The following is a 57671-nucleotide window of genomic DNA, read 5'->3' as shown; positions in this document are numbered from 1 at the left end:
GCCAAACCCATTTGTCCGCGTTTATAGCTTTTTTCAACACCGACAAAATGTTTTCCAAAAGACCAGTGATGGTAGCCGATAGGCATTCCCACCGAGGCATAAGCATCCATCATCTGTTCAGCCGTAATGACTTCGATTTGATTGGGGTAGGTGTCCAATCTAAAATCTTTTGCCAGCCTGCCTATTTCGCGATCATAGCTCTGAATCAACTCGAAGGTCCACTCAGCACCTTTCGACAGCGGCTCTTTCTTCATGCTGTCTTCCTTTTAAAAAGTTCTCGGAACACCGGATAAATATCGGCAACATTATCAATATTTTCCATTGCAAAATTGGGATACTGATCATGCACTTTCTGATAAACCTCCCATAAACTCTGATGATGGCGCGGCATAATTTCAATATAGGCAAAATATTGCAGCAAGGGCATGATTTTTTCCTGCAATAGTTCCTGGCAGTAAGGGGAATCTGCGTTCCAATTGTCTCCGTCTGAGGCCTGGGCTACGTAAATATTCCAGGCAGACACTGGATAGCGTGCCTCGATGATGGTGCTGAGTAATTCCAGCGCGCTGGAAACTACCGTGCCTCCGGTTTCCCGGGAATAAAAGAATTCTTCCTCATTGACTTCTTTCGCCGATGTATGATGGCGGATGAAAACCAATTCAATTTTTTCATAATTTTTTGTCAGAAACAGATACAGAAGAATGAAAAAACGTTTGGCAATATCTTTTTTCGCCTCATCCATCGAGCCAGACACGTCCATCACACAGAACATGACTGCCTGAGTTGAGGGAGCGGGAATTTTGATCCGGTTGTTATAACGCAGATCGATCGTATCAATAAACGGTACGGCCTTTAGTTTCTTGCGCAGAAACTCTATGTCCCGCTGCAGCTTCAATATTTCCAGCTTCTCAGCATCCGGATTAGCCTGCAGACGCTCCAGTTCTGCTTCCAGCTCCCGCAAGCGTTTTTTATGGGAGCCACCCAAAGCCATACGGCGGCCAGTCGCCTGCCGCATGGAACGAACGACGTTAATATTAGTCGGGATACCGCTGTTGGTGAAACCAGCGCGCACAGTCTTGTAGGTGGTCATTTGCGCCAGTTCTTTTTTTACCAGATCAGGAAGTTCGAGATCTTCAAAATAGAGATCCAGGAACTCCTCACGCGATAATTGGAAGACAAACTCGTCTTCACCCTCACCGCTATCGCTGGCCTGGCTGCCGCTTCCGCCGCTTCCTCCGCCATCCGGACGGCGAATACGATCGCCAGTAATGAATTGATCGTTCCCCGGCAGTACTCGTTCTACACGCCCTCCCCTGCCGCGGTGAAACTGCGGCTCAGAGATATCCTTTGCCGGGATGCTAATCATTTCGCCCTGATCAATCTCAGTGATGCTGCGCTTACCCACAGCATCAGAGACAGCCCGTTTAATTTGATTTTTATAACGTCTCAGAAAGCGCTGGCGATTTACTGTGCTCTTTTTGCCGGCATTCTGTCGTCGATCAATTAATTGCGACATACGCTCATCCTATTCAAAATACCAGTTTCCAAGCATTAACTATCCTCACCATAGAGCCGCTTACTGCGACTTCCTTACGCGTAAATACCATTCGCACAACAGACGCACCTGTTTACGGGTATAGCCCTTATCAACCATACGCGCGATAAACTCTTCATGCTTTTTCTTGTCGTCTTCAGACGCTTTGGCATTAAAGGATATGACCGGCAGTAAATCTTCGGTATTGGTAAACATTTTCTTTTCGATAACCGTTTTCAATTTTTCATAGCTATTCCAGACTGGATTTTTACCATGATTATTGGCTCTGGCCCTTAATACAAAATTCACCACTTCATTACGAAAATCTTTAGGGTTGGAAATTCCAGCCGGTTTTTCAATTTTCTCCAGTTCCATATTTAAAGAGCTTCGATCAAAGATTTCACCGGTATCGGGGTCGCGATAATCCTGATCCTGAATCCAGAAATCAGCATAGGTTATGTAACGGTCGAATATGTTTTGACCATATTCTGAGTAGGATTCCAGGTAAGCCGTTTGAATTTCCTTGCCGATAAACTCAACATATTTTGGCGTCAGATGTTCTTTGATAAAGGTTAAATATTTTTCATGCGCTTCCTGTGGGAATTGCTCCTGCTCGATTTGCCGTTCCAGAATGTACAGTAAATGAACGGGGTTAGCCGCGACCTCGCTATGATCAAAATTGAATACCTTGGACAAAATCTTAAATGCAAAACGGGTTGAAATACCGCTCATGCCTTCATCAACCCCGGCAAAATCGCGATACTCCTGGTAGGATTTTGCTTTGGGGTCGGTATCCTTCAGGCTTTCACCGTTGTACACACGCATCTTGGAGTAAATGCTTGAGTTCTGCGGCTCTTTCAGGCGGGTCAATACTGAAAACTGGGCCAGCATATCCAGTGTGCCGGGTGCACAGGGTGCTTCGGTCAGCGAGCTGTTATCCAGTAATTTCTGGTAAATGCGCTTTTCTTCGGAAACACGTAAGCAATAAGGAACCTTAACAATATTGATACGGTCAATAAACGCTTCATTGTTCTTGTTATTGCGGAAGGTTTGCCACTCGGACTCGTTGGAGTGGGCCAGAATAATTCCCTCAAAGGGAATGGCGGAAAGCCCTTCGGTCGCATTATAGTTTCCTTCCTGTGTTGCCGTCAGTAAGGGGTGCAGCACTTTAATGGGCGCCTTAAACATTTCCACGAATTCAAGCAAACCGCGATGGGCGCGGCACAGACCGCCGGAGAAACTGTAAGCATCCGGATCATCCTGGGAAAACTCTTCCAGTTTACGAATATCCACCTTACCGACCAGAGAAGAGATATCCTGGTTATTTTCGTCACCCGGCTCGGTTTTTGCGACGGCAATTTGCTTAAGACGGGAAGGCTTGACCTTAATCACCTTGAACTTGCTGATATCACCGTTAAACTCGTGCAGGCGTTTAACTGCCCAGGGAGACATCACATAGCGCAGATAGCGCGAGGGGATGCCAAATTTTTCATAGAGGAGTTCGGCATCTTCCTGGGGATCAAATAAAGAAAGCGGTGACTCATGAACCGGAGAACCTTTGATGGCATAAATGGGAACTTTCTGCATTAAATCTTTTAATTTTTCAGCCAATGAAGATTTACCGCCGCCGACTGGCCCCAGTAAATAAAGCACCTGCTTGGTTTCTTCCAATCCCTGGGCTGCATGTTTTAAAAATCCGACAATTTGTTCAATGGAATCTTCCATGCCGAAAAATTCCTTGAACACCGGATACTGGTGAATAATTTTATTGGAGAATATGCGGGACAGCACAGGATCATGCCGGGTATCAATCACTTCCGGCTCGCCGATAGCCATCAGCAGACGCTCTGCCGGATTCGCATAGGCAGAGGGATCCTTACTGCATATCTCGAGATATTCGTCGAGCGTGAATTCCTCTTCTTTGTTGTCCACATAGCGTTTGGTGTAACCTGCTAAAAAATCTTGCGTATTCATCACTTATCCCCTTTTACAGATCCCTACCGGGAAATCCGCGAGTCTTTCTCATTCTAATTTTGCATTTCGCTGGTAAAAGCGAGACACTATCTTCCTAAATTTAGTATAGGATCAAATAATGCTTGCCGACTAGGTACTTTGATAAAAAATTCCCAAAGAATCAAGCTGATGACCTTACTGACTGTTATTGAAATGAAAATTATTTTTTAAAGGGAGAAAAGTTTATGTCTGAGACCACCATTTATCGTAAAAACTACCAGCCTCCCGTGTTTTCAGTCCAGAAAATCGATCTTGATTTTGATTTGCACGATGATCATGCCTTGGTCGAAAACCATATGCAGCTCAAGCGGCAAGGCCTTGGTGCTTTGCATTTAAACGGGGATGAGCTGGAGTTAGTGAGCATCAAACTCAATAATATTCCCTTGAATGAAGGAGCCTATTACTTCAAGGGTTCTGATTTGATTTTACCGGATTGCCCGGATGAATTTGAATTGACGATCGTTACCCGCATCCGCCCCCAGGATAATACCCAGCTATCGGGGCTGTACCGGTCTAATCATTTATTCTGCACCCAGTGTGAGGCAGAGGGTTTTCGCCGTATCACTTTTTTCCCCGACCGCCCGGATGTGCTGACCGTCTTCACCACACGCATTAAAGCCGATAAAGAGAAATACCCGGTTCTATTATCTAATGGCAACCTCATTGACTCTGGCGATCTGCCTGATGGCCGCCACTGGGCAGTCTGGCAGGATCCCTTCAAAAAGCCCTCGTATCTCTTTGCCCTGGTTGCCGGTCGTCTGGTTCATATCCAGGATGAGTTTATCACCCGCTCTGGCAACAAAGTAGATTGCCGCATCTATGTTGAACCTGGTAATGAAGACAAATGCCAGCATGCGATGAGTTCCCTGAAAAAGGCGATGGCCTGGGATGAAGAAGTCTATGGACGTGAATATGATCTTTCCATCTTCATGATTGTGGCAGTCAGTGATTTTAATATGGGAGCGATGGAAAACAAGGGACTGAATATTTTTAACTCGAAATACATCCTGGCAAGACCTGAAACGGCCACGGATCAGGACTTTGCTGATGTCGAAGGCGTTGTCGGGCACGAGTATTTTCATAACTGGACGGGTAATCGTGTGACTTGCCGCGACTGGTTCCAATTGAGCTTGAAAGAAGGGTTAACCGTTTTCCGCGATCAGGAATTTTCCCGCGATATGAATTCAAGGGACGTCAATCGCATCATCGATGTTAAAATGCTGCGCACCACACAATTTCCCGAAGACGCCGGCAGTATGGCACATCCGGTTCGTCCCGACTCCTATCAGGAAATCAATAATTTCTATACGGCCACCATCTACAATAAAGGGGCAGAAGTCATCCGCATGCAACACAGCCTGCTGGGTAAAGAAGGCTTTCGCCGGGGTATGGATCTTTATTTTGAGCGACATGACGGTCAGGCAGTCACAATCGATGATTTTGTCGGCGCCATGGAAGATGCCAATGGCATTGACTTAACGCAGTTCAAACGCTGGTATTCCCAGGCAGGAACGCCGGAAGTGGAAGTAAAAACCTCCTATCAAAATGGCGAACTCAGCCTGCATATGAAACAGCATTGTCCGGCAACGCCTGAATTAGAACATAAAGAACCCTTTCATATTCCCATCCGCATTGCGCTGTTCGATTCACATGGCAAAGAGTTGGCCATCGATGAGGAAATTTTGGAATTAAAGGAAAAAGAACAGACTTTCCGTTTTCCCAATCTTCCTGAAAAACCCATCGTCTCCTTACTGCGTGATTTCTCCGCCCCCATTAAATTAAAAAGGGAGCTGAACCGCCGCGAATTGCTTTCATTGCTTCGCTTTGAAACTGACGGTGTCGCCAAATGGGATGCCGCCCAGTGCCTGACTGTAGACTGTCTGGGACACTTTCTGAAACAAGACCCCTCCCAATGGCAGATTCCCAATGATTTAATGAATGCCTGCCAGCATGTATTGAATGATAAATCACTCGATAGAGCCCTCAAAGCCGAGCTTCTGTCTCCCCCAGGTTTTGAAGAAGTGGTCACCCAATTCAATGAAGTTGATGTGGATTTGCTCGAAGCAGCACGTGATGCCTATCGCAGCCAGCTGGGCAAAGCATTGTATGAGTCACTGGTATCGGAATATTTAAGCCTGTGGCAGAAAGAGAACCATACGATGAACGCCAGCTCCTACAGCCGCCGCCGGCTTCGTAATACCGTACTCTGGTTCATGATGAAGTCTGAAGAAGAAACCAGCCTGACCCTTTGCCAGCAGCAATTTGCCAATGCCCGCACGATGAGCGATCAAATTTCAAGCTTCGCCTTATTAGTCAATTCGCACCACCACGAAGCGAAGCAACAGGCTATCAAGCGCTTTTATGAGCAATGGGCGGATAATGATTTGGTTTTGGATAAATGGTTTGCTATCCAGGCCTCTTGTGAAGACAGAGACACCTTACAGCAAGTGCGCAAGCTGCTGCAGCATCCGGCTTTTTCCATTAAAAACCCCAACAAGGTAAGGGCATTAATTGGCAGTTTCTGCCAGGCCAATCCACGCAATTTCCATGCAATGGATGGCCGCGGCTATGAGTTCCTGACCGAAATGCTGCTAAAAATGGATCAAATTAACCCGCAAATCGCAGCACGGCTGGCGACGCCTTTTACCCGATGGCAACAATATAATTTACCCCGTCAATCCATGATGCAAAATCAACTGCAGGAACTTGCCCGGCATAAATTGTCCAATGATTTGAAGGAGCTGGTGACGAAGAGTATCGCCTGAAGATAACAAGACTGAAATATAGGCCTTCCTCCGAATCCCCGCGGCTGCGACCCTCGAATCCCCGCGGCTGCGACCCTCGAATCCCCGCGGCTGCGACCCTCTCGAATCCCCGCGGCTGCGACCGCGGGGCCCACACGAGGCCTATTTAGAAATATTGGTTTTGCTAATTTAGGATCAAGTTGAAAGACTTGTTCCTAACTGCTTTTGCTATTTACGGCAACATTGGATTCCTCTGAAGAGCTTGTTCGGCACCAGACATGGATCCCGCGGTCTTCGCCGCGGGAATTCGTCCGCCCGGGATTCAGGGGACTGACCGGTATGGCGGGTGTGGCGGCTGCTCCACAATTTCCTGTAGTTCACTTGTCTGCTCCCACTGCAATAGTTGTTCTAATTCGCTGCGGGGCGGGGCACCGCGCCACAAATCCTCAAGACGCCAAGGGGTTATATTTTCCCCATTTAACTTTAAACAGGCTTGTTGGTGAAGATCAAGACGGTTTGCTGCTGCTCTTGCCGTGATCTGCTGAAAAAATGTATAGAGACAAGCGGGCATTGTGTTGACAGGCTTTGACTGAAGATTATTTTGGGAAATTGGCGGCGGGGACGGGGTGAAATCAAAATGAGCCGAGCAGTGTTCCTCGCCATGTTGTTGATAGCGAAGTCCCGAGGCCTCTATGGCATCAATGCGGGTCTGCATTTGCGCCTCTGCGTGCATCTCGTTATATAAGGCAGATAATGGCGTACCTGAGTCATCATTTTTACGCTCAATATTGAAAGCGGGACTTATGGGGTGGGAAAAAGAATCCTGTTCTTTTGGGCGTAACTGAATGCTGTATAAATTAGAAGGCTTTTCTAAACAAGTGTCTATTGCAGCAACATAGCAGTCTTTCATGGCTGAAACAGCTATTATGTAGGTGTTTATCTGTGCAAGCCTTTCTTCCTTTTCCATTCGTTGCGGGCAATCTGTTTTTAGAAAAGGAATGGCTTCAAGCAAGGCAATGTCATGGACTAAGGCATCCTTGTAAGCATTTAATTCCTTAAGCGCTCTGCCTTCAAAAAAACAGTCTAAGGCCACGGATGCTTCACAGGTGTTGTCAGTGCTAATTTCACCGCCGCCTACAACCGGAACCATGAGGTAAACTTTCCCTTATTAATATGGATATAACGAGGGGATATAGGTTCTTTAAAGGGTATGCGCATCTTTGGAACTATTCATGTACTTATTAAGTGACAATTATAAAGCATAGTGGGCTAAAGTTAAACTCTTAATAAGCTCCTGTGGCTGTTCGCAGTCTCTATGCGCAGTTCGACTTGTTGTCTGCTCAGGCCTCTTCAGCATGATCAGAAATACCTGGGTTCTCGAGACTTAAAATACCGGTATTAAAATCATAGGCAAAAATTTCGGCGTAGCGTCCCCAGTCGATCATTGTTTTCAGTACGCGCTCTGCCTCTTTTTCGCTCAGATAATCTTCCAGCTTGCTAAGGAATCGCTCTTCAGAAACCCGATGGCCTATTTTTTCATCGAGAATACGGCGAATATAGCGGGCCAGCGGAACTTTATCCAGCAAGCGGCGGGCAAATATCTTTTTCCTCTCCTGCAAATCAGCCTCTGAATATTGCTTTCCGAGCTCGGTTAGCTGGATATCGCCATCGGATACCTTGGCGAAACCAAGTATTTCCAGGGTTTCCAGCAAGGGGAATAAATCATCGATATTCATCATGAGTTCATCGGCCAACTCAGGAAGATCGATACGCTCTTCATAGGTTTGCAAGGTGTCAATCAAGCCTGAAAGCTCAGAGGGATCTACATCCGGCAAGCGATAGCCTAAGCCAATCTGCCGCTCCCGCTGCGCCCGTTTCGCCCTTTCTTTAGGGCCGGAAGTCATCAGGCGATAGATTTTGTCGACCAGCGCACTAAACTCCGGGGTTTCCGGATCCCGCGGCTGCTGTAATTCAACCTGCAGCTCCGCTCGAATATACCCTGGATCACTGCCAAAAATAATAATGCGATCGGCAAGCATTGCCGCTTCCTCAATATTGTGGGTGACCAGTAAAATGCCATTGGTATTGGTTTTCTTTTCCTGCCATAACTCAAGCAAGTCGGATTTTAAATTTTCCGCGGTTAATACATCCAGTGCTGAAAAGGGCTCATCCATTAATAGGACATCCGGATTAATTACCAGGGCACGTGCAAATCCCACCCGCTGGCGCATTCCACCCGATAATTCTTTGGGAAAAGCAGATTCGAATCCATCCAGTCCGATCGTATCAATTGCTTCAATGGCTCTACGGCGGCGCTCTTCGCGGTTTACGCCCTGAGCTTCCAGACCCAGTTCCACATTTTCAAGGACCGTCAGCCATGGCATCAGTGCAAAAGATTGAAAGACCATGGCAATTCCCGCAACCGGTTTGGTCACTGCTTGCCCACGATAGCTGACCTTACCGGCGCTCGGCGGAACCAAGCCGGCGATGATCCTTAACAGCGTCGACTTGCCAGAACCTGATTTACCGAGCAAGGCAACAATTTCACCTTCATGCAATTCAAAATTGACATCCTCAAGGACCAGTAAATCCTGATCAGAGGCTTTTTTAAATGATTTGCGGCAATTTTCCAGACTAATTATAGTTTTTGACATCAAGCAGCCTCAATTAAAATTAAAACGATTCTCTGCAAGTCGATACAGAGGGCGCCATATCAAATGATTAAAGGCCAGTACATACAGGCACATCATTGACGTCCCCAGTGCGATTCGGGGAAAATCGCCGCCAATTGTACTGGCGTGAATATACTCACCAAGGCCGGTTGCTTTTAAGGTAGTGCTTCCCCAACTTACCCATTCAGCAACAATACTGGCGTTCCAGGCACCGCCGGCAGCGGTTATCGCACCAGTGATATAAAAAGGGAAAATGCCAGGAAGGGCAAGGCGCTTCCACCAAATCCAGCCTTTTAAGCCAAAATTATCAGCCGCGAGATATAAATCCCGTGGAATGGTTGATGCGCCGGCAATCACATTAAACAGAATATACCACTGTGTACCCAAAATCATGAGCGGGGTCACCCAAATTTCCACATTAAGCTGAAAGCGGACAATGGCTATCACAAATAAGGGATAGAACAGGTTGGCAGGAAAAGCCGCTGCGAACTGGATAATCGGTTGAATTTTCTGCGCAATCCGCGGCCTTAATCCAACCCAGACACCTACTGGAATCCATATCAGAGAGCTGATAAGAATAAGGATGATAACGCGTGCACCCGTCGCGGCTCCCAAAAGAAAAGCATGTGCAATATCCTGCAGCCGCAGCTTGGTCAGAATAAACTCAAGCAACATCCAGCTGCAGACAAAAATGATGAGCAGCACCGTCACATTCCACAGCCAGTCCAGTTTTTTTTGCCGCCTGGGATTAATATCCTTCACAACGGCAGGTCCGCGGTTGCTTAACCAGCGCGCATTGACAAAGCGCTCCTTCAAGGCCGAAAGCGGCTTTGCCATGCGCTTGATGAGTTTACTGCTGCGAATTAAGTCAATCAGCCAGGATTGGTACTCCTCCTCATCCGGGGATTGCTCAACCTTGAATTTTTCAGACCAGGCAATTAATGGCCGGAATAAAATCTGGTCATAGAGAAAAATCACAATCACCATGGTTAAAATCGCATAACCGACTGCCGCCAGATTCTGCTGTTCAATGGCCAGCGCGATATACGACCCTACTCCAGGCAACAGGATATCCTGATGCGCCACCGAGATGGCTTCCGATAAAACCACAAAAAACCAGCTGGCCGACATGGACATCATCATGTTCCACAAGAGACCCGACATGGAAAATGGCACCTCGACCTTCCAGAACCGTTGCCAGGAAGATAGCTGGAACATGGCGGCCGCTTCCTTCAGGTCATGCGGCACTGTTTTTAGTGATTGATAAAATCCAAAGGTGATATTCCATACCTGGGCGGTGAAAATCACAAAAATAGAGGCACACTCAGGCCCGAGTAAGCTGTTGGGGAATAAATGGATAAAACCGGTAACCGTGATGGACAGAAAACTTAATACCGGAACAGACTGCAAAATATCAATTGCTGGAACAATGACTTGTTCCGCCCTTCTATTTTTGGCAGCCGCCGCCCCCACCACAAAGGTAAAAAGAATTGACAAGCCAAGCGCTATAAACATGCGCAACACTGTACGCAATGCATAAAAGGGCAGATGGGAGGGGGCCAGCGAAATCGGTAAGGGATCGCCCAATTGATAAGGAACAGCCATTTGCTGGCCGGCCCAGCCCAAGAAAAATAACAGCGAAAAGGTCAGGATTAATAACAGTAAATCCCAGCGATTAACGAAGCGACCAACATTTTCGCGGTTGGCAAAGTAGAATCGGTTATTGCGCACCAAGCCACCCCTCTCATCAGTTTTATTACGCATACGGAATCTCGTTCATGGTCTTAGCGAATTCCACTTCAACCTATGTTCCGCACAGGCAAATCCATCCGATGGTCAAGCCATCATAAGTATGACGAGTCAGGATTTTTTACTAATCCTGTCCGCATTGAAAATGCAATTTTTGTACAAGCTTGAATTGTCTCCAAGCTATACTTACAAATCTGAATAACAAGATTTAATTTTATTGAATGAATCAGATTAAATTCAACGCCAGCTTCTCTTTTCTGCGATTAATCATACAGTAAGCGCAGGAGAAGCCTAGGGTATCATAAATACAGGCTATCCGAAACCGTAAAAAAAGCTGATTTTTTAAAAAAGAAATGAACTTTTTCGAGTTTGCAGCGTCTAACTAAGTGAGCAACATAAAATTGCTCCGCTGCATCTTCCCTCTTGGATGCCGCGCGTATCCTGTCAGTTCCTTATAAAGGCCATTATGGGATACTATTTAGCCCGGCCCCAGGCCGGGTTTTTTTATGCAGCCATCTGCTGAAAACAGAATTGTCAATTTCAGGCATTCCGTTACACTAGTGGTAAGATCCGCGTTCCCGGTTGCATGTAACCGGACTAATCGTAAAAGGAGTTGCTATGAGAGCCAAAACCTGTCTTATCTCTTTTTTATTATGCTGGTCAGTCCTTTGCCAGGCAGCGGAAGATGATACCCAACAAGCGGTTTGGGCTAACGAGGCGATTATCGCCACTTATAGCTTCAACTATCAGAACTTTATCGAGCGGCAGAAACAAATCGCCAAATATTTCACATCCAATGGCTGGATTGCCTATAGCACGGCTCTGAATGAATCAAAACTCCCGGATGCGGTAAAAACGAATGCCTATTACGTCAGTGCTGTCGCCACCCTTCCCCCAACGATTACTGCCTCCGGCGAGGGGCATTGGCAGGCCAGTATGCCAATCCTGGTGCTTTATAAAAATCCCCAGTATCAGCAAAAACAAAACTTAAATGTAACTATCACCTTTGAACAAGCCCCTGCAGGCCAGGGAGTGCGGGGCTTTGCTATTACAAGCCTCACCTCTAAAGTGATTGAACCGCCCTGCGAATGCCAGAGCAAACCGGAACATCAGGGGCAGGACAATAAATAATTGTCGCCGCTATCCAAAGTAACGGAATAAAACGCTAGCCAAATGAATCACTAAAAATACACTCAGGAACAACAGAATAACGGTTAGTTTTAAAGGCACCCGGGTATCCAGAACCGACTGCCCCGGGCTGTCCGGATTATAGAAAACCGTAATGGCCTCCCCTTTCTCGTAAGCGACTGCAATCTGATAGGCTATACGCCGCGCATAGGCCGATTTGGGGGAGCGGAAACGCTGCTCAACAAACAGTCTGTTATTCGAGTAGCTGACGCCGTCTACCTGGTAGGTGTACTGGATATCCGCCCAGAGAAAATGGTTTCTCTTAATCCAGGAGAATTCACTGATATGGCCATCTACCCAAGGCCAGGTCTGCAGCCATTTGAATTGTGCGCGATATTTCAAGAAGTATCCCAGCATAAATAACAGGACTATCATCCAAATCAGATCGATAAAACCTTGCCAGGCCACTGTCAAACTCCTTATCCTACAGTTATTACTAGACCTTAAAATGCAGCCGGGTTAACAGGTAAACACCTGCTATGGCAAAAGCCAATAGAATTATGGGCATCATGGTTTGCAGCGGCGCAAGCGCGATTGCAGTAATCAGACACCATAAACTAAGCCCTGCAATGGATGAAACCAATGATGCGCCTGGACGGGTAACTTTGTGTGCAAGTTTTATTTTGTCAGCGAAAACCATCATAATCCTCATCAGCAGCGAAACACCCGTTATGCAAAGCAATACGCAAATAAATCGTACAAACCAGACTACGGCCGGGCTCCTTTCTCTTGCATCATCAACAAGGCTATGCTGTGATACTTCTCCCGATGCAACCAGGAGGATTGAATCCCCTGCAGGCGCCTGATAGGCCTGTAACGTATTCCCATTCTGCTGTGCGATAATACTTATTTTTTGTGGAAAAACAGCTGTAACCCTGATTCGCAGATCCCCGACCTGCGGGGCTTTGGGATTTGCACCCAGATAAATTTCATTCCCCACTAGCGCAGCTTGCTTGCCGGTTTTAGTCTGCAGCGATTGCAAATCGACTTTAGAGAGATCGACTTTGGCCGCATCGGGTATGGCATCAATGACTGTGCTTGGAAGCACGAAATCGCCTAATGCAGCATCTTCTGCATATTGATACAAAGACTCTATCGGCAGCGAAGCAGGGTTAGGGTGGGAATTGGGATCCAGGAAACTGCTGCTAGGAATTAACTTTTCACGCCAGCCAGTGTAATAATGGTAATGCGGTTTTGCCTTATCATTGTCAATCTCTTCCAACCACTCATAAACCAGAACCTGGCGTTTTAAGGCAAGTGCACTGACAGTAATGTTTAATTGCAGGTCACTAAGAGAGCGATTAGTTAATGCTTCGCCCGTTAGATAGACAACACTTTGGTTATTATCATTATTTACAGGTTTGTCAGGCACTGCTATAACCAACGATTCCGTCTGTTCAAGAGAACTGTCATAGCGGTACCCGGTTTTTTCATTCCAGAAGATCAGATAACTGGCTAAACCGAGGCACACAAATCCACCTGCCAGGCAGGCCAAGGTATCTTTTAACCGACTTCCCCAGGATTGAGCGGGTAAATCCTGAACCATTCTTGCAAGCTCCTTTTTATCCTTTCCTATAATGTTGGCATGCCATTGAAACCACAGCAAGTCTAGATGCTATATTCTTTAATAGAGGCCGCTTGTTTCACCTGGTACATAAACTTAATTAGACTTGTCCTCATGACGTAAGCGAGTATAATCAAACCCACACCTGCGAGTTAAAGGATTAGAAATGGTAGCGAAAACACCCCTTCACGCTTTGCATCTTGAATTGGGTGCGAAAATGGTCAATTTTCATGATTGGGAAATGCCTTTGCATTATGGTTCGCAATTGGAAGAGCATCATGCCGTACGCAAAGAGGCAGGTATTTTTGATGTCTCACACATGACGGTAGTGGATATCCTGGGAGCAGGAGGCCGTCAATTTCTCCGCAAACTGCTCACCAATGACGTCGATCAACTGGCCCACACCGGCCGCGCCCTTTATAGCTGTATGTGCAACGAGCACGGTGGCATTATTGATGATCTCATCGTTTATCAACGCGCTTCCGATAATTATCGGGTAGTGCTTAACTCAGCCACCCGGGAACATGATCTAGCCTGGATCCGCGAGAAAAGTGCCGGTTTTTCCATCGGCCTGCAAGAAAGGACTGAACTCTCCATGATTGCAGTACAGGGCCCGCAAGCGCTGAAAAAAACGATGTCCATACTGACTCCTGCCCAGGCAGATGCTATTTCGACTTTGACTTCCTTCGAATGTGTCGATGTGAATGAATGCTTTTTCGCCCGCACGGGCTACACCGGCGAGGAAGGCCTGGAAATAATTCTGCCCGCTGAAGATGCCCGAACCCTGTGGAAATCGCTGATCGCAGTTGGCGTAAAGCCCTGCGGCCTTGCTGCACGAGACACATTAAGACTGGAAGCGGGCATGCTGCTGTATGGCCAGGACATGGATGAAACGACAACGCCGCTTGAATCCGGTCTGGGATGGACCGTGAAATGGCAGCCTGAAGATCGCGACTTTATCGGCATGGGGGCTCTGACATTCCAGAAACAGCAAACGGTCAAACGCAAAATGGTTGGCCTGATCCTCGAAGACAAAGGGATTATGCGTTCGGGGTACCGCGTTGTGGTCCCCGGCGAGAATGACGGCGTAATTACCAGCGGTACCTATTCCCCTACTCTTGAAAAATCGATTGCTTTGGCCAGGGTACCTGCGGCCACGGGAGATGCGGTTGAAGTGGAAATCAGGGGCAAACTGCTAAAAGCAAAGGTGGTAAAACCACGCTTTGTTAAAAATGGCCTTCCCATTTAACATTTTTGCAAAATTGAAGTCTTACAACATTAATAAAAGGATATCGTGATGGCTGATATTAAATTTACTTGCACACATGAATGGTTGCAATTAGAAGAAGATGAATGTGTCATTGGTATTACCGATCACGCCCAGCAACTATTGGGTGATATGGTTTTTGTCGAGTTGCCCGAAGAAGGGGATGAGGTTTCCGCTGGAGATGAAATCGGTGTAGTGGAATCAGTCAAAGCGGCCTCTGATTTCTATGCCCCTGTGAGCGGCGTTGTTGTCGCTGTTAATCATCAAGTCACCGAAAACCCCGCGATTGTAAATGCCGACCCCTATGGCGCTGGTTGGCTTGTGCGAATAAAAGCGAGTAACCCAGAAGAATTCAACGGGCTTCTAAATAAAGCCGAATACGAGCAAGAGATTGCTGAGGATCACTAATTATGCCTTACATTCCTCATACTGAAGAAGATATACAAGCCATGCTCACGGAGATTGGCGCAAGCCAGACTCAGGAGTTGTTTGACGAAATCCCCAGGGAGTTGCTGTATCACGAACTGAAAAATCTTCCAGCGGGCATCAGTGAAATGGCAATGCTTAAAAAAGCACAGCATATGGCCAACCTGAATGATAATGGAATTTGCTTTATCGGTGCGGGCAGTTACGAACATCATATTCCGGCAGCAGTATGGGATATTGCATCGCGCGGAGAGTTCCTGACCGCTTACACCCCCTATCAGGCTGAAGCCAGCCAGGGTACGCTTCAACTGCTTTACGAATTCCAGACAATGATTGCGGAACTCACCGGCATGGAAGTAGCCAACGCCTCCATGTATGATGGAGCCACTGCTTTGGCAGAGGCGGTTTTAATGGCTGTGCGTATTAAAAAGCATAAACAGACCAGCCGCATATTAATCGCTGGAAGCGTTCACCCCTTTTATCGCCAAACGCTGGAAACGATTGTATGCAATCAGCACATCGAAGTCATTACTCTACCGCTTGACATGCAGCAGGGCATAACGCCCCTTTCTGCCCTTGAGAAATATAGCGGTCAGGAAATTACCGCACTGGTTATCCCACAGCCTAATTTTTTTGGCTGTCTTGAAGAAGTAGACGCCATGACCGACTGGGCAGCTGCTAATAAAGTGATCAGTATTGCCTCTGTTAACCCGGTTTCTCTAGGCCTCCTCAAGCCGCCAGGCCAGTGGGGAAGCGAGGGAGTCGATATTGCTTGCGGCGAAGGCCAGCCCTTAGGTTGCCCGATGGCTTCCGGCGGTCCTTATTTTGGATTTTTCAGCACCCGCATGGAGCATGTCCGACAGATGCCTGGGCGTATCATAGGACGAACGCTGGATAGGGATGGTAAAACAGGCTTTACGCTGACTTTGCAGGCAAGGGAGCAGCATATCCGCAGGGAAAAGGCCACTTCAAATATATGCACTAACCAGGGCCTGCTGGTAACCGCAGCAACGATTCATCTTAGTTTGCTGGGTACGGAAGGCCTGCGACAGGTTGCTGCCCATTGCCATGATAATACACAGAAGCTTGTTCAGGGTTTAAGTGGAATAACAGGGGTCAGAACTGCATTTACCGCCCCCTTCTTCCACGAGTGCCTCCTGCAGCTCGAGCAGCCAGTTGATAAAGTTCTCGATAGTTTGCACCAAGCGGGAATAGCTGGCGGTTATCCGGTTGAAACCCATTATCCGGCTTTGAAGAACAGTCTTCTGGTCTGTGCAACCGAGATGCGTTCAATGGAAGAAATTAATCACTTCATTAGCACAATGAAATGTATTTTGTCTAAGTGAGGAAGTAATGATTATCATTCAATTAACCTATAAAACGCCGATTAGTGAAGTGGATAAATACCTTCAGGCGCATCGTGAGTTTCTCGATTATTACTATAAGCAGGGGCTGCTGGTCGCTTCCGGGCCGCTCAAGCCGCGTACTGGCGGTATCATTATTGCCGCGACGACGGATAGAAATTATCTTGAATCGGTGATGAAAAAGGATCCCTATTACATGGCGGAAATTGCAGACTATACCTATATCGAATTCACACCGGTAAAACATTGTGCTGCATTGAAAGATTTGATACAGAATTCGGAGGGAAAACTATGTTAATTTATGAACGCTCACAAGCCAGGCGCCGAGCATCAGCCCAGTTCCCTTCGGATAATCCGCAGACTTCAGGCATTCCGGCAAAATTCCTGCGGGAGAAGCCAGCTCGCTTGCCGGCTTGTTCAGAATTGCAGGTGATACGTCATTATACCCGCTTGTCACAAAATAACTTCTCCATTGATACCAACCTGTATCCTCTGGGCTCCTGTACAATGAAATATAATCCAAGAGGAGTTCACAAAGCCGCATCTATCGGCGGTTTTATAAACAGGCATCCTTTATCCGGCGAAGCACATAGCCAGGGATTCCTGCAGGCGATGTACGAACTGCAATCCTATCTGGCGGAAATAACCGGCATGGCTGGCGTTTCCCTGACCCCAATGGCAGGCTCACAAGGCGAGTTTGCCGGCGTGGCCATGATTAAAGCCTATCATCAATCGCGCGGGGACAGCGCCAGGACTGAGATGCTGATTCCAGATGCAGCACATGGTACTAATCCCGCTTCTGCGGTGATGTGCGGATTTAAAGTTATTGAGATTAGCACAGCCCGTGATGGGGATATCGATCTGGAGGAGTTGCGCAGCAAGGTCGGGCCTAGAACAGCCGGTATTATGCTGACCAATCCATCCACCCTCGGTTTGTTCATGCGGCAGATTAAGGAAATTGCAGCAATTGTTCATCAGGCAGGGGGACTGCTTTATTATGATGGCGCCAACTTAAATGCTATTTTGGGACGCGTAAGGCCGGGTGATATGGGCTTTGATGTGATGCATTTGAATCTTCACAAAACTTTCGCCACTCCTCATGGCGGGGGCGGGCCTGGCTCTGGGCCGGTTGCGGTGAACAAAAGGCTTTTACCTTATATGCCAATGCCTGTGGTGGTAAAATCAGACGAAAAATACCGTTGGGCAACGAGGGATGATTATCCGCAAAGCATTGGCCGTCTATCCTGCTTCATGGGAAATGCCGGCATTCTTTTACGCGCCTATTTTTACATTTGCGTACTGGGCAGAGAAGGGCTTTTAAGAGTATCGGAATTTGCAACACTTAACGCGAACTATCTGCTTGCTGCTCTAAAAAAAGCGGGCTTCCATCCTGCCTATCCGGAAAGGCGAGCCAGTCATGAATTCATTCTGACGCTTAGCCAGGAAAAGAAAGACTATGGGGTAACCGCGATGGATCTGGCAAAACGCCTGCTCGATTATGGCTTCCATGCGCCGACGACCTATTTCCCCCTGCTGGTCCCAGAGTGTTTACTGATTGAACCTACAGAAACGGAATGCAAGGAGGAACTGGATGGTCTGGCAGCTGCATTACATGCAATTCGTGACGAAGCCAAGAAAAATCCAGAGCTCTTGAAGGGTGCACCGTACAATTTACCTGTCAAACGATTAGATGATGTACGTGCTGCCAGAGAACTTGATTTGAATTATTTCAAATACAATGATTGAATAATTTTTCTATAGCCTTGATGCGCCGGGTCCATCAAGGCTACGCTTCTTTTTAATTGACCTTAACTAATTGTTTTTAAACAAAAGAAAATACTTTTCGACTGCGATAAAATGAGTTATAACAGAATGGGTAGTATTCATTGCCGCAAGCTGGTTATTCCCGGATAGAATTTCCAATGCAAAGAGTCTGGCATTAATCTACCTTGTGTTCTGTAACAGGGATTGGCAGAGCATGTTTTTATGGGGCCATTGTCTTAAAGAGATAATAGCTCTAATTAAATAGAAATTTCATGGAGTGAAAAATGAACAGTAAAGTATTTTCACAACGGTTCAATTCGGAACTATCCTTATTAGGTTTTCCTGAAGAGCTGGCGGAAAAAATTAAAGCAGTCTCAAAAGTATTTGGTGTTACCCGCCATTTGGCCAATGCGATGATTTTTGGCCATCTTTTGCCTTCCAGTGAACAATTGGATAAAATTGCACAAATTCTAGAAATTTGTCCTCAGTGGTTAAGCGGGGCAACTGATAGAAAAAAACCTTATCCAGCAAAGAAAGAAGTTGAGACTGCATAGGTTATAATTCAATATTAGTTGACTGGTGCCGTGTCACGGGATTTAAAACAGGTTTTATCAGATGGAATGCCTTAGTTATTGTGTAGCCAATAGTATTGATTTATCGCGTCTGGATCATTATTTTAAAACAAGCGTCCAGGGTTACTCGGCAGTCAAATCCCGTGATGTGCTAAAATTGACACCCTTTGCGGGCAGTCAGTATGTCATTTTTATTTTTAAAAATGGAACAGTAGTTTCCTGGGGCATCAAACGGCATCAGATTGACAATTATATTCAATTATTCAAACTGTACGCGGAAAAGCCAGTCCCTTTTTTGGTACGGGATGAGTTTAGCTATCGTATTAATGATAAAATTGCTATTGAACCGCACGACTATTTCGATGTGGATTGCATTAGTATTGATGACAACAGTGATGATTTAAAATTAAGTCTCTCCTATGGTTTTTCCCAATCAGTAAAGCTGCAATACTTTGAAACCAAAATAGATTCACTGATTGAAAAGTACAACCCGCTGATCCAGCTTTTGTCACATAAGGGGCATATGCCGATCAGCCGCAATCAGATACGTCAGGTAATCGGCGAAATTCTCGGCGCCAAGAGTGAGATGAATTTAGTCAGTAATTTCCTTTATCATCCCAAATATTTCTGGCAGCACCCCACATTGGAAGAGTATTACACAATGCTGGAGCGTTATTTACACATTCCTCGCCGCGTGAACGCGCTGAATCACCGCCTGGATACTTTAAACGAGATTTTCGACATGTTTAATAGCTATCTTGAAAACCGCCATTCACACAGCCTTGAAATAATAATCATTGTTTTGATTACCATTGAAATTATCTTCGGCGTATTAAATATTCATTTCTAAATTTACTCGTTGCAAAATTCTCTGAATTCGATAGCATTGTGTTTTCCATTATGTACACTAACATGGATAACATTCAGCCGCAGTTGAGCCATTCTTCTCGTTTCTCCACTGAAATTCTGGCAGGCATAACCAGTTTTTTGACCATGGTTTATATCGTTTTCGTCAATCCGGTGATTCTCCATGATGCAGGAATGGATCAGGGTTCAGTATTTACTGCAACCTGCCTGGTTACCGCATTTACAACCCTGCTCACAGGCCTGATCGCCAATGCGCCCATTGGTGTAGCACCGGGAATGGCCCTCAATATCTATTTTTCATACAGTGTCGTTTTAGGCATGGGCATTCCCTGGCAACAGGCTTTAGCGATGGTTTTTGTATCCGGATCCCTGTTTCTCTTACTAAGCCTGACCCCGTTAAGAAAAAGACTGGTTGATTCGATTCCTGACAATTTGCAGTTGGCCATTCTGATTGGCATTAGCTTTTTAATTGCATTGATTGCCTTGCAGTCTAATCAGATCATTATCAGTAATGCGCATACTCTCCTGCAAATGGGTAATCTGGCAAGGCCTGAAGCGGGTCTCTTTTTTCTTGGCTTTATCATGATCCTTATCTTCGATTATTTCAAAATTTCCGGGGCGATTATTCTGAGTATCTTATCGATCAGCCTCATTTCACTAGCGACAGGACTGGTTAGCTGGCAAGGTATTTTTGCATTGCCTCCTTCCATGGCCCCCACATTTTTAAAACTAGACTTTTCCTCTTTCACCAGTTCAACGACTTTAAAGGCTACTTTTACTTTTTTTCTAATTGCCTTGTTTGATGCGACCGGAACCCTGATTGGCCTGTTGAATCAATCCTTGTTCAGGGATCAAGAGGATAACCAGCAGCGGATTGCCAATAGCTTGTCAGCCGATGCAGCAGGTTCAATGCTGGCAGGATTATTAGGCTCGGCCAGTACTTCACCGTTTATTGAGTCGGCTTCGGGAATTGAAGCAGGCGGTCGAACTGGTTTAACTGCCGTAGTAATCGCCGCAGGCTTTCTGCTCATGCTGTTTTTCTTCCCCTTGGCAAAAATGATCCCCGTCTATGCAGTGGGCCCGGCGCTGTTATATGTCGCCTGCTGCATGATGAAACACATGGTGGATTTAAAACTTAGCGATATGACGGAAATCGCTCCCTGCATGCTCACTATTATTATGATTCCACTGACCTCATCCATTGCGGACGGGATTGGTGTTGGGATCATTTTGTATACCTTGCTGAAGTTGCTTTCCAGACAAAGGGTCAAGCCCTTTCTGATTGTATTAAGCCTGACTTTTGCCGTTTTTTTCCTGCTGAGTTAATTTTGCTGGGCTTCACAGCCCAGCCTACGATACCTAATCACCCTTTTTTCTCTTAATTAAATCATAAAAATGCAGGGCTAATTTACGCGCTTCATCATGGTTAACAATCGGAGCCGGATAGCCCGATTTATTCACTGAAGCCTGCCAGGGCCTATGAATCTGCGAAGCGGAGAGTTTACGCAGCTCTGGAATCCAGGTTTTAATATATTCCCCCTGGGGATCAAACTTCTCACTTTGCAAAATGGGGTTAAAAATTCGAAAATACGGGGCAGCGTCCGCGCCGCTTCCCGCAACCCATTGCCAGCTGGCGGAATTATTAGCCAAATCGGCATCCAGCAGCGTATCTTCAAACCAGGCAGCGCCTTTTCGCCAGTCGATCAGCAAGTGTTTTACCAGAAATGAAGCTACTACCATCCTGACTCGATTATGCATATAACCCGTATGCCAAAGCTCCCTCATCCCGGCATCCACCAGAGGATATCCCGTCTGGCCTTGCTGCCAGGCTTTTAGTAAAGAGGGCTCGCTCTGCCAGGGAAAATGATCAAAGGCAGACTGGAAATTTTTTTCTGCAAGTTTTGGGAAATGATAGAGCAGATGATAGGAGAATTCACGCCATCCCAGTTCGGCAAGAAATTGACTGACCGCCGCGGAAGGCAGGGCCTGTGCCTGTTGTAGCTCAAGCACTTGATTATAGACTGTCACTGGACTGATTTCGCCAAAATGCAAATGCGGCGACAATCGCGAGGTTCCCTTTAGGGCAGGGTAATCTCTATTTTCTTTATAGGATGTGATCGCTTCTTCCAGAAAATTATCGAGGCGGGCAAGCGCTGCCTCCTCACCGGGCTGCCAGTGATCGGCAAAGCCAGCGGCCCAATTGGGTTTTTCAGGAAGTAAATGCCAATCCTCAATTGATTCTGAGACGGTTTCAGGACAACCCGGGAGCTTTGTGCTTAATGAGCAGTTCGCCAGGGAAAGATGCTTCTGACATTGCTTCCAAAAAGCAGTAAACACCTTAAAGTATCCACCCTGGCTGGTTTGCAGCTCCCAGGGCTCTACTAATAAACTCCCATTCGTGGAGCAAACTCTGATGCCTCTATTTTTCAAGGCGGTTTTAATGGCTTGATCACGCTCAATGGCAGCCGGCTCATAACAGCGGTTCCAATAGACTGCATCGACCTGATGCTGATCAATTAATTCCAGCAACACATCCAGTGCCTTGCCAGTCCTTAAACATAATTTCAAATGCCTTTTATCAAGCGATTTTTGATGAGCGGATAAGCTATGATACAGCCACCAGTTTTGTGCACTGCCAATTACTGCAGATGCGGCAGGGTCTCTGATATATAAAGGTATCACACGCTGATGTTCGCAGGCGCTTACAAAAGCAGGGTTATTCTCCAGGCGTAAATCCGCTCTAAACCACATAATTGCCGTTGTCATGATTCTCCTGTTTTATCGTGGCTGGATATTTTAATTATCTTGCCCTACGCTTTTTAATAGCGATGTTTTTTATAAATAATATTCTGGATGCTGCGATAAAAAGTGTCTACCCATTATTGCTGAAGCAAGAGAAAAACAATGAACAAATTAATTGGCCTTGTTTTCTTGTCAGGTTGCAGCCTTTCTGTTTTTGGAAAAACTGCCGAGGCGATCTTCGCTGGTGGTTGTTTTTGGTTTATGGAAGCTGATTTCTATAAACAAAAGGGAGTATTGGCCACCATAACCGGTTTTGACGGCGGCACAACCCCTGATCCCACTTATGAGGAAGTGACCGCAGGCCACACCAACTACACCGAAGCAGTACGTATTATCTATAATCCGGCGCAGATAAGTTATAAACAACTGCTAGACTATTTTTGGCATCATATCGATCCCACTACTGAGGATGCCCAATTTTGCGAGAGCGGACGCCAATATCGCGCAGCCATTTTTTATCTTAATGAGAACCAAAAACGCATCGCCCTGGAAAGTAAGAAATCGATAGAAAAAAAATTTCCAAAAATCTACACTGAAATACTGCCGTCCACTACCTTCTACGCTGCCGACGATGATCATCAGAATTACTCACAGAAAAACCCGTTGCGATACCGGTATTACCGCTTCCGCTGCGGACGCGACAGCCGGCTTGAAGCCATTTGGGGCAAACCCTGATTTCAATTACTCCCTCAATCCGGCATGATTGTTAATCGAGCACCCAATATGAAAAAAGAGATCTTATGAAAAAGAACAAACCCGGTTCCTCCATTCGCGATTTTTTCAAAAAATTGGGACCTGGCGTCATTACCGGGGCAAGCGATGACGACCCCTCTGGTATTGCCACTTATTCTCAGGCAGGTGCTCAATTCGGATTAAGTACCTTATGGACGGCATTGTTTACTTTCCCGCTTATGATGGTCATCCAGGAGATGTGTGCAAGAATTGGGAAAGTGACCAGCAAAGGGCTGGCTACTAATATTAAAGAGCAATATCCCCGCTGGCTTTTGTACTGCATCATCTTTCTAAACGTACCGGCAATTGTTTTAAATATCAGTGCCGATATTGCTGGAATGGGAGCGGTTAGCCACCTGGTGGTTCCCTGGATCCCCTCAGCCGTTTTTTCAATCCTGTTTACAGTTCTTCTCGCCTTGGGAATTATTTTTTTCTCCTATCAAAAAATTGTCGCCGTATTAAAATATTTATGCTTATCCCTTTTCCTGTATTTAATTATCCCATTTCTTGTTAAACCCGATGCCTGGCAGATCCTTAGCCACACTTTTATCCCGCATATTCAATTTAACAAACAGTATCTAGGCATCCTGGTCGCTATTCTGGGAACAACGATTTCACCTTATCTGTTTTTTTGGCAGGCCACCATGGAAGCAGAGGAAAACCGCAGAAAAAGGACGCCCGCTTTCATCACCCGCACCTCCCTCCTTGATATGAGTAAAGATGTCGGTATTGGCATGTTCAGCTCAAATCTGGTGATGTATTTTATAATTCTGACTACCGGTACCGTATTGTATAAAGCAGGCATTACCGATATACAAACCGTTGAACAGGCTGCCAAAGCACTAGAACCCTTAGCCGGCAAACTTTCTTATCTGCTTTTTGCCTTAGGTATTCTGGGTACTGGCTTCCTGGCAATTCCCGTATTAAGCGGTTGTATTTCTTACATGCTATCGACTCTTTTTGAATGGAAGAACGGTCTGGATAAACCTTTTTCTTCAGCAAGAGGTTTTTATCTGATAATACTTATCTCCCTAATCATCGCTTTACTTATAAATTTCATTGGCCTCAACCCCATTGAGGCGCTGTTAATGACCGCTATCCTGTATGGGGTGACTGCGCCAGTCCTTATTCTTATCATCTTGCATATCGCCAATAACAAAAAAATTATGGGACGGCATACCAATGGCTGGAAGACAAATATCATTGGCATTTTAGCTTTTCTGCTCATGACTATTGCCGCTTTATTACTGATTTATCTGGAGTAGGATTAGTTCAACACTATACAATAGCATGCCAGCGAAGTCCGGAACTTTATGGTTAAATACCATTGTCTGGATGGTGTAAATACAGTTTTTGCGCTCGCACTAATGATGTTGGCGGAAAAAGCCCATCACAATGCAAATTATGGTTTACCTGGATTGAGCTCTGGCTCCCCATTGATCGAAACAGTCACTGATCTAAGCGAAGCCAGGGAATTTGCTGTGCAATTATTATCTCATATTCCTTTATGGAAGAAAGTGATTCAGGAGAACAAGTCATTAGTGCCGGATGCAGTAAAATTTGCTTTGGCAACCGCAGATGAAATGAACGAACTGGCAAGAAATTATTCAGGGTTGTTTGCCGGGTATTTGCAAGCCGGGGAAGACAGCCGTATAAATTGTCTGCAGCCAGCCGCATCCTGATGAAAAAGTCAGAGAAAAAAATGCCATATTTAGCACCATTTTTTAGCGGCAGCGCTTATAATTTATAAATTAGATCTGATGACGGAGTTCCGTATGCTTCTCAGAACACATCAGTTGACCGACATGCAAATGGACGCCTTAACTGAGCTTAAAAATAAATGCAAGGCCATAGATGGCGGGCTTCCAAGTTTATACCCGCATATTCTGAGACTAAAACGGGAAACGGCTAATAACCTTTTGTACTATCAAGACAACCAGCTTGTGGCATTTCTGAGCGTCTATTTCTTTTATGAAGATGCCTGTGAAATAAGCATTCTGGTTGATCCGGACACTCGCCGCTTAGGCCTGGCAAGTAAGCTCCTCTTCAACATATTCCCGCTGGTGCAGTCTAAAAAAATGAATCGCCTAATCTTTTCAATGGCGCATCAGCTGAATGACCACTGGCTCGCCCCCCTGGGGTTCATCTATCAGCAAAGCGATTATCACATGCTTCGCCAAAGCTATGAGCCTATCCTCGAAAATCACTCCAGCCTCTCTTTTCGAAAAGCAACTTTTGATGACTCAGGCCTATTATGTGAAATTGATAATGCAGCATTCAAAAATGAGGTGGTAAGCAATATCGAGCGTTTCACTCAAATCATGGAAGATCCAAACTACAGCATCTATCTGGCCATCAAAGGGGAGGAAGCCGTAGGTAAAGCCCATATTCACTGGCAGCATGATAAAGCCACCTTTTCTGACATCGCAATTCTGCCCGAATTTCAGGGACAGGGATTTGGCAGCACCTTACTGGCTTATTGCATTAATAAGGCTTTAATGCAGGAAACTTATAAACTGGCGCTGGATGTCGAAACCACCAATCAGAATGCCTTAAATCTCTATTTGAGGCATGATTTTAAAATAGCCAGCGTACATGATTATTGGATAATTGATGTCGAAAATGCACACAAGATATTGGAAAAAGGTCATTTCTCTGATGATTCCTGCTGAATTCGTGAATTCAGCTTGACAGGTTTTCAGCTGCCACTTTAGTATTGCATTTTACGCTTATGGATAGCGCCTAAGGGTGTGGCATGAAAAAACGTGTGGTTATTACGGGGATGGATATCGTCTCCTCAATTGGTTGTGGTTTAGAAGCTTTTTGGGAAGCTGCTGTGGCTGGCCAGTGTGGTATTAGACGTATTCAACAGTACGATCCCAGTCCCTACCCAACCCAGATTGGGGGAGAGATTACTCAATTGTCACTAGACCACCTGCCTGAGTTTGATAAAAGCAAACGCTATCCGCGTGCTGCTCAGTATGCATTGTATTGCGCCCATCATGCCATTGAACGAGCTGGATTAAGCCCCAGAGAGTTGTCTTTGGCCGGTACATTTATAGGCACCAGCGTTGGGGGTACACCTGAGCTGGAGGGAGCTTATGAAGCATTCTTTAAAGAGAGCTGGCGAAAGATCCCTGCACTGAGCGTTATTCGCGGCATGCCCAATTCTGTGGCCAACTTTATCGCAATTGCCTTTGGTCTTGGCGGACCTAACTCTACTATTTCCAATGCCTGCGTCTCCTCTGCAGAAGCAATCGGCACCGCTTATCAGCAAATTGCGCATGGCCGCCTGGCGGTCGCCTTATGCGGCGGTACCGAATCCCTGTTATGGGAATCCATAATGGCAGCCTGGTGCAAGCTGAGGGTAATGTCTACTCAAAATGAACAGCCTCACTTATCCTGCCGCCCTTTCGACAGAAATCGGGATGGCATGGTTATGGCTGACGGCGCAGGTTTACTGGTTCTTGAGGAATTGCAGCATGCCAAAGCCCGCGGCGCGACCATTTATGCTGAAATCATAGGCTTTGGCGCCAGTTGCGATGCCTACCATGTGACCGCTCCCAATAGTAAAGGACAGGTTCGCGCCATTGAATCAGCGCTGGCCGATGCCCGCTTGTCTTTAGGCGATGTACAGTATATTAATGCCCATGGCACTGGAACGCAGTTAAATGATTTGACCGAAACAGAAACCATTAAAACTATATTTGGCGACAGGGCCTATGAAATCCCGATCACTGCACAAAAAGCGATGACAGGCCATGCAATAGGCGCTGCAGGGGCGATGGAAATCATTGCGACGACTTTAAGCTTGCAACATGACATTCTTTTACCCACAATCAATCTGCATAATCCCGACCCCGCCTGCGATCTGGATTATGTAGCCAATCAGGCTCGCCACAAACGAATTGATATCGCACTCTCCAATCATTTTGCCTTTGGCGGAGCCAACGCCGCGTTATTACTGAGAAGAGCATATTAAATGTAGGCTGAGCTGTTAAGCCCAGCAACCTAGAAACGTTTATCAATTAAGCGTATATGCTTTGCCTTATTGAGAGTAGTTAACTGAAGACATTACCCCCGGATATACTAGGACAAAATGCTCCCCATCGCTTACAAAGGACGTATAATGAAAAGAAAAAATAATAAGGGACGATGTTTTCGTTTTTGGCTTTTGAATGCTGCAGGACTACTGCTCAATAGCCTGGTTTATGCTGGAGCTCCACTCTGGACCTATTCAGCACCCAACCCCGCCAGTGTGGCGGTGGCAGCTGGCGAAACTGCAACGGTTTCTTATGTAGTCACGAATAACTCAGTGAAAAGCAAAAATTTAATCCTGCAAGCAACAGCTGGAGTCAGTGCGTCACCCTGTTATTTGGCAGGAAAGGGAAGTACCTGTACTTTAATCTTAACAATTAATGGCAGTGCAATTCCTCAACAAGGACTTCATAGCGGTCCTGTTTTATGCGAGCAAGGCAATCCCAACCAATGTTACCAACCCGCTTTAGACAAACAATTAAATGTCAATAAAGCATCAAATGGCGGCACAGGTCATTTACTATTAACGCAATCTGGCTTGCCAGTAAGCAGCTTATCCCTTCATTCTGGCGATAGTGGTACATTGCTGCTCACCAATACAGGAGCAGGCAGTGTTTCTTTATTGACTATTCAACTCCCTTTTGGCTGGAATGATTATTTTACCTCGAATTGCCTGACAGTATTAGAACCCCGGCAAAGCTGTACTATTAATTACCTTATTCCATTACCCTCTGCCACAGGTATATTAAATCCGTTGAGCATTCAGGCAATTAACGCCGATAACAGCATTCGGGTTCCTGTTAGCATCCAAACCATAGGTGCTATCAATTGCTGGGGACTCAATTCAAATGGACAGCTAGGTAATGGTATTTTCAGCCCCTCTATCAACCTTCCAGTTTCAGTGCTTGGAATTAGTGATGCAATAGCCATTACTGGAGGAGTCTTTCATACCTGCGCCTTGCTTGATAATGGTGCAGTCAACTGTTGGGGAGCTAATACTTTTGGCCAGCTGGGGGATGACAGCAACACCAACCGCAACACCCCGGTTGCAGTGATTGGAATTAATAATTCCATAGCTGTTACCGCGGGATCCGAGTTTAGTTGCGCCTTGCTGGTTAACGGCACAATCAACTGCTGGGGAAATAATTTTTATAGCCAGCTGGGGGATGGCAGCAACATTAGCCGTAAAGTCCCCGTCGCAGTGAATGGAATCAGTAACGCCATCGCTATTACCGGAGGAATATCTCACACCTGCGCCTTGCTCGCTAATGGCACCATCAACTGCTGGGGACGTAACAATGAGGGCCAGCTGGGGAATGGTAACAACATCAACAGTACTATCCCGGTTGCGGTGAGTGGAATAAATAATGCTGTGGCGATTACTGCAGGAAGCTATAACACTTGCGCCTTGCTCGCTAATGGCACAATCAACTGCTGGGGATATAACTTAGATGGCGAACTGGGGAATGGTACTACAACCAGTACTAACAGCCCGGTAGCTGTTAGCGGAATCAATAATGCTGTGGCGATTACCGCAGGAACCTTTCACACCTGCGCCTTGCTCGCTACTGGCACAATCAACTGCTGGGGACGTAACCTTGAGGGCCAACTGGGTAATGGTAACAATACCGGCAGCGACACCCCGGTTGCAGTAAGCGGGATTACTAATGCCATAGCAATTACTGGAGGAATCGCTCAAACCTGTACCCTGCTCGCTAATGGTGAAGTCAACTGCTGGGGGGATAATTCCCAGGGCCAGCTGGGCATTGGCAATAACATGGACAGCAATATTCCTGTACAGACCTGTGCGGAGTCAGGATGCCCCACGCCTTTAAATGCATTAGCTATTTTTAACCATAGCCTGGGATATCACTCCTGTGCGATTGTCCCTGCGCCTTAAGACCCATAGCTATCTACACAGCCCCTACGCCCTGCGGCTTGTCCGCAGGGTCCACTGTTTCTATGAATCATCTGGATCCCTCGGACATAGCCGAGGCAAGTCGAAGCTATGAGGCGCACATTTGTGCGCCTTAATCAAACTAACTGACTGACACCGTGGTAACTATGGAGAAATTAATTCTGCCCTCCAGGCATCCTCTATTCTGGTATAACGAATCACCTCAGAAAAAGAGATAGAGCCGACCGTGTAGAAAACCCATGTTTTCGGGATAAAGCGAAAGCCGAAGTAATGGTCGCTCCTAGGAATAGGAAGACCTTCAAATTGAGCATTCAATTCTTTTTTTCTGATTTCCAACTGGTCCAGATCTTTAATGGCAAGGCCGGAAGTGGGCGCATAGGCGGAGAATCTCAATTGGCGCTCACGAGGAAGAGTTACCCAGAAAGCCTCATTCTCTTCTGCGGATATGGGTATTGCTGCTCCTTCCAAAATAACTTGTCGGCTCTGCTTTGCAAATAAAAAATTCAAGCAGGATTTAGGGTTATTTAACAATTCAGCAACCTTGCGTGTTTTTTGCTGCGTAAAAAATAAAAGACTCTCTGACTCAATTTCACGAATGGCAACCACGCGGCTATGAGGTTCACCAGAACTACTGCAAGTGCTTAACACAGCACAGGCAGGATCCTCAATTCCGAGTTCTTTTTCCTTGTTCAACCAGTCTTTGAGTATATTAAAAGGCACCCGATGCTCCTGTAAAATGTATAAAGTTTATCTTAAAGACAGTCTCATTGAAAATGTTGATTAATTAAACAACTGACTATATTATTACCACTTTTTTGTATAGTCCAATTCGCATGAGAAAAATAGCTAGATTCGTTTCAGCCATTATTGTTCTTGTATTGTTTGCTGCAATCATTCTTTACTACCCACAACTTTACTATTTCGATTATAATCTCAAATATAAAAATTTTATTTTGTATTCGGATAAACGCATTCCCAGGGAAGCGGACAGCTTGCTTGACAAAGTGGATTTGAAAATCAAGCGATCTCCGTTGTACAATCAAGAAGCTACATTCAAGATTTTTCTTCGAAGTAATTATAATATTCACAATATAATGCCTTATCAGTTTGCCGCTCAACCATTTGCCATAACAAGACCCCTGATAAGGAACATTTTTATTTCCAAGGGTGATATTAGGTCGAACTTAAGTTTTAAACCGTCAGGAGCGAGCAGAGCCTTAGATCAAATAATCACCCATGAAATTGTTCATGTTCTGATTGAAAATAAAATTCCATTTACTGCAAGAGCGGATGAATCAAATTGGTCCCCTATGGGATTTCTTTGGAAAGAAGAAGGTTACGCCGATTACATTGCAGGAAACCCAACCATGAGTCTCGATAAAGGAATAGCTATTCTATCAGGCAAGAACAGTCAATATGATCGTTATGAGTTTGAATATTTCAAATATTGGTTTGCTGTCAAATACCTTATTGAATGCGAGAAACTGGATATTGATGTTCTTTTGCAAGCCCCAATCTCCTTAAATGACTCCTTGGCGAAAGCGTTGAAAGTTTGGCAAGAGCCACAGTGACGCTAGGCATTCTTATGTTTATCCCTATGTAGATTAACCTCAAATAAACCGCCCAGTCCATGCTTGCCACCAAACTCCGTTACCCCATAAAGGCTGTTACCGGCAAGACAGAGGCCTGAACCTGGATTGATTGGCTGAGCGTTTGATGCCGAAAAGACATGCAATATTTCAAAGCCCGATCGAGGCTCCCCAATATCGAACTTAAAAACGGTTCCGAAATTGGATTTGGTCGAGCCGAAATAATTGGTGGATCCAAAAAGGGTTTTACCATCCGGGGAAAGAATCAGTGCCTGCGGATGAATCCCGTCATGGACAGTGAACTCGTGCAACACGGAAGAGGGATAGGATGGATCGGCTAAATCGATGCTGAAAATGATCCCGGCGTTGTTCCAGTGACTCGTTTTGTAGGCAATTCCATAAATGGCCTTTGCTTTTTCATTGAGGACTATTTTCTCCGGAATGCCACCACTTCTTGATTCCGCCTCATTATAACAATCAAAGGAATGCAGAAGCTGAAACTTTGGCTCACTGGAATCCACATTCTCAATCTTGAACAGGGTTCCGCATTTTTTACTGCCGCCCAGACTGGTTATACCATATAAAATATGTCCGTCTTCACTTAATGCCAGACTTGCAGCCGGGGCTGAACCATTTTCATCTTCCTGGCCATTAAATGCATGAATCACTTCATAATTGTTGTGCAGGGGATTGCCGAGGTTAATCCGGTATATCAGGCCCGAGGTAGAACGCGGCTCATTGCCGACGCCTCCGGACTCAGCCGCGCCATAAAGAAAGCGCTCATCCGGGCTTAGCACTACACCGCCTTTCAAATCATAGCCTTCGGCATAACGCGTTTCCATATCCGCCTCATGAAGGATCTGAAAAAAGCGGCCATCAATGCTCATTTTAAAAACATCACCCTGGAGGAAACCATTCCGCACCCCATAAAGAAACTCTTGACGCCGGTCGAGGCTCAACTCCCCGCTAAAGCTAAGGCGGGCTCCGTCCCGCTGCTTTCCGGCCTCCTGCAAAATACCCAGTTCTTCATCCGCCGAGTTGAGCTTGAATTGATAAATAAAAGAATCCGTATGGCCGTATAAAACCCCTTCCCTGCTAATCAGCAGCGCATTCTGAGCTGCACTGCCAAGGTAATAATCAAACGAATAGAGGACTGAAAAGGGGTACTCCTGGCTTATTGCATTACTCCAGTGCAACTGCAAAAAAAAGCTGGCTAACAGTGCGGTGATACATCTCATAACAATTCCTGGCACGCAGAAAAGAACGTAAGAGATGGATCCTAAACATTTTTTTTCTCAAGATATAGATCGGGAACAATATTTCTGTAAGATCGTTATGAACCAGCGGACAAGAGACACTGCCATGCGGCGAATTCTTGGATTCATTTTGTTATTAAGCCACTTTTCCTTATCAGCGATGCAAATAAATACTTATCTTAAGTTTGATAGCCCTCAACTGACCGACCAGGTCAGGCAATTTAATACCTATCTTGAAAAGCAGGGGGTTTTTGCACGATATCATGTAAAACCTTTTCTGGAACAGCATCCTTTACATATTACCCTGTATATGACTGAATATCCGGCTGATCAGATCGAAGCAATCAGACAACGTGTCGCTGAGCTGGCCAGAGAGAATCCTGCTCCCACAATGAAGACGGGCTCTATTGTATTGGGCGGCGGCAATTATGTAATGCTGGACATCGCCCACCAGCCAGAAAAGGCGGGAAACTCTGCTCTCCAGAACTTGAGTGATCATCTGGTCCTGCAACTCCAGCCACTGCGAGATTTGAATGCCAGCATGCCCAGCTGGGCTGCTAATATGCCAGTTAAGGCAAAAGCATTTCGCATCTATGGAAGTCCCAGTGTTTTTTTTGAATATGAACCCCATTTCAGTCTGATAGCAAAGAAGTTTTCAAATAATCAGGAGGAAAAGCGTTTTCGCCTGGAAATGGAAAAATGGATTCAGTCCTACTCATTTCCAGCCATCCCTTTGCAGGCTACTGCTATTGCGATCGGGAAAGTAAACTCCTTTGGGCAGATTACGGAAGAATTGGCAAGTTATCCCTTTGCAGCAAGCTCGCTTTTTGCTAGAGGGCTTTCCCCGAAAACACCAGGACAGGCCTGAATAGAAGACGTCGGCCATGGCTAAGCATGGACCCCGCGGTCGAAGCCGCGGGGATTCGAGGGGGTCGAAGCCGCGGGGATTCGAGGGGGTCGAAGCCGCGGGATTCGAGGGGGTCGAAGCCGCGGGATTCGAGGGGGTCGAAGCCGCGGGATTCGAGGGGGTCGAAGCCGCGGGATTCGAGGGGGTCGAAGCCGCGGGATTCGAGGGGGTCGAAGCTGCGGGATTCGAGGGAGTCGAAGCTGCGAGATTCGAGGGAGTCGGTGCTGCGGGGATTCAGTGATTCCTCGAATCCCGCTTACGAATGAGAAATAAAGCTATCGAATCCCCGCGGCTTCGACCGCGGGGCCCATGTACCATCTACTCAATCCCCGCCTCCCACTCCCCCTGATAAAAGAGTTGCGCCAAAGGCTTTCTCTGGCGAGGGCCTTTTTCGCGCGCCAGCAACTCCCCCGTTAACACGTCCGGTTCAGTCTGGTAACCCACAGCGATGACACTCATGCAGGTATAGCCATCCGGAATTGAGAATGCTTTCTTTGCCATATCCGGATCAAAGCCCCCCATCTGATGCGCTATTAACCCCAGGGCAACCGCTTGCAGGCAAATATTTTCGCTGGCTGCCCCTGAATCATATTCTGCCCAGCGGTTTGGCTCCCCATTATGGGTAAAATGATTTTTTGCTACAGTCAGCAACAGCACGGGAACAGACTTTACCCACAGTTTGTTACCCTCGGCTAAACAATCAAATAATTTATAATAGCTTTCCGGATGTGTTTGCCTATTGCAAACAATGTAGCGCCAGGGTTCTTCGCCAAAACAGGAGGGCGCCCAACGTCCAGCCTCCAGCAGCGATCGCAGTAAATCAGGAGGAACTGCTTTTTCATCGAAAGCACGAGGGCTCCAGCGCCGTTGCAATAGATCATGAATTGGACTATCGGTAACCGCTTTTTTAGTATGCATGCTTACTCCATTTAACAGACTGTAATTTATCTGATTTTAATTCTACTTCAGATTGCTACTACTGATAATGGGAAAGAATCAACCTCGCTGAAAAGCTGCATAACTTTGTGCAAACTAGTCAAAATTACAACCTTAAATAAGAAGTACACAGAACCTGCGAATCAAAACCACGACAAAACTTTGCAATAGGGTTATAATCCAAACATTTTGCGTGATTGGTAGGGTAATCAATGAATGTTACATTGTCGGAATTGGCTCAAAAGCTGAATGGTACTGTTTTGGGTGATATGACTATTCCTATATCTCAACTGTCGCCTATTGATAATATCGCTCCCGGCGCCCTGGTTTTTGCCGAGGGGAAGGATAATCTTTACCTTGCCGAGCAATCCGAAGCGGCTGCCGTCCTGGTGAATCGGCAAACGAGCAGTGCCTCCAAAACCCTGCTTCAGGTGGATAATCCGCTCAAGGCTTTTGTTGCGCTGATCCATTTATTCTATCCCGCCATTAAATTGCCCGCGAATATTCACCCGAATGCCATTATTGATAAAACCGCCATTATTGGCAAAGACGTGGTGATTGGCCCCTTTGTCGTGGTGGGCCCCGGTACAGTGATTGGCGACCGGACTATTCTTAAAAGCCATGTCCATGTAGGTCAATCGGTAGAAATTGGTTGCGATACCGTCATTCACCCCCAGGTCACTATTTATGATCACTCTGTAATAGGTAATCGAGTAAATATTCATGCCTCTACCGTCATTGGTTCGGATGGTTTCGGCTATACTTTTACAGAAGGCGAGCACCTGAAGATTCCCCATGTCGGCAATGTGGTTATTGAGGATGATGTGGAAATTGGCGCCAACTCGGTTATTGATAGGGCAACTCTTGGTTCGACTGTCGTCGGTCAGGGAAGCAAAATTGACAATCTTGTCCAGGTCGCCCACTCGGTTAAACTTGGAAAACACAATATTCTCTGCGCATTTACAGGCATAGCAGGCAGTACCACCAGCGGTGACAATGTAATTTTTGCAGCCAATGTAGGGGTTAGCGATCATGTCCGCATTGATGACGGCGTCATCCTGGCAGCCCGGGCAGGCGTTCCTCCACGCAAGCATCTAAAGCAGGGTAACATTTACCTTGGGAATCCTGCACGCCCCAAGGACAAGGCAATCGAGCAGGAACTTTCGGTAACCCGAATCCCCAGCATGCGTAAAAATCTTAAGGCGCTTAGCGAAAAAGTAAATGCATTAGATGAACGTCTTAACCAGTATGAGAATAACGATGAATGATCCTTTAATTCTTGTCGATGGATCCTCCTATTTTTTCAGGGCATTCCATGCCCTGCCGCCTCTGACGAATTCAAAAGGCATGCCCACTGGCGCAGTCTATGGTGTGGCCAATATGATTAAGCGTCTGTTAAAAGACTATCCCAGCTCACAGTTTGCTGTGGTCTTCGACGCAAAAGGCAAAACATTCCGCGACGACTGGTATCCGGAATACAAGGCGCATCGTGCAGCGATGCCTAACGAGCTGTTTTGCCAATTCGATCCACTGTGTACCCTGCTTGAAGCGATGGGCATTCCTATGCTGACCATCGAAGGGGTAGAAGCAGACGATGTAATCGGCACTCTGGCCAAATTGGCTACAGAACAAAACATTTCCGTCATCATTTCCACCAGTGATAAAGACATGGCGCAGCTAGTCAATGCCAATGTTACCCTGGTGAATACCATGTCCGGACAAGTCCTGGATATCGAAGGGGTAAAAACCAAATTTGGCGTTAGTCCTGAGCAAATTATTGACTATCTGACATTGATTGGGGACAGCATTGATAATGTTCCTGGCGTTAATAAATGCGGTCCTAAAACTGCAGTAAAATGGCTTGAGCAATACCAGACACTCGACAAGCTGATTGAAGAGGCTCACAGCATAACGGGCAAGATTGGAGAAAATTTAAGGGAGAGCCTTGCTCATTTACCCCTATCGAAACGCCTGGTCACAATCAAAACGGATGTTGAATTACCGGTAATGCCAGGTGATCTGCGCATCGCCAGTGCGAACCAGGCTCGCCTAATCGAATTAGTTCGCGAGTTGGAATTTAAAACATGGCTGAAGGAACTTCTTGAGCAGGCAGAAGCGGATATTCAGGAATCAAGTGAAGAGCCGCCCAAACCCAGCTTTGAAATTATCGTATCAGAAGAAAAGTTAAATGCTTTATTAGCTCAGTTAACGAATTGCAGGCAGTTTTGCATTAATACAGAAACAAGAACCAGCAATCTGATCGATGCAGAAATTACGGGAATTTCCATTGCCATTGAAGAGCAGGATGCTGTTTATATCCCGATTGCCCATCAGGAAACCAGCCCGCAATTGCCGCTTGGAACTGTCCTTGAAGGGTTAAAACCTATCCTGGAGGATGCGTCAATTGCCAAACTGGGACATGATCTGAAGCAGGATTATACGATTTTCAAACACTATGGAATCGAGCTGCGCGGTATTAGTTTTGATACTATGCTGGAATCCTATGTCCTGAACAGTTCTGCAGGTACACACGATCTGGACTCGCTGTCGCTCAAGTTTCTTGGTCATAAGCCCCTGGGGCTTGAAGCCATTGCAGGAAAAGGCGCCAGGCAATTAAGTTTTGATCAGATACCAGTCGAAAAAGCGGCCTATTACGCAGCGGAGAATGCCGGTTTAAACCTGCAACTGCATGAGATCCTCTATGGCATGATGGATCAACCTCTTCGGAATGTTTTCAATGATATTGAAATTCCTTTGCTCACGGTATTGGCCGATATGGAGCGACGGGGCGTGCTCATTGATACCAAAGCCCTGGCGGAACACGGGCTGCGCCTGAAAGCCCGCATTCTGGAATTGGAAACCGAAGCCATTGAAATTGCTGGGAAACCATTTAACCTTAACTCGCCCAAGCAATTGCAGGAAATCCTGTTTGATCAGTTGCAGCTGCCTGCGATTAGTAAAACCCCAACGGGTCAACCCTCAACTGCTGAAGCCGTTTTGCAGGAATTAGCTTTCGACTATCGCCTGCCAGCCATTATTCTTGAATACCGCGGTTTAAGTAAACTGGTTTCAACCTATATTGATGCCCTCCCCAAACGGATTAATGCCGGCAGCGGCCGGGTGCATACCTCCTACAATCAGGCAGTTGCAGCTACCGGACGCCTTTCGTCCAGCGATCCCAACTTACAAAACATTCCAATTCGCAATGAAGAAGGCCGCTTAATTCGAACCGCCTTCATTGCACCGCCTGATCATGTCATTCTGGCGGCTGATTATTCTCAAATTGAATTACGGATCATGGCGCATCTGTCACAGGACGACAGCTTATTAACTGCTTTTTCCAACAACTGGGATATTCATAGCGCAACAGCCAGTGAAATATTCCAGGTTCCGCTGGAGGAAGTGACCCAAGAGCAGCGCCGCCGCACCAAAGCGGTTAATTTTGGTTTGATTTATGGCATGTCATCTTTCGGTCTGGCCAAACAGCTAGGGATCGATCGCCAGGATGCCCAATTCTACATGGACACTTACTTCAAACGGTATCCAGGCGTTCTTGAATACATGGAAAGGACACGCCGTCTGGCGCATCAGCAAGGCTATGTGGAAACCTTATTTGGCCGCAGATTACATCTTCAGGAAATCAACTCAAGAAACCTGACCCGGCAACGGGCTGCTGAGCGCATTGCGATTAACGCACCGATGCAGGGTACCGCAGCTGACATCATCAAAAAGGCGATGTTATCAATTAACCAATGGCAATTGGAAAACGCCAATACTGATTTTCAAATGATCATGCAGGTTCATGATGAACTGGTATTTGAAGTGAAGAAAGAATGCGTTGAACTCGCCAAGGATACCGTTATCAGGCTGATGGAGAACGTTGTATCCTTATCAGTTCCGTTGAAAGTCTCAGCTGGCCTGGGATTGAATTGGGGAGAGGCGCATTAATTCCTGCGCTCTCCTAATCCCTGTGCCGCTCTCCCGAATCTCCGCGGTTTCTCTCCCAAATCTCCGCGGTTTCTCTCCCGAATCTCCGCGGCTTGACCGCGGAGCCCATCTGCCGACAGGCCGAAATCGTTTAGTTGCCAGCTTCTATGGGGCCCCGCGGTCAAGCCTATACCTATCTACACATCGCCACTACGCCCTGCGGCTTGTCCGCAGGGTCCAGTGATTTTCTATGAGTCTTATAGATCCTTCGGACACAAGCCGAGGGACGTAGGAGCTAGGTGCAGACTGTGTTTTGAAAGATGTGTAGATACCTATGGGTCAAGTCGCGGGAATTCGAGCAGGTACGTACGACATGGGGTTACAAAAACCAGGTATCACCCGCAATCACTGCTCACAGACGGGCTCGGATGGGCTGATAAATGTGCGTATTGGATCGGCAGTTTGAAGAACAGGTTTTTAAGCTGTGGCGTATACGATCTGTTGATACCATTTTCGGCCAACAATTATCATCGGATAGTCTTAATTGATGCTCTGCAAAAACACTGGCAAATGCAGCGCGCATGGCGGGTGAACTTGTCCAGACAATCAGCGGTATCATAGGATTTGTTTGCAGTAAACTGTCGGCCACGGCCGGGCCATTGCAGCGAAGCCCATCGCTGGCACCCAAATCACCATCCAGAATAATTAAATCTGCATGGGAGTGAGACAAATAATCATTAAGCTCGAGGCTATTTGTGATGAGGGTAACAGTCACCTGAGGATTAACTTCCTGCAGCAAGCTGGTTAAACAATATGCATTAAAGGCATGATCTTCAACAATTATCACCTGCATGATAACCTCCCTTTTCCCATTCATTAAATTATACGATCGGAAACTTAACGAAAACTTAAGGAAGGGGAGAAATAGAGGGTTGGGATGTTAAAGACTGTATCTATAGAACTACTTATTTATTCCTGTTAAGCCGCAGAAATCTTGCTATCATGGCATTAACCTGTTCGGGAACTTCAAGTGTTGCCCAGCATTTGGAGCCAATTACCTTGCCGATTTCAAATTGCGGTGCTTCCTGCCGAAGTTTACTGTAATTGCAGTGATGCTCATCCGTCAAAATGCATAATGCAGGACAGGAGATAATACTTAGCCCTGAGGTTAATTGACTATCCCATTCAATCAGCCCTTTAAACATATTCTGCAAGGCTTTCTTTTCGACTTGATTGAAGGCATCTGCCGCGATTTGCTTTGTCGATTGATCTGTATCAATAAATAAGGCATTCACCAGACTATTCACAAATTCGGCATAATCTGCCCCATCCAATGCCTGGATGAACTCCTCAATTTCAGCAATGAACTCTTTTTCCAGAAACAGTGGCGGATCGATGAGAATAATATGCTCAATGGGCAGTCCCTTATTTAGCATAACATCAATAATAATATCCGCGCCGTTATTAAGACCAATCAGACAGACATTATCAAGCGATAACTGTCTGCAAACTTCAACTACCAGAGACGACAGATCAGACATTCGATAACTGGTAATTCCCTGGCTGCCGCTATGACCTGGCAAATCAAGGGAGAAGACATTCCCGAACTGCTGAAGTAATTCTATCTGATGGGTAAAGAAACGATGATTGCCGCCGGCATTATGAAGCAGAACAAAATTTAAATTGCCCGCGCCCTTATACTGTTTGACAAAAATTTCGGCATCCCCGACACGCATATGAATTCCTTATTCGGCATAGGCCGGTAATTTGCTAATAAAATCTGCCCCCATTATTTGCGACGGGGTTTTATAACCGGCCTTCACCCGATTTTTTAGCAAATAGTCAACCATTGCTAAACTGCCAGTGACCGTCAAAGCATACCCATTCGCTGTTCTGATGCGAAGCGTCCTGCTCTCATTTTTCGCATTTTTTACCTCGCCCCAAATATATGTATACTGGCTTTGTAACTGCCCATCATCAGGGCCCTGCTGTTTAGCAGCTTTGGATTTCAGATAATTTTGTACCCATCCAAAGCCTAGAAGCCAACGAATATAATTGAGCTTTTTCAGCAAGGATAGGCGTTTAGGACTAACTGGAATGTACACTTCAATATTCGGTATACCAGTGCTATAGAAAGCCGTACTCACATCGCCCCAGGGAATTGTTGTTGCCAATTTCTCACCCCTGCCAAAATCAATTTTTCGCGACTTCCAGGCGAGTGCTACCTCTTGTATCACACCGTTAATACGAACCCTTCCACCTAAGGCCAGGCCTTCAACAGCAGTTTTTGCAGTCCCTGGAGATAAACCCGATTTTGAATCAAATCCAAGCGCTAAATAATTGGCATCAGGCAGCATTTGCTTTAATTTTGCTGCGACGCAGTCAGTCGGTATGACATCAAAACCAACGCCTGGGCACAATAGAATGCCCGAATCTTCTGCCAGGTTATTCTGGCTGTGTGCATATTCAAATACGGAAATTTCGCCGGTAATGTCTAAATAGTGAACGTTGGATTGGATGCAGGCTTGTATCATCGCCTTGCTTGTAGAAGAGAAGGGGCCTGCACAGTTTAAAACCAACTCTAGGCCAGCGAGCTCCCTGCATATGGCCTGTGGATTATCTAAATCAAAAACGCGGCTTTCCAAGCCTAATTCTGCTGCCAGTGCCTTGATTGAATTTTCATTGCGTCCTGCGAGGACAGGATTTAATCCTCTTAGTTTTGCTTCCTTCGCTATCAGTTTCCCGCTATATCCATTAGCCCCATAAATCATCCATCCAGGCATTTCTATTCCTTATGACTCAAAACTCCATTTCTGGCTACCGTCATTGCGAGCTTTGGCGAAGCAATCCAGATCGAAGCGTTGAAGTAGCAGCATTCTGGATTGCTTCGCGGCGCTCGCAATGACGGTAGTACAAAACATTTACCAGCCGGTTACTTCGGCAATCGCATCGCCCAACTCAGCAGGTGAACGAACGGTTCTTACGCCTGCAGCTTCAAGAGCGGCAAATTTTTCAGCAGCAGTCCCTTTTCCACCGGAGATGATGGCGCCTGCATGCCCCATGCGCTTTCCAGCAGGTGCAGTAACACCGGCAATATAGGAAACGACAGGTTTTGAGACATTTGATTTTATAAACTCAGCCGCTTCTTCTTCTGCCGAACCGCCGATTTCACCAACCATAATAATTGCTTCGGTTTGCTCATCTTGCTCAAAAAGGCTGAGCGCATCAATGAAACTGGTGCCGGGAATAGGATCGCCACCGATGCCAATACAAGTGCTCTGGCCAAAACCTTTATCAGTTGTCTGCTTAACCGCTTCATAAGTCAGAGTACCCGAACGGGATACGATACCAACTTTCCCTGGTAAATGAATTGAGCCGGGCATAATGCCGATCTTGCACTGGCCAGGGGTAATAATGCCTGGGCAGTTTGGTCCAATCAGGCGTGACTGGGTGTTGTTCTTTAGATACACTTTCACATCCAGCATATCCAGTACAGGAACGCCTTCAGTGATGCAAACGATTAATTTAACACCGGCATCAGCTGCTTCAAGGATAGAATCTTTGCAGAAGGGAGCGGGAACATAGATGACACTGGCATCCGCATCGGTCGCTTCCATTGCTTCTCTGACAGTATTGAATACCGGCAGGCCCAAATGCTTTTGGCCGCCTTTCCCCGGGGTCACCCCGCCGACCATCCTGGTTCCATAGGCTATTGCTTGCTCAGAATGGAATGTACCTTGTTTGCCGGTAAACCCCTGGCAAATGACCTTGGTTTCTTTATTGACTAATACGCTCATGCTAACCTCAAACTGGTTCTAATAAATTTCTTGATAATCAGGCAACAGCTGCAACGATCTTCTTGGCAGCATCGGTCAGGCTGTCTGCTGCAATCACATTCAGATCGCTTTTGTTTAAAATCTCAGCACCTAATTGCGCATTATTTCCTTCAAGACGTACAACAACCGGTACTTTCACATCCACTTCTTTCACCGCAGCAATGATCCCTTCGGCAATCAAATCGCAGCGTACGATTCCACCGAAAATATTAACCAGAATCCCTTTAACCTGCTCATCAGAGAGAATAATCTTGAATGCTTCGCTGACTCTTTCCTTGGTTGCACCACCGCCAACATCAAGGAAGTTGGCCGGCTCGCCGCCATGCAGCTTGATAACATCCATGGTTGCCATCGCCAACCCTGCACCGTTAACCATACAGCCAATTGAACCATCCAGTGGGATATAATTCAGTTCCCAGTTCGTTGCATGGTTTTCTCTTTCATCTTCCTGGGATGTATCACGCATTGCCTTGAGTTTTGGCTGGCGATACAGGGCATTGCCGTCAATATTGATTTTACCGTCCAGGCATAACAGATTACCGGATTTGGTTACCACCAGAGGGTTAATCTCCAATAGGCTTAAATCACAATCCACAAACATATTTCCAAGGCCAATCATTAATTGGGTAAATTGCTTGATTTGATTATCATCAAGTCCCAGCTTGAAGCCAATGTCACGGCACTGGAAAGGCATAATGCCGACCAGGGGATCCATAATTACCTTGAAAATTTTCTCAGGCGTTTCATGGGCCACCTTTTCGATTTCTACACCGCCTTCAGTTGAAGCCATAAACACGACTCGTTGGGTCGAGCGATCGATGACTGCGCCTAAATAAAGTTCGCGTCCAATATCACAGGTTTCCTCAATCAGAAGCGCATTAACCGGCTGTCCTTTGGCATCTGTCTGATAAGTAACCAAACGGGTACCCAGCAAGGCTTGGGCAGCATTTGCCAATTCTTCTCGGCTGGAAACAAGCTTCACGCCGCCAGCCTTGCCCCGGCCGCCCGCATGGACCTGTGCTTTAACCACGGCTTTAGGGGTAGATAACATGTCCAATGCCTGAATGGCTTCGTCCACCGTATAGGCAACATGGCCGCGTGGAACTGGTAAACCATAATTGCTAAATAGTTCCTTTGCCTGATATTCATGTAAATTCATTGCAGTACCTTATAAAAAAACAGACCTGCATACCGCAGGTCGGTCTGGTTAACGGATTGTGAGTGGATTCTATACGTTCAGCAGCAAGCGTGCCGGATCCTCTAATAATTCTTTCACTGTCACCAGGAATTGTACTGATTCCTTGCCATCAATCAAACGATGGTCATATGACAAGGCCACATACATCATTGGCCGGATCACAACCTGGCCTTTCTCCGCAATGGGACGCTCCTGAATTTTATGCATTCCCAAAATTGCAGTTTGCGGCGGATTAATAATGGGTGTAGCGAGCAGGGAGCCGAAAACACCACCGTTGGTGATAGTAAATGTCCCGCCCTGCATTTCTTCCATGCTCAACTTGCCTTGCCGGGCTCTGCTTGCAGAATCGTTGATGGCTTTTTCAATATCGGCCATGCTCATCTGGTCGGCATCACGAACTACCGGGACCACCAGGCCCCTATCGGTGGAAACAGCGATACCAATGTCATAAAAACCGTGATAAACAATGTCCTGCCCATCAATTGACGCATTAACTGCCGGGAATAATTTTAAGGCTTCGACAACCGCCTTGGTAAAAAAGGACATAAAACCTAATTTGGTACCGTGCTTTTTCTCAAATTGATCTTTGTATTGATTACGCAGATCCATGACGGCTTTCAAATTCACTTCGTTAAACGTGGTTAGCATCGCCGCATTATGCTGTGCCTGAACCAGACGCTCGGCAATCTTGGCACGCAGGCGAGTCATGGGAACGCGTCGCTCTTCTCTCGGCCCCATTGCTGTTGAAGGCTCTTTACTAGCAGCAGGGGCTGCTGGCTGAGCCGATTTGGCACGATTAGTTTCAATAAATGAAACGACGTCCTCTTTCGTTAGACGGCCGTCTTTACCGCTGCCAGTCACTTGCTGTGCTTGCAGATCATGTTCTGACAACATACGTCTCACCGCAGGACCTGTGGCTTTATCTTCCCGAGATTCCTCTTTTGCAGCTGGTTCTGTTTTTGTTTCAGCAGCCGGTGCAGGCGCGGCGGCAGCCTCGCCTGCCTCAATTTTTGCCAGGATCTGGTTGGCCTGAACGGTATCCCCTTCTTTAAACAGGATTTCCGTGAGTACGCCATCCATTGGAGCCGGTACCTCAAGAACAACTTTGTCAGTTTCCAAATCGACAATATTCTCATCACGGCTGACTTTATCACCTACTTTTTTATGCCAGGCTGCAATGGTGGCATCAGCAACCGATTCTGGCAGCGTCGGTACCTTCACTTCGATAGACATGGTGTGTCCTTCTTAACTAATTGTTGTTTTTCCAGCGGCTATCCGCTGGACCTGTCATTTTTAAATACTTAATGCCGCCTGTACCAGTTCTTGTTGTTGTTTGGCATGAAGCAATGGGCTGCCTACCGCAGGAGAAGCGGCAAAGCTTCTGCCTGCGTAGCTTAATGTTTGCTCCGGGCTCAGGCAGTCAATAATATTGTGCTGCGAGGAGAACCATACCCCTTGGTTTTGAGGCTCTTCCTGACACCAGACAATTGCTTTGGCGTTCGGGAACTTGGCAAGCTCATTGATCAGCGCCTTTTTCGGGAAGGGATATAGCTGCTCAATCCGAATTATCGCAATGTTTTCAATTTTTTCGTCGCGGCGTTTTTGTAATAGATCATAATAAACTTTTCCGCAACATAATACTATTTTTGTAATTTTTGCGGGATCCATTGTATCCACTTCCGGAATGACCGTGTGGAATTTTCCTTCTGATAAATCGGAAAGCGGCGATACAGCAAGTTTGTGGCGTAACAGGCTTTTGGGTGTCATCACAATGAGTGGTTTACGGAACTTACGGATCATTTGCCGCCGCAGCAGATGAAACATTTGAGCAGGTGTTGTCGGCGTGCATACCTGTATATTATGTTGGGCGCAAAGCTGCATATAACGTTCCAGACGGGCAGATGAGTGCTCTGGCCCCTGGCCTTCATACCCATGCGGCAATAACATCACCAGACCGCATAAACGCCCCCATTTTTGCTCGCCGGAGCTAATAAACTGGTCAATGACGACTTGTGCGCCGTTTGCGAAATCACCAAACTGCGCTTCCCACAACACCAGCGAAGTTGGCTCTGAAGAGGCATAGCCGTATTCAAATGCCAGCACGGCTTCTTCCGATAAAACAGAATCAATCACGACAAAGCTTCTATCGGCATCCGTAGCCAGAGTTTCCAGCGGCACATAGCTTGATCCGGTTTTAATATCATGTAATACGGCATGACGATGCGCAAAAGTGCCGCGGCCGCTATCCTGACCAGACAATCGCACTTTATAGCCTTCATTCACCAGACTGGCATAAGCCATTGTCTCGGCATAGCCCCAGTTCATTGGGATGTCGCCGTCGGTCATTTTCTGGCGTTCGGCCATAAGCTTGCTGACTACGGGATGCAGTTCAAAGCCTTCTGGCAGTTTCTGAATTTTATCAGAGAGCATTTTGACATCAGCGGGGCTTATCGTGGTATCCGCTTTATCAGTCCATTTGGCATTAAGATAGGGTGTCCAGTCAATCGACATTTTCCCTTCATAATCGCCATGAACCAGTTCAACAACCGGCTGTCCCTGATCAAGACGGCTGCGGTAGTTCTCCATTGCCTCATCAACCTGCGCCTGGGAAATGATCTGCTCTTTGATGAGCTGTTCAGCATAAATTTCCCGAAGCGGACGCATACCCTTAATTTTCTGATACATCGTTGGCTGCGTTACAGACGGCTCATCGGCCTCATTATGGCCATGACGGCGGTAACAGACCAGATCAATCACCACATCGCGTTTAAACTTCATGCGGAAATCAAAAGCGATTTGAGTTGCAAAAACGACCGCTTCCGGATCATCACCATTCACATGAATAATGGGGGCCTGAACCATTTTAGCAACATCAGTGCAATACAGGGTTGATCGGGCATCGAGGGGATTACTGGTTGTAAATCCAATCTGGTTATTAATTACAATGTGAACTGTTCCGCCTGTTGAATAACCGCGCGCCTGGGAGAAATTGAATGTTTCCATCACCACGCCCTGGCCAGCGAAAGCAGCATCGCCATGAATAACAACAGGAACGACTTTATCTTTCCTGACTAAATCATCGCGGCGTCTTAAACGTGCACGCACGGAACCTTCTACAACCGGACCAATAATCTCCAGATGCGATGGATTAAAAGCAAGCGCCAGATGAACAATTGCGCCGGTTTCAGTACGAATGTCAGACGAAAATCCCATGTGGTATTTTACGTCGCCAGTGAGTTCTGATTTGATCTTGCCTTCAAACTCCTGGAATAATGCATCGGGCGCTTTCCCAAGCACATTAACCAGCACGTTCAAACGGCCCCGATGCGCCATGCCAATAATTACTTCATTGGTTTTAAACTCGCCAGCCTGCCGAATGATTTCTTTCATCATTGGAATTAAGGCATCCCCCCCTTCAAGGGAAAATCGCTTTTGTCCGACATACCGCGTACCCAGATAGCGCTCTAGACCATCGGCAGCAATCAGGTCTTCAAGAATTTTCGTCTTTTGTTCATTATTAAAATGAGGACGGCCACGGGCTGATTCAATTTTTTTCTGTAACCAGTCGGTTTCCTCGTTATCGGAAATATGCATGTATTCAATACCGATACTGCCGCAATAGGTATCGCGCAATGCCTTGTAGAGATCTTTTAAAGTCATTTCCGAACCATTGAAATTATTACCGACATAGAAGGTTCGATTCAAATCGCTATCGGAAAGATGATGATAAGCTAATTCGAGACTGGGTACGGAGATACGCTCGGCCATATCAAGCGGATCCAGTCTGGCAGCATGATGGCCGTAGGAACGATAGGCATTTACCAGGTGGGCAATCTGATATTGCTTGCTGTCATCAGAGCTGCTGACTGCAGCTTTTCTGCGATTGGCGTTTTGCAAAAAATAATCACGGACTTCACGGTGTGCCACATCCTGGCCATTGCCTTTGCCTTCGGCAGCCATTCCGTCAAAAACTGCCCGCCAATCGGCAGGAACAGCACCAGGATCCTGAAGGTAATCTTCATAAAGCCCGTCCACATAAGCCATACTGCCGCCCGAGAGATATCCGGAAGCCCACTCTTTTTGCAAATCACTAGCGCTCATTTTTCTCACTCTCCAAAGGGAAATGCCCTGTCTAATCCCGCATCGGATCATTCAGAAGCTGTCGGAATCTTATCAAGTTTCCTCTGTTAACATTTGCTTGCGAATATCAGAAATCGCTTGCGTCGGATTGAGTCCCTTCGGACACACATTGGCGCAATTCATAATCGAACGACAACGAAATACGCTGAATGGATCCTGTAATTTATCCAACCGTTTAATTGTAGCTGTGTCTCTGCTGTCTGCAAGAAAACGCCGAGCCTGTAATAATCCTGCAGGCCCTACAAATTTGTCCGGGTTCCACCAGAATGAAGGGCAGGAACTGGTACAGCAAGCGCATAAAATGCACTCGTACAGCCCATCCAGCTTGGAACGCTCTTCAGGCGTTTGCAGCCGTTCGCGGGCGGGAGCTACTTCATCATTTTGCAGATAAGGTTCGATACGTTCATATTGTTGATAAAATTGGGACATATCAACGACCAAATCGCGAACCACCGGAAAACCGGGTAAGGGACGCACAACAATTTTATCCGTTTTCAACTGAGACAAAGAAGTGATGCAGGCCAATCCATTCGTGCCATTAATATTCATTCCGTCCGATCCGCAGACTCCCTCCCGGCAGGAACGACGATAGGTAATCGATTCATCCTGTTCAGCCTTTAATCTTTCCAGTAAAGTGAGCAGCATGGGATCGCTCTTGGCTGGGATCTCTATCTTGAACTCCTGCATATAAGGCTTGGTATCAACCTCAGGATTGTAACGGTAGAGATGCAGGCTTAATATTCTGCTTGCCGACATAATATATCCTCTTAATAAACACGTTCTTTAGGTTGAAAAGGCTCTACATATTTCGGCGTCACATTAACTGGCCGATAATCAATTAGATTCCCCTCACCAAAATAGAGCGTATGTTTAATCCAGTTAGCGTCATCACGCTGGGGAAAATCCTCACGGCTATGCGCGCCTCGGCTTTCTGTGCGTGCCAGTGCGGACTGAGCAGTGGCATAGGCAGTCGCCATCAGGTTATCCAGTTCAAGTGCAGAAATCATTTCAGTATTAAATACTTTACTCTTGTCTTTGATACAGGCATTTGCCAAACGCTCTTTCAGCGCATCGAGCCGATGCAGGCCTTCTGCCATCACCTGGCCTGTTCTGAAGACACCGAAGTCTTCCTGCATCACCCGCTGCATTTCAGCGCGCAACACCGCCGGGGAGTCGCCCTCTTTTGCATCCTGCCAACGCTGGTAACGAGCCAGCGACAAGGCCACTTCATCATCGGTCACATAAGGCATATCCGGCAACTGATTAGATTGCCATAGTTCTTCCACATGCAATCCCGCAGCACGGCCAAAAACAACCAGGTCGAGCAATGAATTACCGCCCAGACGGTTAGCGCCATGTACAGATACACAGGCACATTCGCCCACGGCGTACAGGCCTTCAACGACATGATCCATGCCATTGCGATGCGTGATGACCTGGCCATGAATATTGGTGGGAATCCCCCCCATGCTGTAATGGCAGGTGGGCACGACCGGGATTGGCTCAACAATCGGATCAACGCCGGCAAATTTGATTGACAGCTCACGAATACCGGGCAAGCGGGCTTTAATCAAATCGGCACCGAGGTGATCAAGCTTTAGTTTGACATAATCCACACCCTGCGGGTCAAAGCCTTTACCAGCACGAATTTCCAGCGCCATTGCCCGTGCAACTACATCGCGTGAAGCCAGATCTTTAACGCGTGGGGCGTAACGTTCCATAAAACGCTCACCGTCTTTATTGATCAGATAACCGCCCTCGCCACGACAGCCTTCAGTTACCAGAGTGCCTGCACCAGCAATCCCTGTCGGATGGAATTGCCACATTTCCATATCCTGTAAGGGAAGCCCGGCACGCACTGCCATTCCGAAGCCATCGCCTGTATTAATATGAGCATTCGTGGTGGATTGGTAAATGCGTCCCGCACCGCCAGTTGCCAGAATACAGATACGAGTCTGATAAAATACAACTTCCCCGCTTTCAATGCATATTGCAGTCACACCAGCAATACGCCCATGGGCGTCTTTTACCAAGTCCAGCGCATACCATTCACTGAATACATGCGTTTTGGCCCGCAGGTTTTGCTGATATAGGGTATGCAATAGCGCATGGCCTGTGCGGTCAGCCGCAGCGCAGGTACGAGCAGCCTGTTCGCCGCCAAAATTTTTGGATTGTCCGCCAAACTGGCGCTGATAGATTCGGCCATTATCCATACGGGAGAATGGTAAACCCATATGCTCCAGCTCATATACCGCTTCAGGTCCGGTCTTGCATAAATATTCGATACAATCCTGGTCGCCGATGTAGTCAGCTCCCTTGACCGTATCATACATATGCCAGCGCCAATCGTCTTCATCCGCATTGCCAAGTGCTGCGGTGATGCCTCCCTGGGCTGATACTGTATGGGAACGCGTGGGGAAGACCTTCGATAATAAAGCGACTTTTAATCCTGAGTTGGCAAGCTGTAGCGCCGCACGCATACCGGCTCCGCCTGCACCAATAATTACTGCATCAAATGTGTTACGAGCAAAGGCCATTTATTGTCCCCAGAAAATCATGAAGCCCCAGATGAACTGGGCGGATAACCAACCTGCAACTAGTAATTGGACAGCGAGACGCAGGACCGTGCATTTAATATAATCGGTAGTAACCGTCCATATTCCTATCCATGCATGCAGGGAGAATGCAACTAAAGCCAACAGGCTAGCCGCCCTGAAGCAGCCGCTCTGGGCCCAGGCATGCCATTGTGCATAGGTAAACGGCGAATGGATCAGCAAAAAAGCCAGAACAAATACCATGTAGGCAGCGAAATAAACAGCGCTGACACGTTGAATTAACCAATCCCGTAAACCATTCCCGGTCAGACTGGTGACGTTTGTTACCATATGCATATCCCCAGTAATAGTGAAAAGATAATTGCTGCGGCAATGACTAAAATAGCACCGCGCCGGCCAGACTCAAGATGCTCACCAATCCCTAAGTCCATCAGCATATGCCTTATCCCTGCCAGTAAATGATAAATTAAAGCCGCACCCAAGCCCCAGAGAACCAGTTTTGAAAAAGGATGGGCCATCATTTCTCCGGCTCTTCTGAAAGATTCTTCGTTACGGAGTGATAAATCGATAAAATAGAATGCGACAGGCATCAATACAAACAATAGTATCCCGGAAATGCGGTGTAAAATGGATGCGATTGCCATCGGTGGATATTTTAAAGACCCCAAATCGAGATTTATCGGTCGTTTTTGTTTCACTTATTAACCATCCTTAAAAAATTAAAGACAAGAATCAACACTGAATTATTAAAACTCAAGCCAAAATCCCGCAAAGTATACCACTCTGTTTTTTTGAAGCAATTACAGTCTCTCCTAAAGCATAAGAATTTTCACAGGAAACTGCTTGCCTTGAAAGGGATTATCCTGATAATAGAGGAATTTTACTCTTTACGATCATGTGGATTCGATGCATCGCCGCCTTGCTTTATGATTGCCTTGTTTTAGCGGCCCTCGCTTTTATTCTGACAGGAATTGCAGTTTTTTTAAATCATGGCCAGGCAATCAGCCCTGGAAATCACTATTTGCAAGCCGCCCTGTTGTTGCTTATCGTCAGCTATTATTTTGTATCACTCCGTTTCGGAGGGCAAACAATTGGCATGCGCAGCTGGAAGTTAGGGCTTTGACTAACTGCGAACTCCCGCGGCCTCGACTAACTTCGAATTCCCGCGGCTTCGACCGCGGGACCCAAATGGGAGCCTGGATGGACCCCGCGGTCGAAGCCGCGGGGATTCGAGCGTTATGCGCGGGGTTTCGAGCATTATGCGCAGGGATTCGAGCATTATGCGCAGGGTTTCGAGCATTATGCGCAGGGATTCGAGCATTATGCGCGGGGATTCGAGCATTATGCGCAGGGATTCGAGCATTGTGCACGGGATTCGAGCGTTATGCGCAGGGATTCGAGCACTGTGCCCGGAATTACGAGCATTGTGCGCGGAAACGAGCATTGTGCGTGGAATGCAAGTATTGTTTGTGGCAGATAAGATAAATTCAGCGTTTCATACCCGGAGTACCCGCCTGCGGGTGTTTACGATAAACATCACGCGGCGTTCCCTCGGGATAGCCGTAGCCCTTGGCCGCCAGCACTTTGACATTTTGCAGATAGCGCTCGCCCCAGGCACCAGGATCGAAGTTGGTGACTACCACGTTGTAACTAAGATTAATCACTGATTCGAACGCCTTGCGCTGTGAGAGCTCATGACCGCCAAAAGCGATCTGTACTTCTGTTTCCTGATCAATGCCGCCTGATTTCAAACGCTCGATCAGCAAGAAGATCATTTTCTCAATGGTATAATACAATTTGCACATCGACATGCCGGCTTCATACATGTCCTCACCCTTTGAGGTGGTCATCTTGTGGCCGAAATCATGAATATTATAGACATACTCCCGCTCTTGCGAATTAGGCAGCAACTCCGGCTCAATAACGATTGGAGGAGATATCGGGTCAATAATGGGACTTATGATGTATAGTTCAAAATTAGCCCAGTGCCACCAGATTTGATAGACTTGCTCTACTAATGCTATCGGATCGATATCCTGAGCATTTTTAACTTCCTGGCGAATATCATCCGCTATTAAAAAACCCTCAGAATTATTTGATTCAGCCATAATTTACACCGGTTCACTATCTATAAACTATCTTAGCTCAATTTGAGCATAGGTGTATCCCTGATAAATAGAAAAAAATCTGTAAACTCTAACCTCGGGGATAATCAGCCGCCGGCTTATACCGATGAAATATATTGATAATAAACAGGCGGGGTGGTCTTGCATTTGAAGCAGCTGCTTTGGCAAGCGGACTTTTCCTGGCAGCAGGCAATAACGCCCTTGCGCAGCCAGAGATCTAACATCGGCTGCAATGCACCGGTATCAATGCCTAACAATCTTGCTAATTGCTGATTACTGGCCACTTTTTCTTTTTTGAAATACTCAAGAATTTGCATAAGCATGTTTATTCTTCCTTAGACCCTGCCAGCGAAGATAACTAACAAATGCCGTCATCATCAGCGCTAGGCTGGAAATCCAGGCAATTGCCTGATACGGATGCTGGCCAAATCGGGCCAACTGATAAAACAAAACAGCCGCAGTGTAAGCAACCAGAAATGACCAGATGACTGAAAACCACATCAGCTGGCGATTGGCTTCCTGACGAATCGCTGCCATCGTTGAAACACAGGGGATATATAAAAGGATAAACAATAAATAGGCAAATGCCCCGGCTTTTCCGTCAAAGCGTTCAGCCATCATGCCGTAAATCGAATGCGAGAGCTCACTGTCAGGGGCACTCGCCAGAATCGGATTAACCAGTGCCTGCCCCAAATTAGCCAGATTTTCAGGAATTGACCAAAATGCCGATTGCAAGGATCCCCAGAAATCAAAATGGTTTAAAGCATCATGGCTTAAATGGCCTAATTGAGCATAAAGTGAATTTAAGGAACCAACCACCACCTCTTTGGCCAGCATCCCGGTTAATAGTCCGACAGTCGCCGGCCAATTATCCTGGGTTAAACCCATGGGTGAAAAAAGCGGTGTCAGCCATTGACCGAGCAGTGATAAAATTGAATGCGTATCGGCTTCATTGCTGCTGATGCCTCCACTTACAGTCAAGGCGTTTAAGCCTCCCAATAAAATACACACAGGAATAATGACCCTTCCGGCACGGGTAATAAAATGCCTTAAGCGAAGTCCCGTTTCCCGCAGCAGGCGGCGCAAAGAGGGCTTATGATAAACAGGCAACTCCAGGATCAACGGCGAGGCCTGCCCTTGTAAAGTCGTTTTACGCAGCAATAAACCGGTTAATACCGCCATGACGATGCCAATGATATACAAAGCAAACACCACGTTTTGCCCGCCGCTTGGGAAAAACGCCGCAACGAATACTGCATAGATAGCCAGCCGAGCGCTGCAGGACATAAAAGGGCTCATTAATACCGTTAATAAGCGATCGCGTTCAGAATCAAGCGTCCTTGCCGCCATGATCGCCGGCACATTGCAGCCAAAACCAACAATCATCGGCACAAAGGATTTTCCCGGCAATCCCAAAAGCCGCATCAGCTTGTCAACAACAAACGCCGCCCTCGCCATATAACCGGAGGCCTCGAGCAGAGAGAGGAAAAAAAACATGGAGGCAATGACCGGAATAAAGGTGAGCGTGGTATTAATGCCTACGCCAATCCCATCCGCAAGCAAGGCAATGAGCCATTGCGGCGTATGTATTTGACCTAATAACCAGGCACTGCCCTGGACAAAAATCGTATCCGTGCTGATATCAAAGAAATCCTGAAAGGCGCCGCCCACATTGATGGCAAATAAAAACATCAGATACATGACCGCAAGGAAAACAGGGATTCCCAGAAAACGGTTTAATACAATACGATCGAGTTTGGCAGTAAAATGCTCGCTGGCGTCACTTCTTTTATGCTGGGAAGCGCAAACAATTTCATGAATCAGCTGGTAGCGTGCATCAGCGAGGGCAATATCATAATCGGATGACGCGGTTGCCTCTGCACCAGGAAAACAAACACCTCCCTCGAGCTTACGCAAGGCATGGTAATTTGCTAACTGGGGGCTCAGCTGTTTTTGCTCCACTAGATGTTGTCTGAATTTCTGCAGTTCTTCCTGCACATTGGCAGGTAGAACCAGGTTTAATGCCCGGCTTGGTTCTTTTTGACGCAGAATTTCTCCCTGCAGCGTCTGAAAGCCAATTTTTTTATGCGATTGCAGTGGAATAACCGGACAGCCAAGCCGTCTGGATAATTGCTCAATCTGAATATCAATTCCCTGCTGTTCGGCAATATCCGTCATATTCAAGGCAAGCAGGAGCGGTTTCCCCAACTCGAGCAGTTGACTGGTTAAATACAAATGGCGTTCAAGATGGCTGGCATCTACTACATTGACGATTAAATCAGCCGGCAAGTCCATCACTGCTCTGGACGCAATCTGTTCATCCTGGCTGGCCTCTCCTGCGCTGGCTGAAAGACTGTAAATACCGGGTAAATCGGTAATGATAACTTCTCGTCCCTCAATGGTGAAGGAGCCTGTTTTCTTTTCTACGGTAACGCCAGGCCAATTGCCGATGCGCTGATTCTCGCCAGTTAAGCCATTAAATAGAGTGGTTTTACCGCAATTGGGATTACCAACCAGTAATATATGCATTATGCCTTCTCCAGAAGCAAATGACGCGCTTCTTCCCGGCGCAAACTGATAGAGGTACCTCGTACATCCACTTGTATAGGGCAACCCAGAGGGGCAACACGAACAATCTGTAATTCAACGCCACGCGTAATGCCCAAAGAGAGCAGCCGGCGCCGATAGGCAGGATCGGTCAAACCGAAATCAAGCAAGCGTGCACAGTCGCCTTTTTTAAAATCTTCTATTCGCATCGAGCCTGGAAAATTAACTGCAAAATTTAATTTTAACACAAATGATATCGATAATCATTCTCATTTGTATTTTATTTTGTTCAGGCCATCGTCATCCGCAACCCTATCATGAACAGATTGGCTTCTGGCTTATAATGACCGCGGAGCAACTCCCCCGATAGAGGCTCAAGGCCAGTTCGATCCAGGCTATTGTATTGAGTAAATTGATAAGTTAATAACAGTTCTTTATTGGCCGTTAATTGATTTGCTATGCCCAGCTTAACTCCCCAGCCAGTTAACCATTGATCAAAATTCCCTGTAACACCAACATTCCCTGCAGTATTGTTTGAATAGATTTTAAATTGGCTGCGGGATACGCCAGGTCCGGCAAAAATACGCAAACTCTCATTGTAACGGTATTCTGGTAATGCGAAAACACTAAAGCCATAGTTCAGCTTTTCCTTCGCTAAAACAGACTCATCAAGAAACCAGTTATTAATAACGTGCTTTGAACGCCCGGTAAACAAATCAGCATCGCCTTCCAATGCCAGAGCAATTTGCCCAGTCAACACAAAATTATACGCCAGTGCCAATTGACCGTGAAAATTGGTATAGGCACTGCGATAATGTTCAGTGCTGCTAAAAGGATCCCCGAGGGGATAAACCAGATTTTTTTCAATATTGACAGCATTGACGCCTAGATTGACCGCAGTGAGCCAATGAGCATTCGCATTAAGCGCCAATAGATTCAACACAACCAATAGGAATTTTTTGTTCATAATAACCTCGTTTACAAAATACCTGGAATAGTGATTAGATTCGATGTTTCGCTGATACCACCCTGTCTAACAACCGTTATCGAAACATTTATCTTACGCGGCGTCAGAATATTTCCGACAATAAGACGGCGGTGTGCTGGATCCAGTGTGACTGTCGCGTTAGCTAAGCCATTAACGCTATAGTTGCTTATAAAACGTGTATCCAGGCCGGTGTAATAAATGAAAGCCTCGGTTTTGTTCATCGGATTACGTTCTGCCTGAGTTAAATTAAGCCTGGTCAGGATGCTGAAATTATTTGCCGAGATATTAAAAAAATTGCCATTAGATGCCCTTACCATAATTCGGGCTGTCGTTGTCGCCAGGCTCGGGATTGTCACATTGGCAATGCCGGCATTAAGCGCTCCTTTTAATAAAACATAAGGGTAGGTGATACCGCCATCAATTGACAGAAGAATATCCACAAATTGGGCATTAACGGGTAACAGATTCGTATTAGCGACATTCCACATGACTGGTTGTACTGTATCGCCCAGCCAGCTAACACCCGGGGCATTTGGATAAGTTACCACAAATGGCCCTGCGTTAGCCGTAGTAGTCAGAGTGACATCGGTATAGGCATTACAGGAGCCCCCTGCGATATTTGAGCGAACTGAAACCCTGAATTTTAAAATTCTGGAAACAGAAGGCAACACCTCCCAGGTGAAAGGACCATTATTCGCTAATGAGATGAGATTAGGAAAAAAACGAGTCCCGGACACAGAGGGATCAATACTTCGGAAATTGGGTCCGCCTGTTGCCGTGCTGACCGGAGGCTGAATAGATACCTCGTTATTCATTTGTTCCCAGGTATAGGTTAGAAGATTGCGTGCAGGACTGCTTGCCACAGCCGTCAAGCTAAATGGCGTGCTGACTGGAATATAATGGAAACCATCTGTATCCCTGATAACTGGTGCGCGAAAAATCGGACTTTTAACCGCGCAAGTATGAGTAGGCTCTGACACAAACTGGCCTATTTCCTGTAAGCTGATGCCATTAAAATATGCACTCGAATTAGCTTGCACATTGGGGGCGCAGATTCCTGCATAACCCATTATAGTACTGCCGCTGCCTGGTTCTACGGCTGTGGGGTTATTGCGTTGGCAGCTATTATTCTGCACATGGTTTGCACCAAACTGATGGCCAATCTCATGGGCTACATAATCCACATCAAAGGGGTCACCGATTGGATTTGTCTGCCCTGTGGCGCCCTTTGCTTTCTCAGCCGGGTCACAGACGCTGCCCAGACTCGCCAATCCGCTCCCTGCCGCATCCACGACATGGCCAATATCATAGTTTGCAGAACCAATCACTGCATCGAGATTGTCCTGATTTTCCTCAATCAAAGCCTCTGGATTCCCGCTTGTATAGGGTTGATTATTCGGATTGGTATAAATAATGGCAGCATTATTTGCAATCAGCTGCAGTGTGATCGCAGCCTCACGCTCATAGATACCATTGACACGATTGACCGTTGTGACTTCCCCTGCCAATGCCCCGGCTACTGTGCCGCCATAGAATGCCGTGTATTGTGCGGTGGCCGCCATCGCCAGACGATATTTTTTCAATTCGCAAGCGGCGAATTTAACAAGGGATTTGGCTTGTTTCAGAGGCTTATTCTGGCTCTGCACACCGCATTTTATTTTCTTCTTCGTCCTAAAATCCTTTTTGTAATATACCCTGTAATATTGCGTATTATCTTTTTCTACAGGATCAATGAAAACACTATCCTTGCCAGGGATCATGATCATTGCATGAAAACCATTGCTTGTAAGATCAAGTTTCCCAAATTCATCTGAATCACCGATTCCATAGGCATCATACGTTTTAATTTCAGGAAACTTGTCGGCCAGCTCTGGAGCCATCGTTGAATTTTCTACAAGCTTAAACTGTCGGTTACTACCATCTGGAAGAGGAAGCTCAATAATAAGTGCTTCGCTATTTGATAACTGGTCCCGGTGTGGTGCTGCTGCCAATTCAGAATAAAGTTTCTGGATGTCAATTTTAACCAGGCGGTAATGTTTAACTGTTAAAGAGAGATCATTGGACAAAGGAGCTGAGGCAGGATTCACATCCTCACTAATGACAATTGCCGCTTGAGCCAATAAAATGGAAGAAAATAATACTAAAAGAGCAGCTGCAAACATCCGTATCATTGTTCTTAAATCCTATTTAAGATAATTTTGAGCAGGGAACTATACCAAGCTACCTGCTTATCCACAAATGAAATTTTTTATCATCAGGCTTTTTTAAAGGCCGCGTTTTTTGCGCCGGCCTGAACTTTGTCGATGATGTCCAACACCAGCATTTGGGAGCCCACAGATAGCGAAAACCCCTCAAGCTTAGTAAGCTCCCTGAGGTAAAAGGAATGCTCTTCTTCAGTCAAGTAGCCTTCTTGAAATCGACCAAAATTGTACAAATTAATTACATACATTGT

Annotated in this window: 51 protein-coding genes (1 of these 51 running past the window's edge); 21 read left to right on the top strand and 30 right to left on the bottom strand. The window is 46.4% G+C overall.

Annotation, left to right across the window (positions count from 1 at the left end; translation table 11 throughout):
* The 3 genes in view from DYH42_RS00995 to DYH42_RS00985 are tightly spaced (at most 60 nt apart) and all read right to left on the bottom strand, a layout consistent with a single transcriptional unit that may run on beyond the window.
* On the bottom strand, positions 1-254 hold the start of the coding sequence (locus DYH42_RS00995) for a SpoVR family protein (RefSeq protein WP_058523065.1). It extends 1267 nt beyond the left edge of the window; only the first 254 of its 1521 coding nucleotides appear in the window; it begins with the start codon at positions 252-254; its stop codon lies off the left edge, out of view.
* Complete coding sequence (locus tag DYH42_RS00990; protein ID WP_058523066.1) at positions 251-1516, bottom strand: YeaH/YhbH family protein; 1266 nt, start codon at positions 1514-1516, stop codon at positions 251-253. The genes DYH42_RS00995 and DYH42_RS00990 overlap by 4 nt, the downstream gene beginning before the upstream one ends.
* Before the next feature lie 60 nt (positions 1517-1576).
* Positions 1577-3508, bottom strand: coding sequence for a PrkA family serine protein kinase (locus tag DYH42_RS00985; protein ID WP_058523067.1), 1932 nt, complete (start codon positions 3506-3508; stop codon positions 1577-1579).
* Between the two features lie 224 nt (positions 3509-3732).
* Here DYH42_RS00985 and pepN point away from each other — a divergent pair, with 224 nt between their 5' ends.
* Positions 3733-6312: an aminopeptidase N gene (pepN, locus tag DYH42_RS00980; RefSeq protein ID WP_058523068.1), complete on the top strand. Its 2580-nt coding sequence runs from the start codon at positions 3733-3735 to the stop codon at positions 6310-6312.
* Between the two features lie 301 nt (positions 6313-6613).
* Here the strand turns inward: pepN and DYH42_RS00975 are convergent, their stop codons facing one another.
* The 3 genes from DYH42_RS00975 to DYH42_RS00965 form a co-directional block, all read right to left on the bottom strand.
* Positions 6614-7441, bottom strand: a complete 828-nt coding sequence (locus DYH42_RS00975) for a hypothetical protein (protein ID WP_058523069.1) — start codon at positions 7439-7441, stop codon at positions 6614-6616.
* Between the two features lie 190 nt (positions 7442-7631).
* On the bottom strand, positions 7632-8945 hold the full coding sequence (locus tag DYH42_RS00970) for an ABC transporter ATP-binding protein (protein ID WP_058523070.1): 1314 nt from the start codon (positions 8943-8945) through the stop codon (positions 7632-7634).
* A gap of 9 nt (positions 8946-8954) precedes the next feature.
* Entirely contained in the window at positions 8955-10694 is a 1740-nt protein-coding gene (locus tag DYH42_RS00965) for an ABC transporter permease (RefSeq protein ID WP_058523096.1), read from the bottom strand.
* A gap of 636 nt (positions 10695-11330) precedes the next feature.
* Between DYH42_RS00965 and DYH42_RS00960 the strand changes: the two genes are divergently transcribed.
* Positions 11331-11843: a DotI/IcmL family type IV secretion protein gene (locus DYH42_RS00960; protein ID WP_058523071.1), complete on the top strand. Its 513-nt coding sequence runs from the start codon at positions 11331-11333 to the stop codon at positions 11841-11843.
* Between the two features lie 9 nt (positions 11844-11852).
* On the opposite strand, the gene DYH42_RS00955 is transcribed toward DYH42_RS00960, so the two are convergent.
* Positions 11853-12308 carry a DUF3592 domain-containing protein gene (locus tag DYH42_RS00955; RefSeq protein WP_058523072.1) on the bottom strand — a complete coding sequence of 152 codons (456 nt, stop codon included), beginning with the start codon at positions 12306-12308 and terminating at the stop codon, positions 11853-11855.
* Positions 12309-12336: 28 nt separating this feature from the next.
* Complete coding sequence (locus DYH42_RS00950) at positions 12337-13446, bottom strand: TMEM43 family protein (RefSeq protein ID WP_058523073.1); 1110 nt, start codon at positions 13444-13446, stop codon at positions 12337-12339.
* Between the two features lie 184 nt (positions 13447-13630).
* Between DYH42_RS00950 and gcvT the strand changes: the two genes are divergently transcribed.
* From gcvT to DYH42_RS00910, 8 genes are all read left to right on the top strand, one after another.
* Positions 13631-14713 (top strand): glycine cleavage system aminomethyltransferase GcvT, encoded by a 1083-nt coding sequence (gene gcvT / locus DYH42_RS00945; protein WP_058523074.1) that lies wholly within the window; start codon positions 13631-13633, stop codon positions 14711-14713.
* A gap of 48 nt (positions 14714-14761) precedes the next feature.
* Positions 14762-15139 carry a glycine cleavage system protein GcvH gene (gene gcvH / locus DYH42_RS00940; protein WP_058523075.1) on the top strand — a complete coding sequence of 126 codons (378 nt, stop codon included), beginning with the start codon at positions 14762-14764 and terminating at the stop codon, positions 15137-15139.
* 2 nt (positions 15140-15141) lie between these two features.
* Positions 15142-16503: an aminomethyl-transferring glycine dehydrogenase subunit GcvPA gene (gene gcvPA, locus DYH42_RS00935; RefSeq protein WP_058523076.1), complete on the top strand. Its 1362-nt coding sequence runs from the start codon at positions 15142-15144 to the stop codon at positions 16501-16503.
* Between the two features lie 7 nt (positions 16504-16510).
* Positions 16511-16819 (top strand): YciI family protein, encoded by a 309-nt coding sequence (locus tag DYH42_RS00930; protein ID WP_058523077.1) that lies wholly within the window; start codon positions 16511-16513, stop codon positions 16817-16819.
* Positions 16813-18267 carry an aminomethyl-transferring glycine dehydrogenase subunit GcvPB gene (gene gcvPB / locus DYH42_RS00925; RefSeq protein ID WP_058523078.1) on the top strand — a complete coding sequence of 485 codons (1455 nt, stop codon included), beginning with the start codon at positions 16813-16815 and terminating at the stop codon, positions 18265-18267. Before DYH42_RS00930 ends, gcvPB begins: the two co-directional genes overlap by 7 nt.
* A gap of 302 nt (positions 18268-18569) precedes the next feature.
* On the top strand, positions 18570-18839 hold the full coding sequence (locus DYH42_RS00920; protein ID WP_058523079.1) for a hypothetical protein: 270 nt from the start codon (positions 18570-18572) through the stop codon (positions 18837-18839).
* Between the two features lie 61 nt (positions 18840-18900).
* Positions 18901-19707: an RMD1 family protein gene (locus DYH42_RS00915; RefSeq protein ID WP_058523080.1), complete on the top strand. Its 807-nt coding sequence runs from the start codon at positions 18901-18903 to the stop codon at positions 19705-19707.
* 62 nt (positions 19708-19769) lie between these two features.
* On the top strand, positions 19770-21050 hold the full coding sequence (locus DYH42_RS00910; RefSeq protein ID WP_058523081.1) for an NCS2 family permease: 1281 nt from the start codon (positions 19770-19772) through the stop codon (positions 21048-21050).
* A gap of 33 nt (positions 21051-21083) precedes the next feature.
* On the opposite strand, the gene DYH42_RS00905 is transcribed toward DYH42_RS00910, so the two are convergent.
* Complete coding sequence (locus DYH42_RS00905) at positions 21084-22490, bottom strand: cryptochrome/photolyase family protein (RefSeq protein ID WP_058523082.1); 1407 nt, start codon at positions 22488-22490, stop codon at positions 21084-21086.
* A 138-nt stretch (positions 22491-22628) separates the two neighbouring features.
* Here DYH42_RS00905 and msrA point away from each other — a divergent pair, with 138 nt between their 5' ends.
* The 6 genes from msrA (at position 22629) to DYH42_RS00875 (ending at position 29196) form a co-directional block, all read left to right on the top strand.
* Positions 22629-23201 carry a peptide-methionine (S)-S-oxide reductase MsrA gene (msrA, locus tag DYH42_RS00900; protein WP_058523083.1) on the top strand — a complete coding sequence of 191 codons (573 nt, stop codon included), beginning with the start codon at positions 22629-22631 and terminating at the stop codon, positions 23199-23201.
* A gap of 65 nt (positions 23202-23266) precedes the next feature.
* Complete coding sequence (locus DYH42_RS00895; RefSeq protein ID WP_058523084.1) at positions 23267-24523, top strand: NRAMP family divalent metal transporter; 1257 nt, start codon at positions 23267-23269, stop codon at positions 24521-24523.
* A gap of 48 nt (positions 24524-24571) precedes the next feature.
* Positions 24572-24940, top strand: a complete 369-nt coding sequence (locus DYH42_RS00890; RefSeq protein ID WP_058523085.1) for a hypothetical protein — start codon at positions 24572-24574, stop codon at positions 24938-24940.
* Positions 24941-25033: 93 nt separating this feature from the next.
* Positions 25034-25930, top strand: a complete 897-nt coding sequence (locus DYH42_RS00885) for a GNAT family N-acetyltransferase (protein ID WP_058523086.1) — start codon at positions 25034-25036, stop codon at positions 25928-25930.
* An 83-nt stretch (positions 25931-26013) separates the two neighbouring features.
* Positions 26014-27240, top strand: coding sequence for a beta-ketoacyl-[acyl-carrier-protein] synthase family protein (locus DYH42_RS00880; RefSeq protein WP_058523087.1), 1227 nt, complete (start codon positions 26014-26016; stop codon positions 27238-27240).
* A gap of 147 nt (positions 27241-27387) precedes the next feature.
* Positions 27388-29196 (top strand): RCC1 domain-containing protein, encoded by a 1809-nt coding sequence (locus DYH42_RS00875; RefSeq protein ID WP_058523088.1) that lies wholly within the window; start codon positions 27388-27390, stop codon positions 29194-29196.
* Between the two features lie 162 nt (positions 29197-29358).
* Here DYH42_RS00875 and DYH42_RS00870 read toward each other — a convergent pair whose 3' ends face one another.
* Positions 29359-29934, bottom strand: coding sequence for a pyridoxine/pyridoxamine 5'-phosphate oxidase (locus DYH42_RS00870; protein WP_058523089.1), 576 nt, complete (start codon positions 29932-29934; stop codon positions 29359-29361).
* Between the two features lie 113 nt (positions 29935-30047).
* Between DYH42_RS00870 and DYH42_RS00865 the strand changes: the two genes are divergently transcribed.
* Positions 30048-30785 carry a hypothetical protein gene (locus DYH42_RS00865; protein ID WP_058523090.1) on the top strand — a complete coding sequence of 246 codons (738 nt, stop codon included), beginning with the start codon at positions 30048-30050 and terminating at the stop codon, positions 30783-30785.
* Between the two features lie 2 nt (positions 30786-30787).
* Here the strand turns inward: DYH42_RS00865 and DYH42_RS00860 are convergent, their stop codons facing one another.
* Positions 30788-32041, bottom strand: a complete 1254-nt coding sequence (locus DYH42_RS00860) for a YncE family protein (RefSeq protein WP_058523091.1) — start codon at positions 32039-32041, stop codon at positions 30788-30790.
* A 34-nt stretch (positions 32042-32075) separates the two neighbouring features.
* Between DYH42_RS00860 and DYH42_RS00855 the strand changes: the two genes are divergently transcribed.
* Positions 32076-32927: a 2'-5' RNA ligase family protein gene (locus DYH42_RS00855; RefSeq protein WP_058523092.1), complete on the top strand. Its 852-nt coding sequence runs from the start codon at positions 32076-32078 to the stop codon at positions 32925-32927.
* Between the two features lie 357 nt (positions 32928-33284).
* Here DYH42_RS00855 and DYH42_RS00845 read toward each other — a convergent pair whose 3' ends face one another.
* A complete protein-coding gene (locus DYH42_RS00845) occupies positions 33285-33884 on the bottom strand; it encodes a nitroreductase family protein (protein WP_058523804.1) in 600 nt (199 codons plus the stop codon).
* Positions 33885-34114: 230 nt separating this feature from the next.
* Here DYH42_RS00845 and lpxD point away from each other — a divergent pair, with 230 nt between their 5' ends.
* Positions 34115-35170, top strand: a complete 1056-nt coding sequence (lpxD, locus tag DYH42_RS00840) for a UDP-3-O-(3-hydroxymyristoyl)glucosamine N-acyltransferase (protein ID WP_058523805.1) — start codon at positions 34115-34117, stop codon at positions 35168-35170.
* Positions 35163-37850, top strand: coding sequence for a DNA polymerase I (gene polA / locus DYH42_RS00835; RefSeq protein ID WP_083503130.1), 2688 nt, complete (start codon positions 35163-35165; stop codon positions 37848-37850). The genes lpxD and polA overlap by 8 nt, the downstream gene beginning before the upstream one ends.
* A gap of 391 nt (positions 37851-38241) precedes the next feature.
* Here polA and DYH42_RS00830 read toward each other — a convergent pair whose 3' ends face one another.
* From DYH42_RS00830 to sdhC, 11 genes are all read right to left on the bottom strand, one after another.
* Positions 38242-38682: a response regulator gene (locus tag DYH42_RS00830; RefSeq protein WP_058523806.1), complete on the bottom strand. Its 441-nt coding sequence runs from the start codon at positions 38680-38682 to the stop codon at positions 38242-38244.
* Positions 38683-38794: 112 nt separating this feature from the next.
* Positions 38795-39565, bottom strand: coding sequence for an alpha/beta fold hydrolase (locus DYH42_RS00825; RefSeq protein WP_058523807.1), 771 nt, complete (start codon positions 39563-39565; stop codon positions 38795-38797).
* Positions 39566-39574: 9 nt separating this feature from the next.
* Positions 39575-40612, bottom strand: a complete 1038-nt coding sequence (locus tag DYH42_RS00820) for a saccharopine dehydrogenase family protein (RefSeq protein WP_058523808.1) — start codon at positions 40610-40612, stop codon at positions 39575-39577.
* Positions 40613-40750: 138 nt separating this feature from the next.
* Positions 40751-41626, bottom strand: coding sequence for a succinate--CoA ligase subunit alpha (gene sucD, locus DYH42_RS00815; protein ID WP_058523809.1), 876 nt, complete (start codon positions 41624-41626; stop codon positions 40751-40753).
* 37 nt (positions 41627-41663) lie between these two features.
* Complete coding sequence (gene sucC / locus DYH42_RS00810; RefSeq protein WP_058523810.1) at positions 41664-42824, bottom strand: ADP-forming succinate--CoA ligase subunit beta; 1161 nt, start codon at positions 42822-42824, stop codon at positions 41664-41666.
* Positions 42825-42893: 69 nt separating this feature from the next.
* The gene (odhB, locus tag DYH42_RS00805; RefSeq protein WP_058523811.1) at positions 42894-44096 is read right to left on the bottom strand and encodes a 2-oxoglutarate dehydrogenase complex dihydrolipoyllysine-residue succinyltransferase; all 1203 of its coding nucleotides are present in this window, start codon (positions 44094-44096) and stop codon (positions 42894-42896) included.
* Between the two features lie 60 nt (positions 44097-44156).
* Positions 44157-46964, bottom strand: a complete 2808-nt coding sequence (locus DYH42_RS00800; RefSeq protein WP_058523812.1) for a 2-oxoglutarate dehydrogenase E1 component — start codon at positions 46962-46964, stop codon at positions 44157-44159.
* Between the two features lie 72 nt (positions 46965-47036).
* Positions 47037-47759 (bottom strand): succinate dehydrogenase iron-sulfur subunit, encoded by a 723-nt coding sequence (locus tag DYH42_RS00795; RefSeq protein WP_058523813.1) that lies wholly within the window; start codon positions 47757-47759, stop codon positions 47037-47039.
* Between the two features lie 11 nt (positions 47760-47770).
* A complete protein-coding gene (gene sdhA, locus DYH42_RS00790; protein ID WP_058523814.1) occupies positions 47771-49540 on the bottom strand; it encodes a succinate dehydrogenase flavoprotein subunit in 1770 nt (589 codons plus the stop codon).
* The gene (gene sdhD, locus DYH42_RS00785) at positions 49541-49888 is read right to left on the bottom strand and encodes a succinate dehydrogenase, hydrophobic membrane anchor protein (protein ID WP_058523815.1); all 348 of its coding nucleotides are present in this window, start codon (positions 49886-49888) and stop codon (positions 49541-49543) included. It abuts the gene before it with no gap.
* Entirely contained in the window at positions 49882-50256 is a 375-nt protein-coding gene (gene sdhC / locus DYH42_RS00780) for a succinate dehydrogenase, cytochrome b556 subunit (RefSeq protein ID WP_058523816.1), read from the bottom strand. The genes sdhD and sdhC overlap by 7 nt, the downstream gene beginning before the upstream one ends.
* Before the next feature lie 197 nt (positions 50257-50453).
* Here sdhC and DYH42_RS00775 point away from each other — a divergent pair, with 197 nt between their 5' ends.
* Positions 50454-50681, top strand: a complete 228-nt coding sequence (locus tag DYH42_RS00775) for an RDD family protein (protein ID WP_058523817.1) — start codon at positions 50454-50456, stop codon at positions 50679-50681.
* 364 nt (positions 50682-51045) lie between these two features.
* On the opposite strand, the gene DYH42_RS00770 is transcribed toward DYH42_RS00775, so the two are convergent.
* The 7 genes from DYH42_RS00770 to DYH42_RS00740 form a co-directional block, all read right to left on the bottom strand.
* Positions 51046-51666 (bottom strand): hypothetical protein, encoded by a 621-nt coding sequence (locus DYH42_RS00770; RefSeq protein WP_058523818.1) that lies wholly within the window; start codon positions 51664-51666, stop codon positions 51046-51048.
* Between the two features lie 116 nt (positions 51667-51782).
* Positions 51783-52007 carry a FeoC-like transcriptional regulator gene (locus DYH42_RS00765; RefSeq protein WP_058523819.1) on the bottom strand — a complete coding sequence of 75 codons (225 nt, stop codon included), beginning with the start codon at positions 52005-52007 and terminating at the stop codon, positions 51783-51785.
* A complete protein-coding gene (gene feoB, locus DYH42_RS00760; protein WP_058523884.1) occupies positions 51988-54216 on the bottom strand; it encodes a Fe(2+) transporter permease subunit FeoB in 2229 nt (742 codons plus the stop codon). The genes DYH42_RS00765 and feoB overlap by 20 nt, the downstream gene beginning before the upstream one ends.
* Entirely contained in the window at positions 54213-54440 is a 228-nt protein-coding gene (locus DYH42_RS00755) for a FeoA family protein (protein WP_058523885.1), read from the bottom strand. The genes feoB and DYH42_RS00755 overlap by 4 nt, the downstream gene beginning before the upstream one ends.
* 80 nt (positions 54441-54520) lie before the next feature.
* Positions 54521-55198, bottom strand: a complete 678-nt coding sequence (locus tag DYH42_RS16495; RefSeq protein ID WP_065232821.1) for a hypothetical protein — start codon at positions 55196-55198, stop codon at positions 54521-54523.
* 11 nt (positions 55199-55209) lie between these two features.
* On the bottom strand, positions 55210-57390 hold the full coding sequence (locus DYH42_RS00745) for a reprolysin-like metallopeptidase (protein ID WP_058523820.1): 2181 nt from the start codon (positions 57388-57390) through the stop codon (positions 55210-55212).
* An 83-nt stretch (positions 57391-57473) separates the two neighbouring features.
* On the bottom strand, positions 57474-57620 hold the full coding sequence (locus DYH42_RS00740; RefSeq protein WP_157062394.1) for a hypothetical protein: 147 nt from the start codon (positions 57618-57620) through the stop codon (positions 57474-57476).
* Positions 57621-57671: the final 51 nt, after the last annotated feature.

This window comes from Legionella birminghamensis (genome assembly GCF_900452515.1).
GTDB classification, from domain to species: domain Bacteria; phylum Pseudomonadota; class Gammaproteobacteria; order Legionellales; family Legionellaceae; genus Legionella_C; species Legionella_C birminghamensis.
The sequence above is the reverse complement of the archived record's forward strand: the minus strand, read 5'-3'. Positions and strand labels throughout refer to the sequence as shown.

Excerpts from the sequence above, each read along its gene's own strand:
- DYH42_RS00990 (WP_058523066.1), bottom strand. The coding sequence starts at position 1,516 with ATGTCGCAATTAATTGATCGACGACAGAATGCCGGCAAAAAGAGCACA.
- gcvH (WP_058523075.1), top strand. The coding sequence starts at position 14,762 with ATGGCTGATATTAAATTTACTTGCACACATGAATGGTTGCAATTAGAA.
- DYH42_RS00985 (WP_058523067.1), bottom strand. The coding sequence starts at position 3,508 with ATGAATACGCAAGATTTTTTAGCAGGTTACACCAAACGCTATGTGGAC.
- DYH42_RS00875 (WP_058523088.1), top strand. The coding sequence starts at position 27,388 with ATGAAAAGAAAAAATAATAAGGGACGATGTTTTCGTTTTTGGCTTTTG.
- gcvT (WP_058523074.1), top strand. The coding sequence starts at position 13,631 with ATGGTAGCGAAAACACCCCTTCACGCTTTGCATCTTGAATTGGGTGCG.
- sucC (WP_058523810.1), bottom strand. The coding sequence starts at position 42,824 with ATGAATTTACATGAATATCAGGCAAAGGAACTATTTAGCAATTATGGT.
- lpxD (WP_058523805.1), top strand. The coding sequence starts at position 34,115 with ATGAATGTTACATTGTCGGAATTGGCTCAAAAGCTGAATGGTACTGTT.
- DYH42_RS00745 (WP_058523820.1), bottom strand. The coding sequence starts at position 57,390 with ATGATACGGATGTTTGCAGCTGCTCTTTTAGTATTATTTTCTTCCATT.
- DYH42_RS00880 (WP_058523087.1), top strand. The coding sequence starts at position 26,014 with ATGAAAAAACGTGTGGTTATTACGGGGATGGATATCGTCTCCTCAATT.
- DYH42_RS00800 (WP_058523812.1), bottom strand. The coding sequence starts at position 46,964 with ATGAGCGCTAGTGATTTGCAAAAAGAGTGGGCTTCCGGATATCTCTCG.
- DYH42_RS16495 (WP_065232821.1), bottom strand. The coding sequence starts at position 55,198 with ATGAACAAAAAATTCCTATTGGTTGTGTTGAATCTATTGGCGCTTAAT.
- DYH42_RS00765 (WP_058523819.1), bottom strand. The coding sequence starts at position 52,007 with ATGCTTATGCAAATTCTTGAGTATTTCAAAAAAGAAAAAGTGGCCAGT.
- DYH42_RS00755 (WP_058523885.1), bottom strand. The coding sequence starts at position 54,440 with ATGCGAATAGAAGATTTTAAAAAAGGCGACTGTGCACGCTTGCTTGAT.
- DYH42_RS00975 (WP_058523069.1), bottom strand. The coding sequence starts at position 7,441 with ATGGTTCCGGTTGTAGGCGGCGGTGAAATTAGCACTGACAACACCTGT.
- DYH42_RS00950 (WP_058523073.1), bottom strand. The coding sequence starts at position 13,446 with ATGGTTCAGGATTTACCCGCTCAATCCTGGGGAAGTCGGTTAAAAGAT.
- DYH42_RS00905 (WP_058523082.1), bottom strand. The coding sequence starts at position 22,490 with ATGACAACGGCAATTATGTGGTTTAGAGCGGATTTACGCCTGGAGAAT.
- DYH42_RS00920 (WP_058523079.1), top strand. The coding sequence starts at position 18,570 with ATGAACAGTAAAGTATTTTCACAACGGTTCAATTCGGAACTATCCTTA.
- DYH42_RS00910 (WP_058523081.1), top strand. The coding sequence starts at position 19,770 with ATGGATAACATTCAGCCGCAGTTGAGCCATTCTTCTCGTTTCTCCACT.
- DYH42_RS00820 (WP_058523808.1), bottom strand. The coding sequence starts at position 40,612 with ATGCCTGGATGGATGATTTATGGGGCTAATGGATATAGCGGGAAACTG.
- sdhD (WP_058523815.1), bottom strand. The coding sequence starts at position 49,888 with ATGGTAACAAACGTCACCAGTCTGACCGGGAATGGTTTACGGGATTGG.
- DYH42_RS00930 (WP_058523077.1), top strand. The coding sequence starts at position 16,511 with ATGATTATCATTCAATTAACCTATAAAACGCCGATTAGTGAAGTGGAT.
- DYH42_RS00770 (WP_058523818.1), bottom strand. The coding sequence starts at position 51,666 with ATGGCTGAATCAAATAATTCTGAGGGTTTTTTAATAGCGGATGATATT.
- sdhA (WP_058523814.1), bottom strand. The coding sequence starts at position 49,540 with ATGGCCTTTGCTCGTAACACATTTGATGCAGTAATTATTGGTGCAGGC.
- DYH42_RS00970 (WP_058523070.1), bottom strand. The coding sequence starts at position 8,945 with ATGTCAAAAACTATAATTAGTCTGGAAAATTGCCGCAAATCATTTAAA.
- DYH42_RS00865 (WP_058523090.1), top strand. The coding sequence starts at position 30,048 with ATGAGAAAAATAGCTAGATTCGTTTCAGCCATTATTGTTCTTGTATTG.
- DYH42_RS00795 (WP_058523813.1), bottom strand. The coding sequence starts at position 47,759 with ATGTCGGCAAGCAGAATATTAAGCCTGCATCTCTACCGTTACAATCCT.
- sucD (WP_058523809.1), bottom strand. The coding sequence starts at position 41,626 with ATGAGCGTATTAGTCAATAAAGAAACCAAGGTCATTTGCCAGGGGTTT.
- DYH42_RS00860 (WP_058523091.1), bottom strand. The coding sequence starts at position 32,041 with ATGAGATGTATCACCGCACTGTTAGCCAGCTTTTTTTTGCAGTTGCAC.
- DYH42_RS00895 (WP_058523084.1), top strand. The coding sequence starts at position 23,267 with ATGAAAAAGAACAAACCCGGTTCCTCCATTCGCGATTTTTTCAAAAAA.
- DYH42_RS00845 (WP_058523804.1), bottom strand. The coding sequence starts at position 33,884 with ATGCATACTAAAAAAGCGGTTACCGATAGTCCAATTCATGATCTATTG.
- DYH42_RS00825 (WP_058523807.1), bottom strand. The coding sequence starts at position 39,565 with ATGCGTGTCGGGGATGCCGAAATTTTTGTCAAACAGTATAAGGGCGCG.
- DYH42_RS00885 (WP_058523086.1), top strand. The coding sequence starts at position 25,034 with ATGCTTCTCAGAACACATCAGTTGACCGACATGCAAATGGACGCCTTA.
- polA (WP_083503130.1), top strand. The coding sequence starts at position 35,163 with ATGAATGATCCTTTAATTCTTGTCGATGGATCCTCCTATTTTTTCAGG.
- DYH42_RS00830 (WP_058523806.1), bottom strand. The coding sequence starts at position 38,682 with ATGCAGGTGATAATTGTTGAAGATCATGCCTTTAATGCATATTGTTTA.
- DYH42_RS00775 (WP_058523817.1), top strand. The coding sequence starts at position 50,454 with ATGTGGATTCGATGCATCGCCGCCTTGCTTTATGATTGCCTTGTTTTA.
- DYH42_RS00855 (WP_058523092.1), top strand. The coding sequence starts at position 32,076 with ATGGATCCTAAACATTTTTTTTCTCAAGATATAGATCGGGAACAATAT.
- pepN (WP_058523068.1), top strand. The coding sequence starts at position 3,733 with ATGTCTGAGACCACCATTTATCGTAAAAACTACCAGCCTCCCGTGTTT.
- gcvPA (WP_058523076.1), top strand. The coding sequence starts at position 15,142 with ATGCCTTACATTCCTCATACTGAAGAAGATATACAAGCCATGCTCACG.
- gcvPB (WP_058523078.1), top strand. The coding sequence starts at position 16,813 with ATGTTAATTTATGAACGCTCACAAGCCAGGCGCCGAGCATCAGCCCAG.
- odhB (WP_058523811.1), bottom strand. The coding sequence starts at position 44,096 with ATGTCTATCGAAGTGAAGGTACCGACGCTGCCAGAATCGGTTGCTGAT.
- DYH42_RS00960 (WP_058523071.1), top strand. The coding sequence starts at position 11,331 with ATGAGAGCCAAAACCTGTCTTATCTCTTTTTTATTATGCTGGTCAGTC.
- DYH42_RS00915 (WP_058523080.1), top strand. The coding sequence starts at position 18,901 with ATGGAATGCCTTAGTTATTGTGTAGCCAATAGTATTGATTTATCGCGT.
- msrA (WP_058523083.1), top strand. The coding sequence starts at position 22,629 with ATGAACAAATTAATTGGCCTTGTTTTCTTGTCAGGTTGCAGCCTTTCT.
- DYH42_RS00890 (WP_058523085.1), top strand. The coding sequence starts at position 24,572 with ATGGTTAAATACCATTGTCTGGATGGTGTAAATACAGTTTTTGCGCTC.